Source organism: Pseudomonas sp. Pseusp3, from assembly GCF_047304225.1.
Taxonomy (GTDB): Bacteria; Pseudomonadota; Gammaproteobacteria; order Pseudomonadales; family Pseudomonadaceae; genus Aquipseudomonas; species Aquipseudomonas fluorescens_CD.
The window spans coordinates 1-57,671 of sequence record NZ_JBGLYV010000003.1 but is presented as its reverse complement, the minus strand read 5'-3'; the positions used below and the strand labels follow the sequence as shown (position 1 = coordinate 57,671).

The 57,671-nt window shown below is 60.2% G+C and carries 47 protein-coding genes and 1 pseudogene; 25 read left to right on the top strand and 23 right to left on the bottom strand.

Going from position 1 to position 57,671, the window contains the following annotated elements; all coding sequences use genetic code 11:
* Positions 1-84 precede the first annotated feature (84 nt).
* The 5 genes from ACCD00_RS01870 to ACCD00_RS01850 form a co-directional block, all read right to left on the bottom strand.
* A complete protein-coding gene (locus ACCD00_RS01870) occupies positions 85-1,107 on the bottom strand; it encodes an FAD:protein FMN transferase (RefSeq protein ID WP_413421433.1) in 1,023 nt (340 codons plus the stop codon).
* Positions 1,108-1,846: 739 nt separating this feature from the next.
* On the bottom strand, positions 1,847-2,203 hold the full coding sequence (locus ACCD00_RS01865; RefSeq protein WP_413421431.1) for a hypothetical protein: 357 nt from the start codon (positions 2,201-2,203) through the stop codon (positions 1,847-1,849).
* Positions 2,204-2,325: 122 nt separating this feature from the next.
* Positions 2,326-2,736 carry a hypothetical protein gene (locus ACCD00_RS01860; protein ID WP_413421427.1) on the bottom strand — a complete coding sequence of 137 codons (411 nt, stop codon included), beginning with the start codon at positions 2,734-2,736 and terminating at the stop codon, positions 2,326-2,328.
* A gap of 594 nt (positions 2,737-3,330) precedes the next feature.
* On the bottom strand, positions 3,331-4,422 hold the full coding sequence (locus tag ACCD00_RS01855; RefSeq protein WP_413421425.1) for a polymorphic toxin type 44 domain-containing protein: 1,092 nt from the start codon (positions 4,420-4,422) through the stop codon (positions 3,331-3,333).
* 301 nt (positions 4,423-4,723) lie between these two features.
* Positions 4,724-6,187 (bottom strand): glyceraldehyde-3-phosphate dehydrogenase, encoded by a 1,464-nt coding sequence (locus tag ACCD00_RS01850; RefSeq protein WP_413421423.1) that lies wholly within the window; start codon positions 6,185-6,187, stop codon positions 4,724-4,726.
* A gap of 363 nt (positions 6,188-6,550) precedes the next feature.
* Here ACCD00_RS01850 and mfd point away from each other — a divergent pair, with 363 nt between their 5' ends.
* The 3 genes from mfd to ACCD00_RS01835 are packed head-to-tail and all read left to right on the top strand — an operon-like array spanning position 6,551 to position 13,294.
* Entirely contained in the window at positions 6,551-10,000 is a 3,450-nt protein-coding gene (gene mfd, locus ACCD00_RS01845) for a transcription-repair coupling factor (RefSeq protein ID WP_413421421.1), read from the top strand.
* Positions 10,001-10,010: 10 nt separating this feature from the next.
* Positions 10,011-10,589: a CsiV family protein gene (locus tag ACCD00_RS01840; RefSeq protein WP_413421419.1), complete on the top strand. Its 579-nt coding sequence runs from the start codon at positions 10,011-10,013 to the stop codon at positions 10,587-10,589.
* Between the two features lie 11 nt (positions 10,590-10,600).
* Positions 10,601-13,294, top strand: coding sequence for an SNF2-related protein (locus ACCD00_RS01835; RefSeq protein ID WP_413421417.1), 2,694 nt, complete (start codon positions 10,601-10,603; stop codon positions 13,292-13,294).
* 144 nt (positions 13,295-13,438) lie between these two features.
* Here ACCD00_RS01835 and ACCD00_RS01830 read toward each other — a convergent pair whose 3' ends face one another.
* The 3 genes from ACCD00_RS01830 to ACCD00_RS01820 form a co-directional block, all read right to left on the bottom strand.
* Positions 13,439-14,176, bottom strand: coding sequence for an S-methyl-5'-thioinosine phosphorylase (locus ACCD00_RS01830; RefSeq protein WP_057400208.1), 738 nt, complete (start codon positions 14,174-14,176; stop codon positions 13,439-13,441).
* 12 nt (positions 14,177-14,188) lie between these two features.
* Entirely contained in the window at positions 14,189-15,187 is a 999-nt protein-coding gene (nagZ, locus tag ACCD00_RS01825) for a beta-N-acetylhexosaminidase (RefSeq protein ID WP_181456754.1), read from the bottom strand.
* Positions 15,188-15,357: 170 nt separating this feature from the next.
* Positions 15,358-16,065: a TetR/AcrR family transcriptional regulator gene (locus ACCD00_RS01820; protein ID WP_413421414.1), complete on the bottom strand. Its 708-nt coding sequence runs from the start codon at positions 16,063-16,065 to the stop codon at positions 15,358-15,360.
* Positions 16,066-16,294: 229 nt separating this feature from the next.
* Here ACCD00_RS01820 and lexA point away from each other — a divergent pair, with 229 nt between their 5' ends.
* On the top strand, positions 16,295-16,903 hold the full coding sequence (lexA, locus tag ACCD00_RS01815; protein ID WP_007974043.1) for a transcriptional repressor LexA: 609 nt from the start codon (positions 16,295-16,297) through the stop codon (positions 16,901-16,903).
* Between the two features lie 10 nt (positions 16,904-16,913).
* On the top strand, positions 16,914-17,390 hold the full coding sequence (gene sulA / locus ACCD00_RS01810; protein ID WP_413421412.1) for an SOS-induced cell division inhibitor SulA: 477 nt from the start codon (positions 16,914-16,916) through the stop codon (positions 17,388-17,390).
* A gap of 93 nt (positions 17,391-17,483) precedes the next feature.
* Here sulA and ACCD00_RS01805 read toward each other — a convergent pair whose 3' ends face one another.
* The 7 genes from ACCD00_RS01805 to ACCD00_RS01775 all read right to left on the bottom strand — a co-directional run bounded on the left by ACCD00_RS01805 (position 17,484) and on the right by ACCD00_RS01775 (position 26,091).
* A complete protein-coding gene (locus ACCD00_RS01805; RefSeq protein ID WP_008023011.1) occupies positions 17,484-17,717 on the bottom strand; it encodes a hypothetical protein in 234 nt (77 codons plus the stop codon).
* A 94-nt stretch (positions 17,718-17,811) separates the two neighbouring features.
* A complete protein-coding gene (locus ACCD00_RS01800; RefSeq protein ID WP_085716758.1) occupies positions 17,812-18,336 on the bottom strand; it encodes a DUF6586 family protein in 525 nt (174 codons plus the stop codon).
* A gap of 261 nt (positions 18,337-18,597) precedes the next feature.
* Positions 18,598-21,225 (bottom strand): type I DNA topoisomerase, encoded by a 2,628-nt coding sequence (gene topA, locus ACCD00_RS01795; RefSeq protein WP_057400203.1) that lies wholly within the window; start codon positions 21,223-21,225, stop codon positions 18,598-18,600.
* Between the two features lie 114 nt (positions 21,226-21,339).
* Positions 21,340-21,576 carry a DUF1653 domain-containing protein gene (locus ACCD00_RS01790; protein ID WP_007986363.1) on the bottom strand — a complete coding sequence of 79 codons (237 nt, stop codon included), beginning with the start codon at positions 21,574-21,576 and terminating at the stop codon, positions 21,340-21,342.
* Between the two features lie 98 nt (positions 21,577-21,674).
* Entirely contained in the window at positions 21,675-22,850 is a 1,176-nt protein-coding gene (gene fadA / locus ACCD00_RS01785) for an acetyl-CoA C-acyltransferase FadA (RefSeq protein WP_008023006.1), read from the bottom strand.
* 29 nt (positions 22,851-22,879) lie between these two features.
* Positions 22,880-25,027, bottom strand: a complete 2,148-nt coding sequence (gene fadB / locus ACCD00_RS01780; RefSeq protein WP_413421409.1) for a fatty acid oxidation complex subunit alpha FadB — start codon at positions 25,025-25,027, stop codon at positions 22,880-22,882.
* Between the two features lie 626 nt (positions 25,028-25,653).
* Positions 25,654-26,091, bottom strand: a complete 438-nt coding sequence (locus ACCD00_RS01775; protein ID WP_413421407.1) for a hypothetical protein — start codon at positions 26,089-26,091, stop codon at positions 25,654-25,656.
* 104 nt (positions 26,092-26,195) lie between these two features.
* On the opposite strand from ACCD00_RS01775, the gene ACCD00_RS01770 reads away from it, so the two are divergent.
* A complete protein-coding gene (locus ACCD00_RS01770; protein WP_008022997.1) occupies positions 26,196-26,636 on the top strand; it encodes a universal stress protein in 441 nt (146 codons plus the stop codon).
* Positions 26,637-26,822: 186 nt separating this feature from the next.
* Here ACCD00_RS01770 and ACCD00_RS01765 read toward each other — a convergent pair whose 3' ends face one another.
* Positions 26,823-28,742 (bottom strand): ATP-binding cassette domain-containing protein, encoded by a 1,920-nt coding sequence (locus ACCD00_RS01765; RefSeq protein WP_413421404.1) that lies wholly within the window; start codon positions 28,740-28,742, stop codon positions 26,823-26,825.
* Between the two features lie 213 nt (positions 28,743-28,955).
* Between ACCD00_RS01765 and ACCD00_RS01760 the strand changes: the two genes are divergently transcribed.
* Complete coding sequence (locus tag ACCD00_RS01760; RefSeq protein WP_413421402.1) at positions 28,956-30,884, top strand: transglycosylase SLT domain-containing protein; 1,929 nt, start codon at positions 28,956-28,958, stop codon at positions 30,882-30,884.
* Positions 30,885-30,983: 99 nt separating this feature from the next.
* Here ACCD00_RS01760 and ACCD00_RS01755 read toward each other — a convergent pair whose 3' ends face one another.
* Positions 30,984-32,771 carry an ABC transporter transmembrane domain-containing protein gene (locus ACCD00_RS01755; protein WP_413421554.1) on the bottom strand — a complete coding sequence of 596 codons (1,788 nt, stop codon included), beginning with the start codon at positions 32,769-32,771 and terminating at the stop codon, positions 30,984-30,986.
* 251 nt (positions 32,772-33,022) lie between these two features.
* Between ACCD00_RS01755 and ACCD00_RS01750 the strand changes: the two genes are divergently transcribed.
* Entirely contained in the window at positions 33,023-33,202 is a 180-nt protein-coding gene (locus ACCD00_RS01750; RefSeq protein ID WP_413421401.1) for a PA1571 family protein, read from the top strand.
* A gap of 79 nt (positions 33,203-33,281) precedes the next feature.
* Here the strand turns inward: ACCD00_RS01750 and ACCD00_RS01745 are convergent.
* Both ACCD00_RS01745 and pdxB read right to left on the bottom strand, forming a co-directional pair.
* Positions 33,282-33,368: pseudogene (locus ACCD00_RS01745) on the bottom strand (outer membrane lipoprotein carrier protein LolA); the annotation flags it as partial.
* A gap of 65 nt (positions 33,369-33,433) precedes the next feature.
* A complete protein-coding gene (pdxB, locus tag ACCD00_RS01740) occupies positions 33,434-34,576 on the bottom strand; it encodes a 4-phosphoerythronate dehydrogenase PdxB (protein ID WP_413421399.1) in 1,143 nt (380 codons plus the stop codon).
* Positions 34,577-34,831: 255 nt separating this feature from the next.
* Here pdxB and ACCD00_RS01735 point away from each other — a divergent pair, with 255 nt between their 5' ends.
* Entirely contained in the window at positions 34,832-36,232 is a 1,401-nt protein-coding gene (locus ACCD00_RS01735; RefSeq protein ID WP_413421397.1) for an MATE family efflux transporter, read from the top strand.
* Between the two features lie 131 nt (positions 36,233-36,363).
* Here ACCD00_RS01735 and tusA read toward each other — a convergent pair whose 3' ends face one another.
* Entirely contained in the window at positions 36,364-36,615 is a 252-nt protein-coding gene (gene tusA, locus ACCD00_RS01730) for a sulfurtransferase TusA (RefSeq protein WP_057400193.1), read from the bottom strand.
* A 196-nt stretch (positions 36,616-36,811) separates the two neighbouring features.
* Positions 36,812-37,885: a 23S rRNA (cytidine(2498)-2'-O)-methyltransferase RlmM gene (gene rlmM, locus ACCD00_RS01725; protein ID WP_413421394.1), complete on the bottom strand. Its 1,074-nt coding sequence runs from the start codon at positions 37,883-37,885 to the stop codon at positions 36,812-36,814.
* Between the two features lie 298 nt (positions 37,886-38,183).
* On the opposite strand from rlmM, the gene acnA reads away from it, so the two are divergent.
* The 3 genes from acnA (at position 38,184) to ACCD00_RS01710 (ending at position 43,515) form a co-directional block, all read left to right on the top strand.
* Positions 38,184-40,925, top strand: coding sequence for an aconitate hydratase AcnA (gene acnA / locus ACCD00_RS01720; RefSeq protein WP_413421392.1), 2,742 nt, complete (start codon positions 38,184-38,186; stop codon positions 40,923-40,925).
* A 127-nt stretch (positions 40,926-41,052) separates the two neighbouring features.
* Positions 41,053-41,844, top strand: coding sequence for a CPBP family intramembrane glutamic endopeptidase (locus ACCD00_RS01715; RefSeq protein WP_413421390.1), 792 nt, complete (start codon positions 41,053-41,055; stop codon positions 41,842-41,844).
* A 105-nt stretch (positions 41,845-41,949) separates the two neighbouring features.
* A complete protein-coding gene (locus tag ACCD00_RS01710) occupies positions 41,950-43,515 on the top strand; it encodes a methyl-accepting chemotaxis protein (RefSeq protein WP_413421389.1) in 1,566 nt (521 codons plus the stop codon).
* A 195-nt stretch (positions 43,516-43,710) separates the two neighbouring features.
* Here ACCD00_RS01710 and ACCD00_RS01705 read toward each other — a convergent pair whose 3' ends face one another.
* Positions 43,711-44,388 (bottom strand): alpha/beta family hydrolase, encoded by a 678-nt coding sequence (locus ACCD00_RS01705; protein WP_413421387.1) that lies wholly within the window; start codon positions 44,386-44,388, stop codon positions 43,711-43,713.
* A 95-nt stretch (positions 44,389-44,483) separates the two neighbouring features.
* On the opposite strand from ACCD00_RS01705, the gene ccoN (ACCD00_RS01700) reads away from it, so the two are divergent.
* The 8 genes from ccoN (ACCD00_RS01700) to ccoP (ACCD00_RS01665) all read left to right on the top strand — a co-directional run bounded on the left by ccoN (ACCD00_RS01700) (position 44,484) and on the right by ccoP (ACCD00_RS01665) (position 51,376).
* The gene (ccoN, locus tag ACCD00_RS01700) at positions 44,484-45,908 is read left to right on the top strand and encodes a cytochrome-c oxidase, cbb3-type subunit I (protein WP_111282303.1); all 1,425 of its coding nucleotides are present in this window, start codon (positions 44,484-44,486) and stop codon (positions 45,906-45,908) included.
* A 10-nt stretch (positions 45,909-45,918) separates the two neighbouring features.
* Complete coding sequence (gene ccoO, locus ACCD00_RS01695; protein ID WP_413421384.1) at positions 45,919-46,527, top strand: cytochrome-c oxidase, cbb3-type subunit II; 609 nt, start codon at positions 45,919-45,921, stop codon at positions 46,525-46,527.
* A 3-nt stretch (positions 46,528-46,530) separates the two neighbouring features.
* Positions 46,531-46,728 carry a cbb3-type cytochrome oxidase subunit 3 gene (locus ACCD00_RS01690; protein ID WP_413421382.1) on the top strand — a complete coding sequence of 66 codons (198 nt, stop codon included), beginning with the start codon at positions 46,531-46,533 and terminating at the stop codon, positions 46,726-46,728.
* The gene (gene ccoP / locus ACCD00_RS01685; RefSeq protein ID WP_413421380.1) at positions 46,725-47,678 is read left to right on the top strand and encodes a cytochrome-c oxidase, cbb3-type subunit III; all 954 of its coding nucleotides are present in this window, start codon (positions 46,725-46,727) and stop codon (positions 47,676-47,678) included. Before ACCD00_RS01690 ends, ccoP (ACCD00_RS01685) begins: the two co-directional genes overlap by 4 nt.
* Positions 47,679-48,160: 482 nt before the next feature.
* Positions 48,161-49,603: a cytochrome-c oxidase, cbb3-type subunit I gene (ccoN, locus tag ACCD00_RS01680; protein WP_007974131.1), complete on the top strand. Its 1,443-nt coding sequence runs from the start codon at positions 48,161-48,163 to the stop codon at positions 49,601-49,603.
* On the top strand, positions 49,603-50,211 hold the full coding sequence (gene ccoO / locus ACCD00_RS01675; protein WP_007905434.1) for a cytochrome-c oxidase, cbb3-type subunit II: 609 nt from the start codon (positions 49,603-49,605) through the stop codon (positions 50,209-50,211). The genes ccoN (ACCD00_RS01680) and ccoO (ACCD00_RS01675) overlap by 1 nt, the downstream gene beginning before the upstream one ends.
* Positions 50,212-50,216: 5 nt before the next feature.
* Complete coding sequence (locus ACCD00_RS01670) at positions 50,217-50,402, top strand: CcoQ/FixQ family Cbb3-type cytochrome c oxidase assembly chaperone (protein WP_003175465.1); 186 nt, start codon at positions 50,217-50,219, stop codon at positions 50,400-50,402.
* A complete protein-coding gene (ccoP, locus tag ACCD00_RS01665; protein WP_413421377.1) occupies positions 50,399-51,376 on the top strand; it encodes a cytochrome-c oxidase, cbb3-type subunit III in 978 nt (325 codons plus the stop codon). Before ACCD00_RS01670 ends, ccoP (ACCD00_RS01665) begins: the two co-directional genes overlap by 4 nt.
* 113 nt (positions 51,377-51,489) lie before the next feature.
* On the opposite strand, the gene ACCD00_RS01660 is transcribed toward ccoP (ACCD00_RS01665), so the two are convergent.
* The gene (locus ACCD00_RS01660) at positions 51,490-51,756 is read right to left on the bottom strand and encodes a hypothetical protein (RefSeq protein ID WP_413421375.1); all 267 of its coding nucleotides are present in this window, start codon (positions 51,754-51,756) and stop codon (positions 51,490-51,492) included.
* A 385-nt stretch (positions 51,757-52,141) separates the two neighbouring features.
* Between ACCD00_RS01660 and ccoG the strand changes: the two genes are divergently transcribed.
* From ccoG to ACCD00_RS01635, 5 genes are all read left to right on the top strand, one after another.
* Positions 52,142-53,557, top strand: a complete 1,416-nt coding sequence (gene ccoG / locus ACCD00_RS01655) for a cytochrome c oxidase accessory protein CcoG (protein ID WP_413421373.1) — start codon at positions 52,142-52,144, stop codon at positions 53,555-53,557.
* An 11-nt stretch (positions 53,558-53,568) separates the two neighbouring features.
* On the top strand, positions 53,569-54,108 hold the full coding sequence (locus tag ACCD00_RS01650; protein WP_413421371.1) for a FixH family protein: 540 nt from the start codon (positions 53,569-53,571) through the stop codon (positions 54,106-54,108).
* Positions 54,109-54,223: 115 nt separating this feature from the next.
* Positions 54,224-56,674: a heavy metal translocating P-type ATPase gene (locus ACCD00_RS01645; protein WP_413421369.1), complete on the top strand. Its 2,451-nt coding sequence runs from the start codon at positions 54,224-54,226 to the stop codon at positions 56,672-56,674.
* 22 nt (positions 56,675-56,696) lie between these two features.
* Positions 56,697-56,924 carry a cbb3-type cytochrome oxidase assembly protein CcoS gene (gene ccoS / locus ACCD00_RS01640; protein ID WP_085716788.1) on the top strand — a complete coding sequence of 76 codons (228 nt, stop codon included), beginning with the start codon at positions 56,697-56,699 and terminating at the stop codon, positions 56,922-56,924.
* On the top strand, positions 56,917-57,600 hold the full coding sequence (locus tag ACCD00_RS01635; protein WP_413421367.1) for a sulfite exporter TauE/SafE family protein: 684 nt from the start codon (positions 56,917-56,919) through the stop codon (positions 57,598-57,600). Before ccoS ends, ACCD00_RS01635 begins: the two co-directional genes overlap by 8 nt.
* Positions 57,601-57,671: the final 71 nt, after the last annotated feature.

The window sequence follows — 57,671 nt, the reverse complement described above, 5'->3', positions numbered from 1 at the left end:
GCCGCGCACATTAACCCTTGGTCGCGTCGTAGGCTACTTTTGCCTGCACTACAACGCCAGTTTTCAATGCTCGAATCGCCACAATCACTCGGTTTTTTCGCCACTGAGGCGTTCAAAAGCGTGACTGCTGCGTGTGACGAAACCTGTATCGGCACGAATCACAAAAAATGCACCGATATCGTGCTTTTCTGCGTAGTCCCAACCGCGCTCCGGGCCGAGAATCAGCAACAGCGTCGATAAGCCATCGGCCATCAACGCCGAAGGATGAATCACCGTGACAGATGCCAGGGCATGTGAGACCGGCGCACCGGTACGCGCATCGAAAGTGTGGGAAAAACGCCGACCGCCCTGCTCGAAATAATTTCGGTAGTCGCCGGAGGTAGATAGGCCATAACCGTCGACAAACATGACGCGCTCGGCGACTTGCCGGTCATCCCGAGGCTCTTCCAGGGCGATCCGCCATGGCGAACCGTCGGCCTTCCTGCCGGACGCCTTGAGCTCCCCCGTCGCTTCCGCGAGATAATCGTGAATGCCCATTGCCTCGAGTCTTGCGGCAATCGTGTCCACCGCATAACCGGCGGCGATGCTGTTGAAATCGACCTCGACGGCGGCGTCCTTGCATAGCTGGTCGCCATCGATGCGCAAATGTTCGTGGCCGACGCGCTGGCGGACTTCGGCGAGCGCTTCGGCGGTCGGGACCTTTTCCTCACGGGCCTGCGGACCAAATCCCCAGAGGTTCAGCAACGGCTCAACCGTCAAATCGTAGGAACCGTCGCTTTGCACCGACAGTTGCTCGCCCACACGGACCAGTTCGAGGATCGGCGCCGGCATCGCCTGACAGCGGTTGGCCGGCAGTGCATTGAAGCGTTCGATGTCGGAATCGCTGCGGTAAGTCGACATTTGCCGGTCGACTTCGGCCAGGATCTTTTCGACTTCTATCTGGACGACTGCCGGCGCGGGAACACCGGCGTGACGGACGTACTTGATCGAATACGTGCTGCCCATGGTGGGGCCGCCGAAAGACTCCATCGAATCGCCATGGCCGCAACCAGACAACAGGCCAATCCAAACGATCAGACCGCCCAGGCGCCAGCTCAATACATCCATCTTTTACAGCCCGCCCCGACATAGCCCCAAGGCCGACCATTATGCACCACCCCTGAACCGGCTTACCGGCAAAGACGACTGCAAATGTTCAATGTGTAGGAGCGAGCTTGCTCGCGATGGTCGTCAACGATAACGCGTGCTGACTGGTTAAACGCAGCGCTCTTGACTCCATCGCGAGCAAGCTCGCTCCTACAAAGTTCTTAACCGAACAGTACTGGCTGCCAATGTTGGTCTTTTCATGGAGTCGCGGTATCCGTGGTGCATTGTTTCAAGCGACCCGAATCCGTGCCACTGCCTTCGCTGAGATCAATGTCGCCGCTGGCGTCGAGGTATATGTGCGTATAGGACCATGTCGGGGTGATATTTACGCAGTGTCGGAGATCTTTATCGTTCCACCAAGAGATCTCCATGAAAAACTTCTCATCTGGAAACAAGGACCCATGATCCCGTGTGCTGCTGCCTGGAGGGAGGCCTCCTTTGTAAATCCGGTGTTGCACATTCCAGATGAACCGCAGTTCGTCAGCGCCGTTCTTGGAGTAATGGACGGTTGCGGTAGGCAACACAATAATTCGCCAGAGGACAATCAGCAAAAGCACCAGCAGGGGCAGTAATAGCGGTAGCAACGGAATCCATAGCCACCGAATGTAACGCGACCGAGGTTTTTTAGGCGTGGACACGGACTTCATATCCCCAAAGTCGCGCTACAAAATGTGTAGTCGTTTTTATTCCTTTGCCTCTTTCATGGGCTAGCCGTGTCTGTGGTGCATTGTTTTAGTCGATCCGAATCCGTGCCGCTGCCTTCGCTGAGATCAATATCGCCGTTGGCATCAAGGTAGATGTTCGTATTCGGCCACCTCGGAGTAATGTTGACGCAGTGGGCACGAACGTTTTTGCTCCACCAGGATATTTCCATAAAAAAATCGTCATCAGGAAACAGAAAACCGTTATCGACTGTACCTCCGCCGGGCTGCATCCCGCCCTTGTATATCCGGTGCTGGACATTCCAGATGTACCTGAGTTCCTCCCTTCCATTTTCGGAGTAGTGAATGGTCACGGTCGGAAGTGCGATATCCCAATGGTCGAGAGCCAGAAGCACAGCGAGAATCCACAGCCATCGATTGTGCCGTATTCGGGGTTTATTTGCAGACGTGGACACAGACTCCATCTCCCCAGAATCGCGCTACAAAAAGTGCAGTCTTCTTTTATCACCTTGCCTCTTCATGGAGTCGCGGTATCCGTGATGCATTGTTTCAAGCGACCCGAATCCGTGCCACTGCCTTCGCTGCGATCAATGTCGCCATTGGCGTCAAGGTAAATGTGCGTATTGGGCCACTTAGGGGTTACGTTAACGCAGTGTCGGAGAGCGCCATCGTTCCACCAGGAAATCTCCATGAAAAATTTCTCATCTGGAAACAAGAAGCCATAATCACGTGTACCGCCCCCAGGCTGCATCCGCCCTTTGAATATCCGGTGCTGTACGTTCCAGATGTATTTAAGTTCCTCTTTAGCATCTTTGGGGTAATGGATAGTCACAGTAGGCAACCCAATATCCCATTGGGTAATGACCAGAAAAACAACTGGGATCCATAGCCACCACTTGTGCGATCTTCGCGGTTTACTTGCAGACATGGACACGGATTCCCTCCCCCCAGTTCTCTGGAGCAACTGCTAACACTTTATTCATGATCATCTGCGCTATTATCCCGCCATCAGGGTGCTGATTGGCGGGTTTTATACCGGTGCTTATCGACACTCTATCAGCTATATCATCCCACGCTCGCAACTCAGCATAAGGACCGACCATAAAATGAGGGTCGGGCGTTATATTTTTTAATATCGCACTCATTTCTGAGGGCATTCCTTTAATCGATCTGAATCGGTTCCGCTAGCGTGACTGCTATCGAGAGATCCATCTGCCCCAATATATATACTAGTCGTAGGCCACTTAGGATTTATAGCTATACAATGACTTTTTCCTGAGGCAGTCCAGTCAAACCGCATAAAAAAATCATCATTTGCAACAAGATGGCCGGGGCCTCCTGTAGATTGGCCGGGGAAAATTTCCCCTCGAAATATATCGTGCTGGGTATTTAGAACAAACTCCAACTTCCCGCCTCCCTCCTTTGAGAAATAGATTTTTACCCTCGGCACGGAGACATACCAGATAAAATACATCAGAAACAATATTACTAGCAGTCTACGCATAAACAAATGCAGCACCTTTTATTCGCATTTGTGGACACTTATACCTTTCCCCCAATCAGCAGGATCCCCGGCAAGCACTTCATCCATAATTATCTTGGCACTGACCCCTTCGGTTGAATAAATTCTGAAAAGGCTTACACCAATAGCTATAGACTTCCTATCCGGTATGTCATCCCATGCCCTTAATCCCTTTATGTCCTCTGAACGATTAGGGCCGGGCCTATTTTCCCAATCCTGAAGCTTACGGACCGCGTCGGAAATGATCTGCTCAGCACCTGCGCCATCCAGCAACACCCGCTCGGAAAAACCTGCAGCCATTCCTACGTAGCCATAATGAATATTCGACCAAATGTCATAAAAATAATCGTACCTTCCCTGTTTGTGGCGAACATCACCTCCAAAGTTGGCCTTTATCTTCGGCTTGTGATCCCAAGACCGATTCTGCCCAACCCGCTCTGCCCACAGCGCAAAAGCCTCGGCTTTTTTGGCAAGGGCGATGCTGTGGAAATTGGGTTGACGGCCGAGTCGGAGATAAAATGGAATTTCCATGTATTTACTTGTTTCAGCCTCAGGGTTATAGCTATTCAACTCCTTCATTTTCAGCACCGAAGCATGGGTGATGTTTCGATTCATCTCGCCGGCAATGTAGGCGGCAAGCTCTTCCATTTGATCAGGATGGTTACAGGCTCCGCCTCCATCAAGGTTGCCGAGTGGGGCAGTGACTTTTTCTGCAAGCTTTGGATCGGCCACCCCGGATTTCGTCGTAAACCCGCTATCCGCTTGAGTCGTTGGCGACCCGGCGGCGCTGGTGGCTTGCCGTGCAGGACTGGCCTTATTCCGATAGCTGGCGGTGAACACCGAGGGAATCAGTTGCGCTTTACAGGGGCAACCACTATGGCTGTCCAGCGTGCCCGCCATGGCTTTGCCATGACTGATCATGTGCGAAATGCCGCCGACAATTTTGTAAGTCTTGCCGTCCTTGCCACAGGTGACTCGATCACCATCGCGGGCATGGGCAATGCCGTACATCATGATCCGGGTGTCACCATCCAGGACCTTGCCGCCACAGGTGGTCTTGTCGTCCAGGCCAATGTAATAACCCTTGCTCACTGTTACTTCTCCTTATCATTCGGCCGTCCGCAATAATGCGGTGGACGCTAACAGCGTCGCGACCCCAACGGCAGGGCCTGCAGGACGATCAGGAAATTTCGCCAAAAGAAACAATCCATTTCCTACAAGAGTGTTTCTAAAGCGGATTTCTTCGGAAAGAAAAGTCAGAGGGGTCGATAACAATCGGCATGAAAAAACGGCCTGTCGAACCACGCATACCCACAGGACGTTGCGCCCATGCGGGGCGCACAAACAAAAACGCCCCGACCAAGGTCGGGGCGTTTTCATGTGCAGCTAAGGCTTAGCGCGGGAATGCTGGCGGGTTTACACCGGCCATGTCTTCCATCACGCGAACCACCTGGCAGCTGTAACCGAACTCGTTGTCGTACCAAACGTACAGAACAACGCGGTTATCCTGGGTGATGGTCGCTTCAGCGTCCACTACGCCTGCGTGGCGCGAGCCAACGAAGTCGGTGGAAACCACTTCCTGGGAGCTCACGTAGTCGATCTGCTTGTGCAGGTCCGAGTGCATGGCCATCTGGCGCAGGTACTCGTTGATCTCTTCGCGAGTGGTGGCCTTTTCCAGGTTCAGGTTCAGGATAGCCATCGACACGTTCGGCGTAGGAACGCGAATCGCGTTGCCGGTCAGCTTGCCCTTGAGCACTGGCAGCGCCTTGGCGGCTGCGGTGGCGGCACCGGTCTCGGTGATTACCATGTTCAGCGGCGCGGCGCGGCCACGACGGCTGCCCTTGTGGAAGTTGTCGATCAGGTTCTGGTCGTTGGTGAACGAGTGAACGGTTTCGACGTGGCCGTTGACGATGCCGTACTTGTCGTTGACTGCCTTGAGCACCGGCACGATGGCGTTGGTGGTGCAGGAAGCCGCCGAGATGATCTTGTCGTCAGGGGTAATGTCGCCATGGTTGATGCCGTGAACGATGTTCTTCAGCGCGCCCTTGCCAGGTGCGGTGAGGATCACGCGAGCAGCGCCCGGGCAGGACAGGTGCTGGCCCAGGCCGTCGGCGTCACGCCATACACCGGTGTTGTCGACGATCAGCGCGTTTTCGATGCCGTACTGGGTGTAGTCGACTTCGCTCGGGCTCTTGGCGTAGATAACCTGGATCAGGTTGCCGTTGGCGGTGATGGTGTTGTTGGCTTCATCGATGGTGATGGTGCCATCGAACGGACCATGGACCGAGTCACGACGCAGCAGGCTGGCGCGCTTGACCAGGTCGTTCTCGGCGCCCTTGCGGACAACGATGGCGCGCAGTCGCAGGCCGTCGCCACCACCGGTTTTCTCGATCAGGATGCGTGCCAGCAGACGGCCGATACGACCGAAGCCGTAAAGGACAACGTCGGTGCCTTTGCGGGCGGAAGCGTTCTGCTGACCAACCACGTCGGCCATCTCTTCACGGACGAACTGCTCGGCACTACGGCCATTGCCTTCGGCCTTGTATTTGGCCGCCAGCTTGCCCAGGTCTACCGAAGCGGCGCCGAGCTTGAGCTCGCTCATCGCCTTGAGCAGCGGGAATGTTTCGTGGACGGAGAGTTCGGTTTCGTCGGTCTGGCGATGACGGGCAAAGCGGTGCGCTTTGAGGATCGAAATCACCGAGCGGTTGATCAGGCTGCGGCCATAGATCGAGCTCACCACGTTGTTATTGCGGTAGAGCTGACCGATAAGCGGAATCATCGCTTCTGCGAGTGCTTCACGGTCGATCCATTCACCAAGACACTGGTCGGGCTTCTGAGTCACGGGAACCTTCCACATGTAGGGGCAGAAAAAAGGGGCTACATTATGCCGCCGAGTGACAGCGGTAGCAATGCGCGCCCGTCGTGCTTTACGTAACAAATCGTCGTTCAAAAAAATTACGCCTCGCTCCAGCCCAGTAAAACCGGGGCTTTCAGCACAGTCAATTTTTTGGAGCCAAAGTCTCGTTGTCCGTAACCCTCCGTAACACTCGTTGTTTTTGCCACTACATATTCATTAATTCTAGGTAAAAAAGCGCAGAATTTTGTCTTTACCACTACATTTCGCCAAACCCGTGCTTTAGACACAGTCAGCAACTGACAGGCGGCATCGTAGACCGCTACAATTACCGACTTTGTCGCAACGCTTGGAGCTCAACCTTCCGTGCCCGTTCTGCGTCTACCGCTTCTCCCTGCCGCGGCAGGTAAACAGCACTGGGGCAACCTGCCCGGTGCCGCCCTGAGCCTGGCCATTGCCGAGGCCGCCAGCGCTGCCAAGCGCTTTACCCTGCTGCTGACCGCCGACAGCCAAAGTGCCGAACGGCTGGAACAGGAGCTGGGTTTCTTCGCCCCGGATTTGCCCGTACTGCACTTTCCCGATTGGGAAACCCTGCCCTACGACCTGTTCTCACCGCACCAGGACATCATTTCCCAGCGTATCTCGGCGCTCTATCGACTGCCGGAGTTGAGTCATGGCGTGCTGGTGGTGCCGATCACCACGGCCCTGCACCGCCTGGCGCCCACCAAATTCCTGCTCGGCAGCAGTTTGGTGCTGGATGTCGGCCAGAAGCTCGACGTCGAGCAAATGCGCACCCGGCTTGAAGCCACCGGTTATCGCTATGTCGATACCGTGTACGAGCATGGCGAGTTCACGGTCCGCGGCTCGTTGATCGACCTGTTCCCGATGGGCAGCAAACTGCCATACCGCATCGACCTGTTCGACGACGAAATCGAAACCCTGCGCACCTTCGACCCGGAGAATCAACGCTCCATCGACAAGGTCGACTCGGTCAAGCTGCTGCCGGCCAAGGAGTTCCCGCTGGAGAAAGAAGCCGTGACCCGCTTCAAGGCGCGTTTTCGCGAGCGCTTCGATGTCGATTTCCGTCGCTGCCCGATCTTCCAGGACTTGAACAGCGGGATCACCCCGGCCGGTATCGAGTACTACCTGCCATTGTTCTTCGAAGAAACCTCGTCGCTGTTCGATTACCTGCCACAGGACACGCAAGTGTTTTCCCTGCCGGGCATCGAACAGGCCGCCGAGAATTTCTGGAACGATGTGCGCAATCGCTATGAAGAACGCCGTGTCGATCCTTCCCGCCCTTTATTACCGCCAGCCGAGCTGTTCCTTCCAGTGGAAGACTGCTTCGCGCGCCTGAAGAACTGGCCGCGCGTAGTGGCCAGCCAACAGGACATTGAAAGCGGTGGCGGCCGCGAGCGCTTCCCGGCTCGAGAACTGCCGAACCTGGCCATCGAAGCCAAGGCCACCCAGCCATTGGCGGCACTGGCTGGTTTCCTCGACGAATTCCCCGGACGCGTGCTGTTTACCGCCGAATCCGCAGGCCGCCGCGAAGTGCTGCTGGAACTGCTGGAACGCCTGAAGCTGCGACCGAAAACCGTCGACAGCTGGCCGGACTTTGTCGCCGGCAAGGAGCGTCTGGCCATCACCATCGCACCACTCGATGAAGGCCTGCAGCTCGACGACCCGGCCCTGGCCCTGGTTGCCGAAAGCCCATTGTTCGGTCAGCGCGTGATGCAGCGTCGGCGTCGCGAAAAGCGCGCCGATGCCAACAACGATGCCGTCATCAAGAACCTCACCGAGCTGCGCGAAGGTGCGCCGGTGGTGCATATCGACCACGGTGTCGGCCGCTACCTGGGCCTGGCGACCCTGGAAATCGACAACCAGACCGCCGAGTTCCTCGCCCTGGAATACGCTGAAGGCGCCAAGCTGTATGTGCCGGTGGCCAACCTGCACCTGATCGCCCGCTACACCGGCAGCGACGACGCCCTGGCCCCGCTGCACCGCCTCGGCTCCGAGACCTGGCAGAAAGCCAAGCGCAAGGCCGCCGAACAGGTTCGCGACGTGGCCGCCGAGTTGCTCGACATCTATGCACGCCGTGCGGCCCGTGAAGGCTACGCCTTCGCCGATCCGAAAGCTGACTACGCCACCTTCAGCGCGGGTTTCCCGTTTGAAGAAACCCCGGACCAGCAAACCACTATCGAAGCGGTGCGCGACGATATGCTCGCGCCCAAGCCCATGGATCGCCTGGTGTGCGGCGACGTCGGCTTCGGCAAGACCGAAGTGGCGATGCGCGCCGCGTTCATCGCCGTGCATGGCGGCAGGCAAGTGGCGATCCTGGTGCCGACCACCCTGCTCGCCCAGCAGCACTACAACAGCTTCCGCGACCGTTTCGCCGACTGGCCGGTGACCGTGGAAGTGATGAGCCGCTTCAAGTCGGCCAAGGAAGTGAACGCGGCGGTCGCGGACCTGGCCGAAGGCAAGATCGACATCGTCATCGGCACGCACAAGCTGCTGCAGGACGACGTCAAAATCAAAAACCTGGGCCTTGTGATCATCGATGAGGAACACCGTTTCGGCGTGCGCCAGAAAGAACAGCTCAAGGCGCTGCGCAGCGAAGTCGACATCCTGACCCTCACCGCCACGCCGATTCCGCGCACGCTGAACATGGCGGTGTCGGGCATGCGCGACCTGTCGATCATCGCCACTCCGCCGGCCCGTCGCCTGTCGGTACGCACCTTCGTCATGGAGCAGAACAAGAGCACGGTCAAAGAGGCCTTGCTGCGTGAATTGCTGCGTGGCGGCCAGGTCTACTACCTGCACAACGACGTGAAGACCATCGAGAAGTGCGCCGCCGACCTCGCCGAACTGGTACCGGAAGCCCGAATCGGCATCGGTCACGGGCAGATGCGCGAGCGCGAACTCGAACAGGTGATGAGCGACTTCTACCACAAGCGCTTCAACGTGCTGATCGCCTCGACCATCATCGAGACCGGCATCGACGTACCGAGCGCCAACACCATCATCATCGAGCGCGCCGACAAGTTCGGCCTGGCGCAGTTGCACCAGTTGCGCGGTCGGGTCGGACGTAGCCACCACCAGGCGTACGCCTACCTGCTGACGCCACCGCGCCAGCAAATCACCCCGGACGCGGAAAAGCGCCTGGAAGCGATTGCCAACACCCAGGACCTCGGCGCGGGCTTCGTGCTCGCCACCAACGACCTGGAAATCCGTGGCGCCGGCGAACTGCTCGGTGACGGCCAGAGCGGGCAGATCCAGGCTGTCGGTTTCACGCTGTACATGGAAATGCTCGAGCGCGCAGTGAAGTCGATCCGCAAGGGCGAGCAACCGAACCTCGATCAACCGCTGGGCGGTGGCCCGGAAGTCAACTTGCGGGTACCGGCACTGATTCCGGAAGACTACCTGCCGGATGTCCACGCCCGCCTGATTCTCTACAAGCGCATTGCCTCGGCCACCGATGAAGACGGTCTCAAGGATTTGCAGGTGGAGATGATCGATCGTTTCGGCCTGTTGCCGGAACCGACCAAGAACCTGATCCGCATCACTGCATTGAAATTGCAGGCCGAGCAACTGGGCATCAAGAAAGTCGATGGCGGCCCCCAGGGCGGTCGCGTCGAGTTCGCCGCACAGACGCCGGTCGACCCGCTGACCCTGATCAAGCTGATCCAGAGCCAGCCAAAACGCTACAAATTCGAAGGCGCCACGATGTTCAAGTTCATGGTTCCGATGGAGCGCCCGGAAGAGCGCTTTAATACTGTAGAGGCGCTCTTCGAGCACCTCGTTCCGAAAACTGCTTGAAGGACGCCGCATGCGCCTGTTTCGCTCACTGACCTTGCTGACCCTGTTGATGCCAGCATTGGTCGCACCTACGGCATTTGCCGATGACCTGTATCAGGTCGAAATGATTCTGGTCCGTCAAAACGCCGTACCGGCGATTGTCAGCCGTGCCGCGCCGGAAGACTGGGCGGCTGGCGCACAACCGGTCAGCCCCGACAGCCTGCGTACGCCAAGCCTGAATGGCGAGGTGGAAAAACTCACCAGCAGCGCCGACTACACGGTGTTGCTGCACAAAGCCTGGCAACAGACCCTCGGCGAAGCTGGCAGCAAAGTGGCGATCAGCGACGGCAAGGAACAATATGGTCAGTTCCCGATCGAGGGCACGCTGAACATGAAGCTGGGACGCTTTACCGATGTCGACGCCGATTTCTGGGTCAATCAGATCGATGCCAATGGCATGGTGACCGCCAGCGAGCGCTTGAAACAGGAAAGCCACACCAAGAACGGCCAGCTGAACTTCCTCGACAACGGCCACCTCGGCCTGCTGATCAAGATCACCTCGCTGACCGCCCCAGCCCCCCGCCCAGCTCCCGAAGAAATTCCGGACTGATTGAAGTCCCTATGTCCGCGACCCTGAGCAAACCCCTGGCACCGTCCTGGGTCAGCCGATTCAAGGAACAGAGCCTGGAGCGTGGCCGCCGCTACGCGCTGGAGAATCGCGTCAGGATCGTTGAAGCCGGCGATGCCACGATCATCGCCGCGTGCGAAGGCTCTGGCGGTAACGTTTACCGTCAGACCATTCGCCTGCGCGAGTCAGCCAAGGGCACCCTGCTGATGGTCGACGCCACTTGCTCCTGCCCGGTCCACAACAACTGCAAACATTGCGCAGCGGTGCTCCTGCAAGTACAGGAAACCCTCGACTACCCAGCCGCCGCCAAAGACGCCGAACTCCTGGAAAAACTCCAGGCAGTCCTGGAAAACCGCAGCCCGAAAGCCCCGCCACAAGTGCTGGTGGACAATGTGCAACCCGTCCCGCGCCTGTGGCTCGCCAGCATCGAGTTCAGTGCGTTCGAACCGCGCAACGGTCGAATGCAGCGTTACATTCAGCATCGCGCGGCGCTGTCTTTCAGCTATCTGGACGAGTACGTTTCCGGTCAGAAAAACGCCGACATCCTGATTCGTCAGGAGACCCAGACGCTGCGGATAAAACGCCACCCGGAAGTGGAACAGTCCTACCGGGAACAACTGCGAATCCTCGGCTTCAAAGTGGCCACCCGGCAAAGCAAGGCCTTGCCGGAAAGTGCCGGCGAGCTGTTCGAGATGGTCAATGACAGCGCCTGGCTGACTTTTACCCTCAATGAACTGCCGAAGTTGCGCACCCAGGGCTGGGAATTGCAGATCGACGAGGACTTCGGTTTCGACCTGACGGCGGTAGACGACTGGTACGCCACGGTCGAACAGGTACCGGAGCGAGACTGGTTCGATCTGGAGCTGGGGATCATCGTCAACGGCGAACGCCTGAGCCTGTTGCCGATCCTGCTCAACCTGATGCGCTCCCACAGCGAAATCCTCAATCCGGAACGCCTTGCCCGACGACGCGACGACGAGCTGATCCTGGTCAATATTCCCAATCGCCCGAACTCCGAACACGGGCCACTGCAAGTCGCCCTGCCCTTCGGCCGCTTGAAGCCGGTGCTGGCAACCCTTGGCGAGTTCTACCTGCAGGAGCCCGGCGAAACCACGCTGCGCCTGAGCAAGGCCGATGCCACGCGCCTGAACCCGCTGGAAGACATGCCACTGCTCTGGGAGGGTGGAGAGCAGATCCGCACCTTTGCCCAGCGCCTGCGCGACATCAAGGACCACACGGCCATTGCCCCGGACGGCCTGAATGCGACGCTGCGTCCGTATCAGCTCGAAGGCTTGAGCTGGATGCAATCACTGCGGCAGCTGGAAGTGGGCGGAATTCTCGCGGACGACATGGGCCTGGGCAAAACCCTGCAGACACTGGCGCACGTCCTGAGCGAGAAAAACGCCGGCCGCCTCGATCGGCCGTGCATGGTCGTGATGCCGACCAGCCTGATCCCCAACTGGCTCGACGAAGCGGCGCACTTTACGCCCCAGCTCAAAGTACTGGCGCTATACGGTGCCAGCCGCAAAAAGCACTTCGACAAGTTGGCCGATTACGATCTGATCCTGACCACCTATGCACTGCTGCCCAAGGATGTCGAACGCCTCGCGGCGCAGCCCTTGCACATACTGGTGCTGGATGAAGCGCAATACATCAAGAACCCCGGCAGCAAGGCGGCCCAGGCTGCCCGCGAGCTCAACGCCCGGCAGCGCCTGTGCCTGAGCGGCACACCGCTGGAAAACCATCTCGGTGAACTGTGGTCGCTGTTTCACTTTCTCTTGCCCGGCTGGCTGGGCGACGTCAAAAGCTTCAACCGCGATTACCGCGTGCCGATTGAAAAACGCACCAGCGAGGTCAGGCTTCAGCACCTCAACGGCCGGATCAAGCCGTTCCTGCTGCGCCGCACCAAGGAACAGGTGGCCACCGAGTTGCCACCGAAAACCGAGATCATCCACTGGGTCGAGCTCAACGAGGCCCAACGCGACGTCTACGAAACCATGCGCCTGGCCATGGACAAGAAAGTCCGCGACGAGATCACCCGCAAAGGCGTGGCCCGCAGCCAGATCATCATTCTGGAAGCACTGCTCAAGCTGCGTCAGGTGTGCTGCGATTTGCGCCTGGTCAACGAGGCGACCCTGCCGAGCCGTGGCAGCACGTCAGGCAAGCTCGACAGCCTGATGGAAATGCTCGAGGAATTGTTCGAGGAAGGTCGGCGGATCCTGCTGTTCTCCCAGTTCACTTCAATGCTGTCGCTGATCGAAGACGAACTGAACAAACGCGGCGTGGCCTATGCCCTGCTGACCGGCCAGACCCGTGACCGCCGCACACCCGTGAAGGAATTCCAGAGCGGCAAGCGTCAGATTTTCCTGATCAGCTTGAAGGCAGGTGGCGTGGGCCTGAACCTGACCGAAGCGGACACGGTGATTCATTACGACCCGTGGTGGAACCCGGCAACGGAAAACCAGGCGACCGACCGGGCGTATCGCATCGGCCAGGAGAAGCCGGTGTTCGTTTACAAAATGATTGCCCGTGGCACGGTGGAAGAAAAGATTCAGCACCTGCAAAAGGAAAAATCCGACCTCGCGGCCGGCGTGCTGGATGGGCGCAAGGCCGGGGACTGGAAACTGCAGAACGATGATATCGAGGCGCTGTTTGCGCCGCTGCCGAAAAACCTCGAAAAACGCTGAGATTTGCGGCGTCTGAACCGGCCTCTTCGCGAGCAAGCCCGCTCCCACATTTGATTTGTGTTTAGCCTCAACCGTGGAGGCAACACAAAACCACTGTGGGAGCGGGCTTGCTCGCGAAGGGAGCGACTCGGCATAGCGCCTGACTCAGCCCTTGAGCACCCGCGCCAACGTCGATTTCACCTTGCCCATGCCGTCATGCAATGCCTGCTCGATCTCGGCCATGGTGATTACGGCCGTCGACTTGCCCGCCGCCGGGTTCACCACCAGCGCCAGGCAGGCGTAATCCAGTTCCAGTTCGCGGGCCAGGGCTGCTTCGGGCATACCCGTCATACCGACGATGTCGCAGCCATCGCGCTCCAGCCGGGCGATTTCAGCCACCGTCTCCAGGCGCGGCCCTTGAGTGCACGCATACACGCCATGGCTGCTGTAGCCCACGCCTTCCGCCGCCAATGCCGCGATCAGTTGCTGGCGCAATGGTTCGCTGTAGGGGTAGCTGAAGTCGATATGGGTGACGTGCTCCAGATCATCGGCAAAGTAAGTGTGTTCACGACCGCTGGTGTAGTCGATCAACTGATGCGGCACGCAGAAATGCCCTGTGCCCATGGCGGAATGAATTCCACCCACGGCATTGACCGCGAGAATCGCCTGCGCCCCGGCCTGCTTCAACGCCCAGAGGTTGGCGCGGTAGTTGACCTGATGCGGCGGAAAACGATGCGGATGACCGTGACGTGCAAGGAACAGCACTTCCTTGCCGGCATATTCGCCGATCTGAACGTCGGCCGAAGGTGCGCCGTAAGGCGTGTCCACTGTCAGTGACTGACGAATGCTCAGGCCTTCGAGCTGAGTCAGGCCAGTGCCACCGATAATCGCGTAAACCGTCATAACGAACAGTCCTTAATCAATCAATTGAGCTTCTTTGAGCGCGCCGACAGCGGTCAGCCAGCGCGGGTCCTGACGGTATTCGGTGCTGGCGAACGACTGGCCGCGCATCCGCGCAATACGCTCGGATGGCTTGACCTTCAGACGCTGGGCAGCGCTCAGGGCGAGCTCGGCGGCCGCACGGTCGTTGCACACCAGGCCCATGTCGCAACCGGCAGTCAGCGCTGCCTCGATTCGACTGGCGGCATCGCCGACCACGTGAGCCCCCGCCATGGATAAGTCATCACTGAAAATCACCCCGTCGAATTGCAACTCGCCGCGCAGGATTTCCTGCAACCAGCGACGGGAAAAACCGGCCGGCTGGGCGTCGACTTGTGGATAGATCACATGGGCGGGCATGACCGCGGCCAGTTGCTTGCTCAATCTGGCAAACGGCACCAGATCGTTGGCGCGGATCTCATCGAGACTGCGTTCGTCGTTGGGGATCGCGACGTGGGAATCCGCTTCGGCCCAGCCGTGACCGGGGAAGTGCTTGCCGGTGGCCGCCATGCCTGCGCTGTTCATCCCGCGGATGAAAGCACCGGCCAACCGGGCGGCGCGCTCCGGGTCACCCTCGAACGAACGGGTACCCACCACCGCGCTGCGTTGGTAATCGAGGTCGAGCACCGGGGCGAAACTCAGGTCCAGGCCAACGGCCAACACTTCGGTCGCCATGATCCAGCCACACTGCTCGGCCAGGTATTCGGCGTTCGGGTTGTCGGCAATGGCGCGCATGGCGGGCAAACGCACGAAACCCTGGCGCAGGCGCTGCACGCGGCCACCCTCTTGATCCACCGCCAACAGCAGATCGGGACGAATGGCGCGAATGGCTGCACTCAGCTCGCGCACTTGACGCGGATGCTCGATGTTACGGGCAAAGATGATCAAGCCACCCACTTCGGGCTGGCGCAACAATTGGCGATCTTCAGCCGTCAGCCAGGTACCGGCGACGTCCACCATCAACGAGCCTTGCAAGCCAGCAGTCATAGTTTTTCCTTGATAACAGAAAACCCGCCCCACACGAATTCGCCGCCGGGGGCAGTGCCCGGCAGGTCGGCGGTATCAATGGGAAACGGGTTCAGAAACAGAGTCGGCATGGGCGGCTAGCTTAGCGGATGTCAGCTGCCGCGCCCACCCGTGTACGGTTAAACCTTGGCGGCAACCGGCGTCGATTTAGTGCGCGGACGCAACTGGGCTGTGGCCATGGCCGCATCCGTCACACCGGATTCGGCGCGCATGCCGGCGGCCAGGAATGGCACCATCAGGCGCATGACCTGCTCGATCGAAGTGTTCACGCCAAAGTCGGTTTCAGCAATCGCCCGCAAGGCCTTGATGCCGGACATGCTGAACGCTGCCGCACCGAGCATGAAGTGCACGCGCCAGAACAGTTCGATGGGGGGAATGCGCGGCGCCGCTTCGTTGACCAGCGTCATGTAGCGGCGGAACACCTTGCCGTACATGTCTTCCAGATAACGACGCAGGTGGCCCTGGCTCTGACTGAACGCCAGCCCCAGCAAACGCATGAAGATAGACAGGTCGTTGCCACTGCGCGGCTGCACCACCAGTGCCTGCTCGACGAGGATTTCCAGCAACTCTTCGAGTGTCGGCCTGATTTCAGGCTTGGCCTGACGCCGCTCCAGCTCTTTATCGAGACTGATGCAGAACGGCCCGAGGAACCGCGAGAAAACCGCCTGGATCAACGCCTTCTTCGAACCGAAGTGATAGTTCACCGCCGCCAGGTTGACACCCGCCTTGCTGGTGATCAGACGCAACGAGGTTTCAGCGAAACCTTTTTCCGCGAACAACTGCTCGGCGGCATCAAGAATGCGTTCAACGGTTTCCGACTGGGCCATGGCTACTCCGCCTGACAAACACTTGTTTGAAACATACGTTTCAGCCTGTGCCTTGTCAAGCCTGGCAGTTCGTTTTGGGAATGGTCGGTCAGACATTTAACCACACAACGACAAAGCTTCAATCCACTGACTGATTGACCGTCCGGCGGCGAGTGAAAAATGGAGCATTGCCAAGACCGCTCCACTGTATATAATCCCAGTCACTGTATAAAAAAACAGAGCGATCAATATGCTAAAGCTGACGCCACGACAAGCAGAGATTCTGGCTTTCATCAAACGCTGCCTGGAAGACAACGGATATCCACCCACCCGCGCGGAAATCGCTCAGGAACTGGGTTTCAAGTCACCCAATGCGGCAGAAGAACACCTCAAGGCGTTGGCCCGCAAGGGTGCCATCGAGATGACGCCTGGCGCCTCCCGTGGCATTCGCATCCCCGGCTTCGAAGCCAAGGCCGACGACTCCACCCTGCCGATCATTGGCCGGGTCGCAGCCGGCGCCCCGATTCTAGCGCAGCAACACATCGAAGAGTCCTGCAACATCAATCCTGCCTTCTTCCATCCACGCGCCGACTACCTGCTGCGCGTCCATGGGATGAGCATGAAGGATGTCGGCATTTTCGACGGCGACCTGCTGGCGGTCCACACCACCCGCGAAGCCCGCAACGGCCAGATCGTGGTTGCGCGAATCGGCGACGAAGTGACCGTCAAGCGCTTCAAGCGTGACGGCAGCAAAGTCTGGCTGATCGCCGAGAACCCCGAGTTCGCCCCTATTGAAGTGAACCTTCAAGATCAGGAACTGGTGATCGAAGGCTTGAGTGTCGGCGTCATTCGCCGCTAAAGGAGGCACCATGCAGTTCCCACAGACATCACCACAGCAAGCCCAACTGCCGTTGTTCGAAGCGTTCATGGCACAGCCATTGGCGCCGATTCTGAAAGACGTAGTCGAGTCCCCCTGGAGCGCCGAACCTGACGTTTTCAGCGAGCTGTCACTGCGTGGTGCAGCCGGGAACTGCCTGAGCCTTCTGGCCCCCATCCTCAGGGAATTGAGCCAGGACCAGGATGCTCGCTGGCTGACACTGATCGCGCCGCCCGCCAGCCTGACCCAAGCCTGGCTGCGAGATGCCGGCCTCAACCGCGAGCGCATCCTGTTGTTGCAACCGCGGGGCAGCCAGAGCGCCCAGCAACTGACCTGCGAAGCGTTGCGCCTGGGGCGCAGCCATACGGTGGTCAGCTGGATCAACCCGCTGAGCTCCCAATCGCGGCAACAACTGATCAGCGCCGCCCGCACCGGGGACGCTCAGAGCCTGAATATTCGACTGGGTTAACTGACAGGCAAAACGCGGGCTTCACCGCGCGAGGCTTCTCCAGGGACAGAGAAGCCGATGAGTAGCGATATCAAGAAAAACGACAGACGGGGATCAATGCAGAACCCGTGTCCCCTCTTCCTTGTCGAATTCGCCTTCAACCAGGCGACCTGCCATCTGCACACCGACGCTCAACATCGCCTTGGCGACTTCCACGTGCTGCCCTTGCAGGAACGCTTTGGCGTCCTCGGAGAAATCCAAAGTAACCAGAGAACCCTCGTCCTCGGCCCTGCGCAGCTCGATTCGGCCGTCTGGTAACTCGACAATTTCTAGAAAGGACGTTGGCATAAAGGACTGTTCTCCACGAAAGGCGGGGATTATATAGGCATCGCTCGGGCTTCGCTTGGGATCTTGACCAGATGTCATCACCCGACGGCGAGTGTCAGCACTCGTTCAACCCTTCACGAAACCGGATCGCCAACGCTTTCAGGTTCTGACGCCAGCTCTCCAGCTCCTCCCGACTCAGTTCCTCCGGCGCGTCCTCTTCATCCAGATTGACAGCCTGAATCAGTGGCTGAGTCACGTCCCCTTTCGGCTTGTGCGGCGCGCGTGGTGGCTGAAACAGCGCAGCATGGGCGGCCAACAGTCTGGCCAGCCAGGTCTCCGGGTTATTGGCCAGCTCGACCATCTCGGCCATTTCCGGAATGGCGATGGTTTCCAGCACCTCGCGAGTCAGCAACAACTCTGCACGGGACGCATTGGCCTGAGGCAAGCGATAGAAACCGGCGATTTCGTGACACAGGCCCAACAGCGCGCCGTACAGGTGAAACAGCGCGGATTCGCGTCCGGCCTGGATCAGCGCCAGCGAATTCATTGCCCGACTTTCTTCAGTACGGGCCAGTGCTTCCAGCGACAAGCCGGCGAAGTAAATCTTCTGATTGGTGCGGGTATAAAGTTCGTGGGCCATGACGGCAGCCTCCACAACGAAATAATTGCTTCATGCAGGTATGACAGTGTCGTGGATCACCCGATCCGACCGCAAGCCCAAAACAAAAAGGCCGCATGAAAACCCGAAGGTTCTCATGCGGCCTTGCGCACTGACTGTAGGAGCGAGCTTGCTCCGGGCGGCGTTCCGACGATGGTCGTCAACGATGACGCGGGCCTACAGGATGCCCGCGTTGCTCTCAGGTCCATCGCGAGCAAGCTCGCTCCTACAGGGGTGGCGGCTTTACGCCTTGGCTGCCGGACGCTTGTCTTCGACCGCCCACTTGCCGCCGTCGTAGAACGCTTTCCAGCCAGTCGGCTTACCGTCGACCTCGGTCTGTACGTACTGCTCCTTGGTCTTGCGACTGTAACGAATCACAGCCGGGAGGCCATCCGGATCTTTCTTCGGCGCTTCGCAGAGGAAGTGATACTTCGGATCGATCTCATCCTTGTGCGGGATGATTTCCATCACCAGCGGAGCACGAGTCTCGCGGTTTTTCGGGAACTGGCTGGCCGCCAGGAACAGGCCGGATGCACCGTCGCGCAGAATGTAGGTGTCGTTGACCTTTTCGCACTTCAGCTCAGGCATCTTCACCGGGTCCATCTTCGGCGGCGCCGCATCACCGCTCTTCAGCAGTTTGCGGGTGTTCTTGCAGGTGGCATTGGTGCAACCGAAGAACTTGCCGAAACGGCCAGTCTTGAGCTGCATTTCGCTGCCACACTTGTCGCACTCCAGGCTCGGACCTTCATAGCCCTTGATGCGGTAAGTGCCCTCTTCGATTTCGTAGCCATCGCAATCCGGGTTGTTACCGCAGATGTGCAACTTGCGCTTCTCATCGAGCAGGTAGGCATCCATCGCCGTGCTGCAGATCGGGCAGCGATGCTTGCCACGCAACACCAGCGACTCCGATTCACCCTCGTCGTCCGCAGCGATTTCATCGCCCGGCACCAGGTTCACGGTGGCCTTGCAGCGTTCTTTTGGTGGCAGGCTGTAACCCGAGCAACCGAGGAACACACCGGTCGACGCGGTACGGATCTGCATCGGGCGACCGCAGGTGGTGCACGGGATGTCGGTCATCACCGGCTGGTTGGCACGCATGCCGCTTTCCGGGCTTTCGGCCACTTCGAGTTTCTTCTTGAAGTCGCCGTAGAACTCGTCGAGCACGTTTTTCCAGTCACGTTCGCCCTGGGCCACGTCATCGAGATGCTCTTCCATGCCCGCAGTGAAACCGTAGTCCATCAGGTTGGAGAAGCTCTCGGCCAGACGCTCGGTGACGATGTCGCCCATCTTTTCCGAGTAGAAACGACGGTTGTGCAGCGCCACGTAGCCGCGGTCCTGGATGGTCGAAATGATCGCCGCGTAGGTCGAAGGACGACCGATACCGCGCTTTTCCATTTCCTTCACCAGGCTGGCTTCCGAGTAGCGCGCCGGCGGCTTGGTGAAATGCTGGGACGGATCAAGCTTGATCAGCTTCATCGCGTCGCCCTGGGCCATGTCCGGCAATACGTCGTCGTCGCCCGGCTTGGCGATTTGCGGCATGACGCGGGTGTAACCGTCAAACTTCAGGATGCGGCCCTTGGCGCGCAGCTCGAAGTCACCGGCACCCACAGTGACGGTAGTCGACAGGTATTGCGCCGGCAGCATCTGGCAAGCGAGGAACTGGCGCCAGATCAGCTCGTAGAGGCGCTCAGCGTCACGCTCCATGCCCGACAGCTTGCTTGGCTCGGTATTGGCGTCGGACGGACGAATCGCTTCGTGAGCCTCCTGTGCGCCTTCCTTGCTGCTGTAGACGTTCGGGGTTTCCGGCAGGTACTTCTTGCCGAACTCGCCTTCAATATAGGTACGCGCCATCGCCACGGCATCGGCCGAGAGGTTGGTGGAGTCGGTACGCATGTAGGTGATGTAGCCGGCTTCGTACAAACGCTGGGCCATCATCATGGTTTTCTTCACACCGAAGCCCAGGCGGTTGCTCGCGGCCTGCTGCAGGGTGGAGGTGATGAACGGTGCCGACGGCTTGCTGCTGGTCGGTTTGTCTTCGCGCTTGACGATGCTGTAGCTGGAAGCCTTGAGCTTCTCCAGCGCCGCCATGGCCTGGGTTTCATTGAGCGGCTTGAAGGCTTCGCCTTTCTCGCGGGCCACGTCGAAACGCACGGTCGCGCCTTTGGCGGTGCCGAGGTCGGCGTGAACTTCCCAGTACTCTTCCGGGATGAACGCGCGGATTTCACGCTCACGCTCAACCACCAGCTTCACGGCAACCGACTGCACGCGACCGGCGGACAGACCACGAGCGATCTTGGCCCACAGCAGTGGCGAAACCATGTAACCCACGACGCGGTCGAGGAAGCGACGCGCCTGCTGGGCGTTGACACGGTCGATATCCAGCTCGCCCGGCTGGGAGAAGGCTTCCTGAATCGCCTTCTTGGTGATTTCGTTGAACACCACGCGCTTGTAGCGGCTGTCGTCACCACCGATGGCTTCGCGCAGGTGCCAGGCAATGGCTTCCCCCTCGCGGTCCAAGTCGGTTGCGAGATAGATGGTGTCAGCATCCTTGGCGAGCCGGCGCAGCTCTTCGATGACTTTTTCCTTGCCTGGGAGGATCTCGTACTTGGCTTTCCAGCCATGATCCGGATCGACACCCATGCGTGCGACCAGCTGCTTGCGCGCCTTTTCTTTCGGCGACAGTGCCGGCGCTTCACCCGCAGCAGCCTTGCCGCGCTTGGCGGCTGGCTCTTTGCTGGCGCTAGCCGAACCGCTGGTGGGCAGGTCTCGGATATGGCCGATACTCGACTTCACCACGTATTCGTTGCCCAAATACTTGTTGATGGTCTTGGCCTTAGCCGGGGATTCCACAATGACCAGCGATTTGCCCATGGATCAGAAAATTCCTGAATTCGAGAAGTGAAAGGCGATTGGCGCCTGACGCGGCACCGCTATATATAGTGGCAACAAGGTGAGGTCAAGCGCAGGGTATTGCGCGAACTCAGCTTATGGCTTGGTAAAAAGGCTTTCTTCAGCCTGCACCAAAGCAAAGCGTGGCACCTGTTCACCGTCAACCTCGACGGACTCCAGGAACATGCTCAAGGGACGTACCCAAAAGCCGTAATCGCCATACAGGGCTTGGTAGAAGACCACTTCTTCTTCGGTTTCCGAATGCCGCGCAACACTGAATACGCGGTACTGCGGACCTTTGTAATGTTGGTAGAGCCCAGGTTGTATCGGCATGCTTTGGCCCTCACTCAAATTTTTTCAAATAAAAAACAAAATAAATCCGGAAAAACAAAAACCGGGGCACTTGGCCCCGGCTTCCATCAACGAGACGCTTAAACGCGTTCGAAGACGGTGGAGATGCCTTGGCCGAGACCAATGCACATGGTGGCCACCCCGAAGGTGCCGCCATTCTGCTTCATTACATTGAGCAAAGTGCCGGAGATACGCGCACCGGAGCAACCGAACGGGTGGCCCAGGGCGATGGCGCCACCGTGCAGGTTAACCTTCTCGTTCATCTTGTCGAGCACTTTCAGATCTTTCAGCACTGGCAGGGCCTGTGCGGCGAAAGCTTCGTTGAGCTCGAAGAAGTCGATGTCGGAGATACCCAGACCCGCGCGTTTCAATGCTTTTTGTGTGGCCGGTACTGGACCATAGCCCATGATTGCCGGATCCACACCTGCCACTGCCATCGAGCGAATCACTGCCAGAGGCTGGATACCCAGGTCCTGTGCGCGCTGTGCCGACATCACGATCATGCACGAAGCACCATCGGTGATCTGCGACGAAGTACCCGCTGTCACGGTGCCACCCTTCGGATTGAACGCCGGCTTCAGAGCCGCCAGGCTTTCCAGGGTAGTTTCCGGACGAATGGTTTCGTCGTAGTCGAAGGTTTTCAGGAAACCGTTCTCGTCGTAGCCCTGCATCGGGATGATTTCGTCTTTGAACTTGCCTTCCACGGTCGCCTTGTGGGCGAGTTGGTGGGAGCGCACGCCGAAAGCGTCCTGTTGCTCGCGAGTGATGCCGTGCATTTTGCCCAGCATTTCCGCGGTCAGGCCCATCATGCCCGAGGCTTTCGCCGCGTACAGCGACATGTGCGGGTTCGGATCGACACCGTGCATCATGCTTACATGACCCATATGCTCGACGCCGCCAACAACGAATACGTCACCATTGCCGGTCATGATCGCTTGCGCTGCAGTGTGCAGAGCGCTCATCGACGAGCCGCACAGACGGCTAACGGTCTGGCCGGCCGACGTGTGCGGGATCTGGGTCATCAGCGACGCCATGCGCGCGATGTTCCAGCCCTGCTCCAGGGTCTGGTTCACACAGCCCCAGATCACGTCTTCGACTTCGTTCGGGTCGACCTTGACGTTACGTTCCAGCAGTTTGCTGATCAGGTGCGCCGACATGTCTTCGGCGCGGGTGTTGCGGTGCATGCCGCCCTTGGAGCGGCCCATCGGAGTACGACCGAAGTCGACAATCACGACGTCTCTAGGATTCAAGCTCATAAGTTCACTCTCACTCTAGTTGGGGGCGCTTAACCGAAGAAGCTCTGGCCGTTCTTGGCCATTTCGCGCAGCTTCGCGGTCGGGTGGTACAGCGCGCCCAAATCAGCGTACTGGTCAGCCAGGGCAACGAACTCTGCCACACCGATGGAATCGATGTAGCGCAGCGCACCGCCACGGAATGGAGGGAAACCAATACCGTAGACCAGACCCATGTCGGCTTCGGCAGCGGTTTCGACGATGCCGTCTTCCAGGCAACGCACGGTTTCCAGGCACAGCGGGATCATCATCCAGTTGATGATGTCTTCGTCGGTGACTTCGCGCTGCTCGTAAACGATCGGCTTGAGCACTTCCAGTACCGAAGGATCGGCGACTTTCTTCTGCTTGCCTTTCTTGTCGGTCTCGTAGGCGTAGAAGCCCTTGCCGTTCTTCTGGCCCAGGCGCTTGGCTTCGTAGAGCACGTCAACGGCCGAGCGACGGTCGTCTTTCATGCGGTCCGGGAAGCCTTCGGCCATCACGTCACGACCGTGGTGGCCAGTGTCGATGCCGACCACGTCCATCAGGTAGGCCGGGCCCATTGGCCAGCCGAACTTTTCCATGATCTTGTCGATACGGACGAAGTCCACACCGGCGCTGACCAACTTGGCGAAACCGCCGAAGTACGGGAACAGCACGCGGTTGACCAGGAAGCCCGGGCAGTCATTGACGACGATCGGGTTCTTGCCCATTTTCTTGGCGTAGGCAACGGTAGTCGCGACGGCCAGTTCACTGGACTTCTCGCCACGAATCACTTCCACCAGCGGCATCATGTGCACCGGGTTGAAGAAGTGCATGCCGACGAAGTTTTCCGGACGCTTGAGGGCCTTGGCCAGCAAAGTGATGGAAATGGTCGAGGTGTTGGACGCCAGGATGGTGTCCTCTTTGACCTGGTCTTCAACTTCAGCCAGTACAGCCTGCTTGACCTTGGGGTTTTCGACGACCGCTTCCACCACCAGGTCCACGTGACCGAAATCACCGTACGACAGGGTTGGACGAATGCCGTTGAGCACTTCAGCCATTTTCGCGGCGGTCATGCGACCTTTATCAACGCGGCCGACCAGCAGTTTGGCGGCTTCGGCCAGACCCTGCTCGATACCGTGCTCGTTGATGTCCTTCATCAGGATCGGCGTGCCTTTGGAAGCCGACTGATAGGCAATACCGCCACCCATGATGCCGGCGCCCAGTACGGCAGCCTGCTTCACGTCCTTGGCGATTTCGTCGTAGGCCTTGGCCTTTTTCTTCAGTTCCTGATCGTTCAGGAACAGACCGATCAGGCTCTGCGCAGCAGAGGTCTTGGCCAGCTTCACGAAACCTGCGGCTTCGACTTCCAGCGCCTTGTCGCGACCGAAGTTCGCAGCTTTCTGGATGGTCTTGATCGCTTCAACCGGCGCCGGGTAGTTCGGGCCAGCCTGGCCGGCCACGAAACCTTTGGCGGTTTCGAAAGCCATCATTTGTTCGATGGCGTTCAGCTTCAGCTTTTCCAGCTTCGGCTGGCGTTTGGCCTTGTAGTCGAATTCACCGGAGATGGCGCGCTTGATCAGTTCCAGCGCGGCGTCTTGCAGCTGCTCAGGAGCAACCACGGCGTCGACAGCGCCAACTTTCAGCGCGTCTTCAGGACGGTTTTCCTTGCCGGCGGCAATCCACTCGATGGCATTGTCGGCACCGATCAGGCGCGGCAGGCGCACAGTACCGCCGAAGCCCGGGTAGATGCCCAGCTTGACTTCCGGCAGACCGATCTTGGCCGTAGTGGACATGACGCGGTAGTCCGCCGCCAGGCACATTTCCAGACCACCACCCAGCGCGATGCCGTTGATCGCGGCGACGGTCGGGACGTTGAGGTCTTCGAAATCGCTGAAAATCTTGTTGGCTTCGAGGTTGCCAGCAACAAGTTCTGCATCCGGCAGCTTGAAGTTGTCGACAAATTCGGTGATGTCGGCACCGACGATGAACACGTCCTTGCCACTGCTGACGATCACGCCCTTGATCGAAGCATCTGCCTTGATGGTGTCTACGGCCTGACGCAGTTCGTTCAGGGTTAGACGGTTGAACTTGTTGACGGACTCACCCTTGAGGTCGAACTTCAGTTCGACGATGCCACTTTCAAGAGCCTTAACCGTGATGGCTTTACCTTCGTAAATCATCAACTGATCTCCACGATATGGAAGCTGAACAGTACACGTCGGAAGCAGGCGACCGGCTTGGCAGGACGTTAAACGTCGATGCTACGCCAATCTGCCCGGCACACCCGCCAACGCGATAGTCGGGATTCTGTAGGAGCGATCTGAAAACAAACGCTCAATTCATACGCCCGTTTGATTTGGGTACGCCACCTTCACGGAATTTCCGCCAATTGTCAATCGCCCAGAATGCGGGTTGAAAAGCGACTTTGCGGTCATTTCTGTAAGACGAAGGCCTGCAACACGCGGCTGCATGTGGAGACATTCATAAGATCAATCATTAGAAAATTCGCCCTAATTCGCTGCAGCCCGTGCTTAACAGGCTACGCTGGCGGAACCAGGGGAAAAAGTTGAACGCTTTGGCGAACGCCCAGCGTAAGATCAGCCCACACCGTTTTTACCGGCCTGCCTGGCCAACTCCAGCCCGATGATGAATGTCGGGCTTTTTATTGCCTGCTAAAAAAACGGCAATTGCCCCTCTCTGTAGGAGCGAGCTCGCTCGCGATGAACCTGAGAGCACCACAGGGTGTCAGGCTTCCCACGTCATCGTTGACGACCATCGCGAGCTCGCTCCTACAGGGGGTCGGGTTTCAGGCGAGTGCCTTGAGGGTGGCATCGATTTGTTGCAATACCTCGGCCTCGCCCTTCTCGCCCCAGTACAAGGTGATCATTTGCTTGTCCGCCTCGACTTTGTAGACGTTGGCCGGCAATTTTTCGAAATGATCGAGCAGCGCCCTGTCCTCACAGGCTTCCTGCCATTGATTCACCCACAGACCCGGTGATTTTTGCCAGTAGCTCCAGCACGCTGGCTGATTGCCGCGGCGCGGACGATGGTACTGGGCGCACGGGCTTGGCGGCTCCTGGCTCAGCCAGTGCGGCCATTCCTGCGGCGCCAGTTGCATGGCCAGGCCGATGCGCCGGGCCTCCATCCGCAGGCCGATACGCCCACTCTGGGCACGTGAGGGACGCAACCATGCCAGCGGGCTGAGTACCACCAGCAGGATTGACACCACTATCCAGACCGTCATATCTGTACTCCCGATTCTTGATGAGCCCATTGTGTCACTTTGGAACCAATGCGCTTGAAACCAGCCATACTTACCAATATTGCAATCCTCAGGAGGAGCACCTCATGCCCTACAACCATATTCTGGTCGCTGTAGATCTGACCGAAGAGTGCGACCCTGTGATCCACCGCGCTCGCGAGCTGTCGGTGAGCAACGGCGCGAAACTGTCACTGGTGCACATTGTCGAGCCGATGGCGATGGCCTTCGGTGGCGACGTGCCAATGGACCTGTCACAACTGCAACAGCAGCAGTTCGATCAGGCCAAGGAGCGCCTTGACCGGTTGATCAACAAGTATCCTGAACTCTCGAAAGAGTACAGCCACCTGACCTATGGCCAACCACGCCAGGAAATCCATCACATGGCCAAGGAACAGGAATGCGACCTGATCGTCGTAGGCAGTCATGGCCGCCACGGCCTGGCACTGCTTCTGGGCTCCACCGCCAATGACGTGCTGCATGGCGCGCCTTGCGATGTGCTTGCGGTGCGCCTGCAAAACAAAAGCTGAAAACACAGCCCCCCCTGTAGGAGCGAGCTTGCTCGCGATGGTCGCCAACGATGACGCGGGCAGCCTGACACCCCGCGGTGCTCTCAGGTTCATCGCGAGCAAGCTCGCTCCTACAGGGGATCGGGTTTCATATGAAAAACCCGGCGTTCACATGTGTGAAGCCGGGCTTTTTTATTAACGGATCAATCAGGCATCCAGCTCGGCCCAACGCTCGACCATGATGTCGAGCTCAGCCTGCAACTGTTCCAGCTGAGCAATCACCGCAGCCGTTTCGGCAGCAGGACGCTGATAGAAGCCCGCATCCGCCATCTGTACTTCAACGGCGGCAATCTGCTGCTCCATGGCTTCGATCTGCCCCGGCAACGCTTCCAGCTCGCGCTGCAACTTGTAGCTGAGCTTTTTCTTCGCCACTGGCGCTTCGACCGCTGCCGCCACCGACGCAGGCTCGGCCTTCACCACCGCGGAGTTCAGGTCGGCCTTGCCAGACTTGCTCTCGGTCACGCCCAGCAGGCGCGGCGAGCCGCCCTGACGCAGCCAGTCCTGGTAGCCACCGACGTACTCGCGAACCTTGCCTTCACCTTCGAAGACCAGGGTACTGGTGACCACGTTATCGAGGAATGCCCGGTCGTGGCTGACCATCAGTACGGTGCCGTTGAAGGTCAGCAGGACCTCTTCGAGCAATTCGAGGGTTTCGACGTCGAGGTCGTTGGTCGGTTCGTCGAGCACCAGCAAGTTCGCCGGCTTGCTGAACAGCTTGGCCAGCAACAGACGGGCACGCTCACCACCGGACAGCGCCTTGACCGGCGTGCGCGCACGCTGCGGGCTGAACAGGAAGTCACCGAGGTAGCTCAGTACATGCCGGCTCTGGCCGTCGATATCGATGAAGTCGCGACCTTCGGCGACGTTGTCGATCACGGTTTTTTCCAGGTCCAGTTGATGGCGCAACTGGTCGAAGTAGGCGACATCGATCCGGGTGCCCTCTTCCACTTTGCCGCTGGTTGGCTGCAAGCCGCTGAGCATCAGCTTCAGCAGCGTGGTCTTGCCGGTACCGTTGGCGCCGAGCAGACCGATACGGTCGCCGCGCTGCAGCACCATGGAGAAGTCCTTGATCAGGAACGGACCGTCCGGGTGAGCGAAGCTCACATTGTCGAGCACCATCACCTGCTTGCCGGACTTGTCGGCAGTTTCCAGCTGGATGTTGGCCTTACCGGTACGCTCACGACGCTCGCTACGCTCGACACGCAAGGCTTTCAACGCACGTACACGGCCTTCGTTACGGGTACGACGGGCCTTGATGCCCTGGCGAATCCACACTTCTTCCTGGGCCAGGCGCTTGTCGAACAACGCGTTGGCGGTTTCTTCGGCGGCCAGTGCGGCTTCCTTGTGCACGAGGAAACTGGCGTAGTCGCCGTTCCAGTCGATCAGCCCGCCGCGATCCAGTTCAAGGATGCGGGTTGCCAGGTTCTGCAGGAAAGAACGGTCGTGCGTGATGAACAGCACGGCGCCCTGGAAATCCTTCAGCGCTTCTTCAAGCCAGGCGATGGCACCGATGTCCAGGTGGTTGGTCGGTTCGTCGAGCAGCAGCAGGTCTGGCTCGGACACCAGGGCCTGAGCCAGCAGGACGCGACGACGCCAGCCGCCGGACAACTCGGCGAGGGTCTTGTCGGCCGGCAGTTGCAGGCGGCTCAAGGTGCTGTCGACGAGGGTCTGCAAGCGCCAGCCATCGCGGGCTTCGAGGTCGTGCTGGACGTGCATCAGCTTGTCCAGATCGGCATCGGTGACGATGTTCTGGCTCAGGTGGTGATACTCGGCGAGCAACGCACCGACGCCATCAAGGCCTTCGGCCACCACGTCGAACACTGTCCGCTCGTCGGCTACCGGCAATTCTTGCGGCAATTCGCCGATCTTGAGCCCGGGTGCGCGCCAAACGGCGCCGTCATCGGGCTTCTGGTCGCCCTTGACGAGCTTCATCATGCTGGACTTGCCAGTGCCGTTGCGGCCGATGATGCACACCCGCTCACCACGGGCGATCTGCCAGGACACCTTGTCCAACAACGGCATAGCGCCGAAAGCAAGGGACACATCGCTGAATTTGAGCAGGGTCATGAGCTTCTCCAAAAACCGGGCGCGCATTCTACCTGACTTGAGGCTTCACAAGGCCGGCAATTTCACTCTCGTAGCACTCTGAACGACAAATGTTGCGAACTGATGCGGGAACGCCCGCAAAGCTTTCGCCGGCTGCTGGCAAAAGGCTAAGCTACAGACAATTCAGTGCGGGCCCGGCCCGCACTTGTCATGATTTCTCTGCCCGGACGTCTCATGCGCAGTCGCCTCTTCAGACTTTTATCCTGTTTTCTTCTCTCTGCCGCTGCCGTTCAATCCGCCCAGGCGGTGGACCTTTCCACCCAACGCCAGTATTACGATGAAGCCAAACGCGCCCTGGCCAAGGGCGATAGCGGCCCGTACTTCCGTTACAGCCAGGCCCTCGCCGATTATCCACTGGAACCGTACCTGGCTTACGACGAGCTGACAGCACGCCTGAAAACCGCGAGCAACGCCGAAATCGAGAAATTCCTCGCCGAACACGGCGACCTGCCCCAGGCCAACTGGATGAAACTGCGCTGGTTGCGCTGGCTGGCGGAACGGGGCGACTGGGCGACCTTCGTCAGGTATTACGACCCCAAGATGAACTTCACCGAACTGGACTGCCTGAATGCGCAGTACCAGGTCAGCCATAACCTCAAATCCGAAGGTTATGCCAACACTGAAAAGCTCTGGTTGACCGGCAAATCCCAACCCGAGGCCTGCGATGCCTTGTTCGGCATGTGGGCCGCGGACGGCCAGTTGACCGAGCAAAAACGCTGGGAACGCGCCAAACTCGCGGCCCAGGCGCGCAACTACCCGCTGGCCAACAGCCTGGTCAACGGCATGACCACCCTCGCCCCTCGCGGTCGCCTGCTGGTGGACGTCGCGCAGAAACCGGAACTGCTCAACCAGCCGTCACGCTTCACCCCGGCCGATGAAGCCATGTCCGACGTGGTCAGCCTCGGCCTGCGCCGCCTGGCTCGCCAGGACCCGGACAAGGCCATGGACCTGCTTGATGGCTACGCCAGCAGCATGCACTTCTCCCGGGATGAAAAAGTGGCGATCGCCCGGGAAATCGGCCTGACCCTTGCGCGACGTTTCGACAGCCGTGCGCTGGATGTCATGACCAAATACGACCCCGAGCTGCGCGACAACACGGTTTCCGAATGGCGCTTGCGCCTGCTCCTGCGCCTGGCGCGCTGGGACGATGCCTATCAGTTGACCCGCCGCCTGCCCCAGGACCTGGCAACCACCAACCGCTGGCGCTACTGGCAGGCCCGTAGCCTGGAACTGGCGCAACCGCAGAATCCGGAAGCGCAGACGCTCTATAAAAGCCTGGCCCGCGAACGCGACTTCTACGGCTTCCTCGCCGCCGATCGCTCACAGTCGCCCTACTCGCTGCTCAACAAACCGCTGGTGCTCAGCCAGGCCACCATCAACAAAGTGCGCAACACCCCTGGCGTGCGCCGCGCCCTGGAGCTGCACGCCCGCGGGCAGGTCGTCGATGGTCGCCGCGAGTGGTATTACGTCAGCCGTCACTTCAGCCGCGACGAAATGGTCGCCCAGGCCAAGCTGGCCTACGACCTGAAATGGTACTTCCCGGCGATCCGCACCATCAGTCAGGCGCAGTATTGGGACGACCTGGATATCCGTTTCCCGATGGCTCACCGAGAAACGCTGGTGCGTGAAGCGAAGAACCGCGGCCTGCATCCGAGCTGGGCGTTCGCCATCACCCGCCAGGAAAGTGCGTTCATGGACGACGCCCGCTCCGGGGTCGGCGCCTCGGGCCTGATGCAACTGATGCCCGCCACCGCCAAGGAAACCGCACGCAAGTTCAGCATTCCCTATAGCTCGCCACAGCAATTGTTCGATCCGGACAAGAACATCCAGCTCGGTGCCGCCTACCTGAGCCAGGTGCACAGCCAGTTCAACGGCAACCGTGTGCTTGCCTCCGCCGCCTACAACGCCGGCCCCGGCCGCGTACGCCAATGGCTGCGCGGTGCGGACCACCTGAGTTTCGACGTGTGGGTAGAAAGCATCCCATTCGACGAAACCCGCCAGTACGTGCAAAACGTATTGTCGTACTCGGTGATCTACGGTCAGAAGCTCAATTCGCCACAACCGATCGTGGATTGGCATGAGCGGTACTTCGATGATCAATGATCACTGTAGGAACGAGCATGCTCGCGATGGACATTAGAGTGCCGCCGGGTGTCAGGCATCCCGCGTCATCATTGACGACCATCGCGAGCAGGCTCGCTCCTACAAGAGTTCCCCAGCGTTAATCAATCCATCACTGAACTGCAACGCCGCCAACCGCGCATACAACGCATTGCTGGCGATAAGCTCCTGATGCGTCCCCACCGCCACCAGTTTCCCCTGATCCATCACCGCGATCCGGTCGGCGTTTTTCACCGTGGCCAGGCGATGGGCGATCACCAGGGTGGTACGGTTTTTCATCAGGCTCGGCAGCGCCTGCTGGATCAGGTGTTCGCTCTGGGCGTCGAGGGCGCTGGTGGCTTCGTCGAGGAGCAGGATCGGGGCGTCCACCAGCAGCGCACGGGCGATGGCCAGGCGTTGGCGCTGGCCGCCGGACAGGCCGAGCCCGCCATCCCCCAGATGCGTCTGGTAACCGTTGGGCATGGCTTCGATAAAGTCATGGGCGTAAGCGATTTTTGCCGCTTCCTGCACCTCGGCCGAAGTCGCCTTCGGATTACCGTAGCGAATGTTTTCTTCAATGCTGCCGAAAAACAGCGCCGGGGTTTGTGACACCAGGGCGAAGCAGCGGCGCAGATCCAGTGGATCGAGTTGAGTCAACGGCACGCCATCGAGCAGGATGCGTCCCTCGGCCGGGTCGTAAAAGCGCAGCAGCAAGTCATACACCGTCGACTTGCCAGCCCCTGATGGCCCGACCAGCGCAAGCGTCTCGCCGGCATTGACGGTCAGGTTCAAGCCGTCGACAGCATAACTTTCCGGCCGCGACGGGTAGGAAAAACGCACATTCTGCAATTGCAGGTGGCCGTCGACCCGTTCCGGCAGCGTCACCGCGCCCGACACCGGTGGCAGAATGATGTTTTCCGAGCGCAGTAACTCGGCAATCCGTTCGGCCGCGCCGGCTGCCCGCTGCAATTCGCCGATCACCTCGCTCAACGTGCCGAACGCACTGCCGACGATCAGGCTGTAGAACACGAATGCCGCCAGCTCGCCGGCAGAAATTCGCCCGGCGATGACGTCCATGCCGCCAACCCAGAGCATCACCCCGACCGCGCCCAATACCAGGACGATCACCAGGGTAATCAGCCACGCCCGCTGGAAGATACGCTTGCGCGCGGTGTTGAAGGCCTCCTCCACCGTCACGGCAAACCGTCCCTCGTCCTGGGCCTGATGGTTGTAGGCCTGCACGGTCTTGATCTGGCCAAGGGTTTCCGACACATAACTGCCGATATCGGCAATCCGGTCCTGACTCAGGCGCGAGAGGTTACGCACCCGGCGTCCGAAGATCAGGATCGGCGCGATCACCAGGGGCAAGGCCACCACCACGATGCTGGTGAGCTTGGGGTTGGTGATGAACAACAGGACGATCCCGCCGATCACCATCAGCAGATTGCGCAAGAACAACGACAGCGAAGAACCGATGACCGACTGCAGCAGCGTGGTATCGGCGGTCAGGCGGGACTGGATTTCGGAACTGCGATTGTCTTCGTAAAACCCGGGGTGCAGATAAATCAGATGATTGAACACCTGACGCCGTATGTCGGCGACGCAGCGCTCGCCGATCCACGACACCAGGTAAAACCGCACAAACGTACCGATCGCCAGCCCCATGACCAGCAACATGAACAGAGCGATGGACTGGTTGAGCAGATGCGGTGACTGGGTCATGAACCCCTTGTCCACCAGCAGGCGAATGCCCTGCCCCATGGACAAGGTGATGCCAGCGGTGACGATCAACGCCAGCAAGGCGCCGAAGGCCGGCCAGCGATATGGCTCGATAAAACGACTGGCCAGGCGAAAGGCACGGCGGTGACGAACAGAGAGCATCGAATTCATCCAGGACAAAGCAGTCAATAGAGTCAGCCTACACCGCTCAATGGGGTGGCTCGCTGCAAATCACAATGAGTCAGGTTAATTATGTCCGCCAACACTAGAGGCTAGACGCTATTGGTCTAAAGTTCGGCTAGCCACGTGGTGGCATTTCTGGTGGACTGGTTCTGTCCCCCGGGAAAGATCGCAGGGAGTTGTCATAGCCCGGTCACCTGGCGGTTCTACAGTAAGCACACAACCTGATGAGGAGACAGGCCATGTCCTTGCAACACAGCAGCGATGACAAGATTCAAGTGATCCGCACGCAACCAGACCAGTCTCTGGGTTGCTCGATTATTGACGAGCAGGGTCGCGAAGTACCGATCACTGAAAAGATGATCCAGACCGCTTGCCGCGAACTGGAAAAGCGATTGGTCAAACCTGCCGAACAAAAGTGATATAGCCACCGTCTTCTTGACCCGGCCCATTGTTGGCCGGGTTTTTTATTGCCGGCAAAAAAAGCAATTACCCCTTCTCTGTAGGAGCGAGCTTGCTCGCGATGAACCTGAGAGCACCGCGGGGTGTCAGGTTTCCCGCGTCATCGTTGGCGACCATCGCGAGCATGCTCGCTCCTACAGGGGATTTGTGGTGCATGAAGATCCTGCTCGCGAAGGGGCCACCGCGGTCCATCAGATTGCCGTCGCCCCCAACGCCGCCACAATCCTCTGCAGCTCAGCCGAGTCACCCTCGATCCGCACCTGCAACCCGTCGATCTCACGGCGCGACGGGTATTGCTTGCGCAGCACATCGAATGCCGCACGCTGCTCGCTGACACTGCCGACAAGGCTGCGACGGAAATCCGCATCGTCACGACGCGGGTCATACACGCCACGGCAGAGCATCGCCAACGCCCAGGCCGGGTCGGTTTGCGCATCCAGGGTCACGTGCGACAGCCACGGCGCCGGCAGCAAATCGCTCAGGCTGACGCGGGCCGGTTGCCCGAGGAAGTCGCAATACGCCTGATAGATCTGCGCGGTCCCCCGCTGCCTGCCATCGAGGCTGTAACCGGCAATGTGCGGCGTTGCCAGCACGCACAGTTCGGCGAGCGCCACGTCGACTTCAGGCTCGCCTTCCCAGACATCGAGCACCGCTTGCAGGTCTTCGCGCTCCAGCAGCACATCGCGCAGTGCCGCGTTGTTGACCACAGGTCCGCGACTGGCATTGATCAGCCAGGTGCCGGACCTGAGCTGGTTCAGACGTTTTTCATCGAATAAATGCCAGGTCGACTGCTGGCCCTGCTTGGTCAATGGCGTGTGCAGACTGATGACGTCGCACGTCTCGATGATCTGCTCGAGGCTGACGTAGTCACCGCCTTCAGCCGCTTGCCGTGGTGGATCGCACACCAGCACCTTCCAGCCCAGGCCTTGCAGGACCTTGACCAGCCGTCCGCCCACTTCACCGGCACCGACCACACCGTAGGTCCGCCGGGTCAGGTCGGCGCCTTCGATTTCGGCCAGGGTCAGCAAGCTGCCGAGCACATAGTCGACCACGCCGCGGGCATTGCAGCCCGGCGCGCTGGCCCAGGTGATACCGGCCTGCTGAAAGTAATCCAGATCCAGATGATCGGTGCCGATGGTGCACGTACCGACAAAGCGCACCTTGCTGCCTTCGAGCAGCGCGCGATTGACGTTGGTCACCGAACGCACCAGCAGCACATCGGCCTGCTCGACCGTGGCACGGTCGATGGCGCGCCCCGGCATCCGGCGGATTTCACCGAAGCCTTCAAAGAAAGCATCGAACAGGGGGATATTTTCGTCGGCAACAATCAGCATGGCAGGCTCCTTTGGCGGGTTGGCAGTGTAGGCGCAGAATGCATCCCTGTGTAGGAGCGAGCATGCTCGCGATGGGCGTTAACGATAACGAGGGCTGCCTGAATGAACTCGATGCCCTGACATTCATCGCGAGCGAGCTCGCTCCTACGGGGAGAGCGGTGCGATTACAAATACCCAACACAGTCTTTTCCTGACCGCTGCGTCAACGCGTAGAATGCGCGGCCCTGCGCATCAAAACCTCTGGACGCTTCGCTTGTGAATTCCGTGACTGACACTACCGCCACCCCACGCACGACCCCGGTTCGCCTGGAACTCAAGGGCCTGCTCGGCCTGGCTCTGCCCATCATGATCGCGCAACTGGCCACCACCGCCATGGGCTTCGTCGATGCAGTCATGGCCGGCCGCGTCAGCCCGCGGGACCTGGCCTCCGTGGCCCTGGGCAACTCGATCTGGATTCCGGTCTACCTGTTGATGTCCGGTGTGCTGCTGGCGACCACACCCAAGGTCGCACAACGCTTTGGCGCCAGGCAGTTTGACGAGATCGGGCCACTGGTGCGCCAGGCACTGTGGCTCGCACTGTGTGTCGGGCTGATCGGCAGTGGCCTGCTGCTCGGCGCCGAGCCGATCCTGCACTGGATGAAAGTCGATCCACAATTGATCGAGCCGAGCATGGGTTACCTGCACGGTATCGCCTTCGGCTTGCCGGGCATGGCGTTTTATTACGTACTGCGCTGCTACAGCGATGGCATGGGGCGGACCCGTCCGAGCATGGTCATCGGCCTGTGCGGCCTGCTGCTGAACATCCCGCTGAACTATGCGTTGATCTATGGCCATTTCGGTGCACCGGCCCTGGGTGGCGTCGGTTGCGGTTGGGCCAGCGGTATAGTGATGTGGTTCATGGCCTTGAGCATGGCCGGCTGGACGTTCTGGGCCCCCTTCTATGCCCGCACCCGCGTGCTGGTGCGCCTCGACCGTCCGCAATGGGCGGTGATCAAGCGCCTGGTCGGCATTGGCCTGCCGATCGGTATCGCGGTCTTCGCCGAGTCCAGCATCTTCGCGGTCATCGCCCTGTTGATCGGCAGTCTCGGTTCTACCGTGGTGGCCGGGCATCAAATCGCTCTCAATATCAGCTCCTTGCTGTTCATGATTCCTTACTCGCTGGGCATGGCGGTAACGGTGAGGGTGGGTCAGGCACTGGGGGCCGGCAATCCCTGGCAGGCACGCTTTGCGGCGAAGGTCGGGCTCGGCGCGGCACTGGTGTTCGCGGCATTCTCGGCGAGCCTGATCCTGCTTTTGCGCGAGCCTATCGCCTCGATCTACACGCCTGACAGGAACGTGATCCAGATTGCGTCGATGCTGATTGTCTATGCCGCGCTGTATCAGTTTTCCGATGCCATCCAGGTGATTTGCGCAGGCGCGTTGCGTGGCTACCAGGATACCCGGGTGACGATGATCCTGACCTTGTTCGCCTATTGGGGCATCGGCCTGCCGGTCGGTTACGTGCTGGGACTGACCGACTGGTTCGGTCCGGCCAGCGGCCCGAGCGGGCTGTGGGAAGGGCTGATCGCCGGCTTGAGCTGTGCGGCGCTGATGCTGTCGATCCGCCTGACGCTCAGTGCGCGCAAACGGATTCGTAACAGCCGCTCGGCCGGTTGACTTGCGAAAATTGTAGGAGCGAGCTTGCTCGCGAAGGTCGTGAACGATAACGCGCAAAAACCAGATGCCCAACAGCACCTTCGTTATTTTCGCGAGCAAGCTCGCTCCTACAGTGGCGTCATGATGCGAGCTTAAACAGACTTCTTGCGAATCCAGTAGAGGTAGGTGCCTTCCTCCTCATGCTGCCCCACCAGTTCGTGGTCGAGAAACACACAGAACTTGGGAATGTCGCGACGGGTCGACGGGTCGGTGGCGATCACCTTGAGCAGGCCGCCGGGCACCAGGTCACGGATGTGCTGGTGCAGCATCATCACCGGCTCGGGGCAGTTGAGGCCGGTGGCGTCGAGGGTGCCGTCTACCGGCGTATCAAGCATTTCACTCATGATTCACTCCTGAAACTGGCCGGCATTGTCGCGCATTGCCGGGTGCAACGTCATCTGTGGCAAAACGCCGCCCTGGTGGGATTACCACTGACCTGTGGGAGCGGGCTTGCTCGCGAAAGCGGTGTATCAGCAACGTTGATGTCGACTGACACGACGCCTTCGCGAGCAAGCCCGCTCCCACAGGGGGTCTCGTCAATCAGCGGGTCTTGGGTTTCTTCACGTCCAGCCGACGCAAATGGCACGTCACTTCCTCGCGGTCGTGGTACAGCTGCTTGCAGCCGATCTCGACCTTGATGCCCCGTGCCTTGAAGCCATCGGCAATACGCTCCAGCAACCGTTTCACTTCGGCATAACGCTGTTTCATCGGCAGCTTGAGGTTGACCACCGCCTCGCGGCAATGGCCGTCGCCGATCCACTCTTCCAGCATCGCGGCGTTACGCGCCGGCTTCTCGACGATGTCGCAGACCATCCAGTCCACCGGCTGCTTGGGCTTGAAGGTGAAACCGTCGGCCATCAGATGTTGCACCAGACCGGTGTCCATCAGGCTTTCGGCCATCGGGCCGTTGTCGATGGCGGTCACCAGCATGCCGCGGTTGACCAGTTGCCAGGTCCAGCCACCGGGAGCGGCCCCCAGGTCGACGCCGGTCATGTCGCTGTGCAGGCGCTCGTCCCACTGGTCGCGCGGGATGAAGTGGTGCCAGGCCTCTTCCAGCTTCAGGGTCGAGCGGCTCGGCGCCTCCCGTGGAAACTTCAAACGGGGAATGCCCATCGGCCACATGGCCGAGTTGTTCGATTCGGCCAGGCCCATGAACACTTCACGACCGCTTTTGAAGGTCAGCAGCAGACGCGGCTTGTGCGCGTCCTCCACCAGTTTGCCAGCAGCCATCAGCGCCTTGCGCAGGTGCACTTCGAATTTCTTGCAGAAGTTCGACAGTTCCTTGCCATCGTTGGTGTCGACCATTTCCAGCCACAGGCTGCCGCACAGCGGAAAGTCCGCCATATGATCGAGGATCACGCTGATGCGGTCGGTTTCCGGCAGGTCGATGAATATCCCCCGGGCCCACTGGCGCGGGAAGATCAGCTCGGCGAAACGCTGCCCGCGCATCAGGCGCTCGGCGCCGTCTTCTTCGGTGCAGACGAATTCGGCGCAAGCCGTGGCGGCCTTGGCCTTGGCATAACCGGCCACGTTCAGCCGTGCGGCAAGGTCGGAAATCTCGGAACAGACTTCACCTTCGAAGCCCGGCCGGCAATGCATGAATAGGGTGTTCATTCTTACTCCTGGACCCTGTAGGAGCGAGCAGGCTCGCGATGGACTCAAGGGCGGCGCATGTATTCAGGAAACACGCGTTATCGTTAACGTCCATCGCGAGCAGGCTCGCTCCTACAAAGAGAGACCGCTTGCGCTAAAGCAAAGCCTGTCACGAAAACCGGCGCATGATAGCCGAGATCGGGAGCTGGAGCTTGTCGATAGAGTCCGGTTATTAGCCAGCTACCGAAAACAGGGCTAGGTTTAAGGCTCTGTCCGTTCCCTCAGTCCGTAGCCGTGCGGACTTAAAGGAGTGATTGCAATGCCGTCCCTCGATAGCCTGAAGACTTTGAAAACCCTGCAAGTCGGCAACAAGACCTACCACTACTTCAGCCTGCCCGCTGCCGCCAGGAGCCTGGGCGAGCTGGACAAGTTGCCGATGTCGTTGAAGGTACTGCTGGAAAACCTGCTGCGCTGGGAGGACGAAAAAACCGTCACCGGCGCCGACCTCAAGGCCCTGGCCGCGTGGCTCAAGGAGCGTCGCTCTGACCGCGAAATCCAGTACCGCCCGGCGCGGGTGCTGATGCAAGACTTCACCGGCGTACCGGCGGTGGTCGACCTGGCCGCCATGCGTGCGGCGATGGCCAAGGCCGGCGGCAATCCGCAGCGGATCAACCCCTTGTCGCCGGTGGACCTGGTGATCGACCACTCGGTAATGGTCGACAAGTTCGCCAGCAGCAGCGCCTTCGAGCAAAACGTCGACATTGAAATGCAGCGCAATGGCGAGCGTTATGCGTTCCTGCGCTGGGGCCAGAGTGCCTTCGATAATTTCAGCGTGGTGCCGCCGGGCACCGGGATCTGCCACCAGGTGAATCTTGAATACCTCGGCCGCACGGTCTGGACCAAGGACGAGGACGGCCACACCTATGCCTTCCCCGACACGTTGGTGGGCACCGATTCCCACACCACCATGATCAACGGCCTCGGCGTGCTCGGCTGGGGTGTCGGCGGTATCGAGGCGGAAGCGGCGATGCTCGGGCAACCGGTGTCGATGCTGATTCCGGAAGTGATCGGTTTCAAACTCACCGGCAAGCTCAAGGAAGGCATCACCGCCACCGACCTGGTGCTGACCGTCACCCAGATGCTGCGCAAGAAAGGCGTGGTGGGCAAATTCGTCGAATTCTACGGCGACGGCCTCGCCGACCTGCCGCTGGCCGACCGCGCGACCATCGCCAACATGGCTCCGGAATACGGCGCCACCTGCGGTTTCTTCCCGGTGGACGAGGTAACGCTGGAGTACCTGCGCCTGTCTGGCCGTACCCTCGAAACGGTGCAACTGGTCGAGGCCTACAGCAAGGCTCAGGGCTTGTGGCGCCTGCCCGGCCAGGAGCCGCTGTTCACCGACAGCCTGGCGCTGGACATGGGCAGTGTCGAAGCCAGCCTCGCGGGACCGAAACGCCCGCAGGACCGGGTGTCGCTGCCGAATGTCGCCCAAGCCTTCAGTGACTTCATCGACCTGCAATTCAAGCCCACCAGCAAGGAAGAAGGCCGCCTGGAAAGCGAAGGCGGTGGCGGCGTCGCCGTCGGCAACGCCGATATGGCCGGTGAAGCGGATTACCACCACGAAGGCCAGACCTATCGCCTGAAAAACGGCGCGGTGGTGATTGCCGCCATCACCTCCTGCACCAATACCTCGAACCCGAGCGTGATGATGGCGGCCGGGCTGGTGGCGAAGAAAGCCGTGGAAAAAGGCCTGAAGCGCAAGCCTTGGGTGAAGAGTTCGCTGGCCCCCGGCTCGAAAGTGGTCACCGACTACTACAAGGCGGCCGGCCTGACCCAATACCTCGATGAATTGGGCTTTGCCCTGGTCGGCTATGGCTGCACCACCTGCATCGGCAACTCCGGGCCGCTGTCGGAGCCCATCGAGAAAGCCATCCAGCAAGCCGACCTCACAGTGGCTTCCGTGCTCTCGGGTAATCGCAACTTCGAAGGCCGGGTGCATCCATTGGTGAAAACCAACTGGCTGGCCTCCCCGCCGTTGGTGGTCGCTTATGCGCTGGCGGGCACGGTACGTACCGACCTCAGCCGCGAGCCATTGGGCAATGACAAGGACGGCAAACCGGTTTACCTGCGGGACATCTGGCCAAGCAGCAAGGAAATTGCCGACGCGGTCACCCAGGTCAACACCGCGATGTTCCACAAGGAATACGCCGAAGTGTTCGCCGGTGACGAGCAATGGCAGGCAATTGAAGTCCCGCAAGCGGCGACCTATGTCTGGCAGGACGACTCAACCTACATCCAGCATCCACCGTTTTTCGACGACATCGGCGGCCCACCGCCAGTGGTCAGGGATGTCAGCGGCGCGCGCGTCCTGGCACTGCTCGGCGACTCGGTGACCACCGACCACATCTCCCCCGCCGGCAACATCAAGGCGGACAGCCCGGCCGGGCAATACCTGCGCGACAAAGGCGTGGAACCGCGGGACTTCAACTCCTACGGCTCGCGGCGCGGCAACCATGAAGTGATGATGCGCGGCACCTTCGCCAACATCCGCATACGCAACGAAATGCTCGGCGGCGAGGAAGGCGGCAACACCCGCTACATACCCACCGGGGAGAAAATGCCGATCTACGACGCCGCCATGCGTTATCAGGCTTCGGGCACGCCGCTGGTGGTGATCGCCGGCCAGGAATACGGCACCGGATCGAGTCGCGACTGGGCGGCCAAAGGCACCAACCTGCTGGGAGTGAAGGCGGTCATCGCCGAAAGCTTCGAACGGATTCACCGTTCCAACCTGGTAGGCATGGGCGTGCTGCCGTTGCAGTTCAAGCTGGATCAGAACCGCAAGAGCCTGAAACTCAACGGCAGTGAAACCCTGGACATCCTCGGCCTGACTGGCGTCGAGCTGACTCCACGGATGAACCTGAACCTGGTCATAACCCGTGAAAACGGCAGCAGCGAAAAAGTCGAAGTGCTGTGCCGCATCGATACGCTCAACGAGGTGGAGTACTTCAAGTCCGGAGGGATTCTGCACTACGTGTTGCGGCAATTGATCGCGTCTTGACCGAGCGCTGACAAAGACACCGCCTTCGGGCGGTGTTTTTGTTGGGGACAGTCAGTAAGCTATCGCGAGCAAGCCCGCTCCCACAGACGGTGGCCGCGCGCCGCAAATCCCGACACAAGGACTTCAAATGATTGCCCTGCCATGGACGTTTCTGGCCCTGCTCACCCTCGGCTATGGACTGGCGCTGACTTACGGCCATCTCGGTTGGCTCTCTGCAATCTCGGTGTTCCTGTTACTGGTCGCCGGTGCGGCGGTTCGCCAGCGCGAAATTCCTTTTGTTCGCTATCTCGGCCACGGGCTGTTTATCGTCCTGGCTTTGACCCTGGCGACACATTGGCTTCCCGGCTTCTACAACGGTCGCGGTATCGATCCCCAGCGTTTCACCGATAACGCCGTGTTATTTGCGATGCACCTGAATCTGGACAAACCGCTGATCGGCTTCTGGCTGTTGCTGGTTTGCCCGTGGATTGTCGGCCGCCGTTCGCTTCGGCCAGCGCTGTATGCCACCTCACTGGCACTGACCTTGAGCGCCCTGCTGGCACTGGGCGGCGCGCTGTTGCTGGGGGTCATCGCCTGGGCGCCGAAATGGCCGGATCAAGCCTGGTTGTGGTTGCTGAACAATCTGCTGCTGGTGACGCTGGTCGAGGAAGCACTGTTCCGTGGCTACATCCAGGGCGGCCTGAGCCGGTGCCTGAAACACCGCCCCCAGGGTGAAAACCTCGCCCTGTTGCTGGCGTCATCGGCCTTCGGCCTGGCCCATATCGGCGCAGGATGGCAGTGGGTGTTACTGGCAACGCTGGCCGGGGTCGGCTATGGCCTGGCCTACCGTTTCGGTGGGCTGGCGGCCGCAATCGCCAGCCACTTTGGCTTGAACCTGCTGCACTTCGGCCTGTTCACCTATCCGATGCTCGCCGGCTGACGCATGGGTCATTTTGCGACGCATGGCTGATTATCGAAAAATAATCTCAACAATCCGCCGATCTTGCCGATACAGCACTTGAAAGCCTTGCGGATTAAGAAAGCCATGCGTAACAACCAGCCAATTACACAACGCGAGCGGACCTTCCCGGCTCAGCAACGGTTGATTTCCACCACCGATGCCAAGGGCATGATTACCTACTGTAACGACGCATTCGTCGAAATCAGCGGGTTTTCCCGAGAGGAGCTGATCCGCGCACCGCACAACCTGGTCCGTCACCCTGATGTGCCGGCCGCGGTGTTCGCACACATGTGGGGCACACTGAAACAAGGCTTGCCATGGATGGGCATTGTCAAGAATCGCTGCAAGACCGGTGATCATTACTGGGTGAACGCCTATGTGACACCGATCTTCGAAGGCAATCAGGTGATCGGTTACGAGTCGGTGCGGGTCAAGCCCACCGCCGAACAGATCCGCCGCGCCGAGGCGCTCTACCAACGCATCAACCAGGGCAAGTCGGCCGTACCCTCGTCGGATAAATGGCTGCCGATCCTGCAGGACTGGCTGCCGTTCATTCTGGTCAGCCAATTGAGCTTCATGATCGGTGCGTCGCTGAACTCCCATTGGGGGTTTGCCCTGGCAGCCGGGCTCTCGGTGCCGCTGGGCCTGATGGGCCTTCAGTGGCAACAACGCGGCCTCAAGCGCTTGCTGCGCCTGGCCGAGCAGACGACCTCCGACCCGTTGATCGCACAGATGTACACCGACAGTCGCGGCGCCCAGGCGCGTCTGGAAATGTCCATCCTCAGCCAGGAAGCACGCCTGAAAACCTGCCTGACGCGCCTGCAGGACACGGCCGAACACCTGACCGACCAGGCCAGGCAGTCCGATACCCTGGCGCACAACAGCTCCAGCGGTCTGGAACGTCAACGCGTCGAAACCGAGCAAGTGGCCACCGCGGTCAACCAGATGGCCGCTACCACCCAGGAAGTCGCCAGCCACGTGCAACGCACCGCTGACGCCACCCAGGAAGCCAATCGCCTGACCGGTCGCGGTCGTGACATCGCCGGGGAAACCCGCGAAGCCATCCAGCGCCTGTCGGTGGTAGTCGGTGAAACCGGCGTGACCGTGACCCAACTGGCCAAGGACAGCAACGAAATCGGTGGCGTGGTCGACGTGATCAAAGGCATCGCCGACCAGACCAACCTGCTGGCCCTGAACGCCGCCATCGAAGCGGCCCGTGCCGGCGAAATGGGTCGTGGCTTCGCAGTGGTTGCCGACGAAGTCCGTCAGCTGGCGCAACGAACCAGTGAGTCCACCGGGCAGATTCATGCACTGATAGCCAAGCTCCAGCAAACCGCCAGCACCGCCGTGCAGACCATGGAAGCCGGGCATCGTCAGGCGGAAGAAGGCGTGGCGCGGGTACTGGAAGCGGACCAGGCACTGGTAGGGATCAGCGAAGCGGTGGCCAACATTACCGACATGACCACCCAGATCGCTGCCGCGACCGAAGAGCAAAGCGCCGTGGCCGAAGAAATCAGCCGCAACATCAGCAACATCTCGGAGCTGGCGGACCAGACCTCGGAACAGGCGCAGAACTCGGCATTGCTGAGTGAAGAGCTGACCAAGACAGCCAATACCCAGTACTCGTTGGTGGAGCGGTTTAACCGCTGATTGTGGTTGATTCATAAAAAACCCGGACAGTGGAAACTTCCGGGTTTTTTATTGCCACTCTGAAAGTGATGTTGCCTGGCAGGTCGCATTCGCGAGCAAGCCCGCTCCCACATTCGACCGTATTTCTCTGTTAGAACCCGGTCAACTGTGGGAGCGGGCTTGCTCGCGAAGTGGCTCTCAAGGGCATTAAAAATCTCACCGAAGAAATGCAGCCACTCTCTGCGCCGCAGCCGCCAAATGCTGCTCATGGGTAAACCCCGAAGCCTTCAACGGCTTCAAGTCATGATCCCCCGCCACCAGCCAGAACACTTCGATACCCGGCGATAGCGCATACCCCTCGACCGCCTCACGATTGCCCAGTGCATCGCGCTCGCCCTGCACGATCAGGGTCCGAGTCTTCAACCCGGCCAAATGCTCGACCCGCGGTTTCTCCGGTTTGCCCACCGCATAGAACGGATAACCCAGGCACACCAGCGCGTGCGCCCCCAACTCATCGGCCAGCAGACTGGCCATCCGCCCGCCCATGGACTTGCCGCCCATGGCCAGCGGCCCAGTGACATGGCGTCGCACCTGGGCATACACCTCGCGCCAGCATTCCAGCAGTTTCGGCGCCGGGTTCGGCGGGCGCTTGCCGCCATCCACACGCCGCTGCGCCATGTACGGAAATTCGAAACGCAACACGTTGATGCCTTGAACGGCGAGGCGTGCAGCCATGTCGCTCATCCAGTCGCTGTCCATCGGTGCGCCGGCGCCGTGGGCGAGGATGAGCGTCGCCGCAGCCTTGCCGGCCGCAGCATTCCACAACCATCCATGATCCCGCACGCACTGCGCCCATTGATCCCCGTCAATACCGGCCTTGTGCCCTTTGTCCATGCTTGCCTCGCTTTCAGTCTGCCTATAACTCCGGCCGAAGGGTGCACTGCCTTGCGCGAGCGCGCCCACTTCGGCTGAACCGTGGATGGGGAACCATGAACACTTCTATCAGTACCGCCTACAACTACAAGGTGGTCCGCCAATTCGCCATTATGACGGTGGTGTGGGGCATCGTCGGCATGGGGCTCGGGGTTTTTCTCGCTGCCCAGTTGGTCTGGCCCGAACTCAACTTCAATTTGCCGTGGACCAGCTTCGGCCGCTTGCGCCCGCTGCACACCAACGCGGTGATCTTCGCCTTTGGTGGCTGCGCGTTGTTTGCCAGTTCGTTCTATTCGGTGCAACGCACCTGCCAGACCCGGTTGTTCGCACCGAAAATCGCCGCGTTCTGTTTCTGGGGCTGGCAGCTTGTAATTCTCCTGGCGGCCATCAGCCTGCCGCTGGGCTACACCAGTTCCAAGGAATACGCCGAGCTGGAATGGCCGATCGACATCCTGATCACCATCGTCTGGGTCGCCTACGCCATCGTGTTCTTCGGCACGATCATGCAGCGCAAGACCAAGCACATCTATGTCGGTAACTGGTTCTTCGGCGGATTCATCATCACCGTGGCGATCCTGCACATCGTTAACAACATGGAATTGCCGGTCAGCTTCACCAAGTCCTACTCGCTGTACTCGGGCGCCACCGATGCGATGGTCCAGTGGTGGTACGGCCACAACGCCGTAGGCTTCTTCCTCACCGCCGGCTTCCTCGGGATGATGTACTACTTCGTGCCGAAACAGGCCGAGCGCCCGGTGTATTCCTATCGCCTGTCGATCGTGCACTTCTGGGCGCTGATCACGTTGTACATCTGGGCCGGTCCGCACCACTTGCACTACACCGCACTGCCGGACTGGGCGCAGTCGCTGGGCATGGTGATGTCGCTGATCCTGCTGGCGCCGAGCTGGGGCGGGATGATCAACGGCATGATGACCCTGTCGGGCGCCTGGCATAAGTTGCGCAGCGACCCGATCCTGCGCTTCCTCGTGGTGTCGCTGGCGTTCTACGGCATGTCGACCTTCGAAGGGCCGATGATGGCGATCAAGACCGTCAACGCCCTCTCCCACTACACCGACTGGACCATCGGCCACGTACACGCCGGCGCGCTCGGCTGGGTGGCGATGATCTCCATCGGCGCGCTGTACCACATGATCCCGAAAGTCTTCGGCCGCGAGCAGATGCACAGCATCGGCCTGATCAACGCGCACTTCTGGCTCGCCACTATCGGCACCGTTCTGTACATCGCCTCGATGTGGGTCAACGGTATCGCCCAGGGCCTGATGTGGCGTGCGGTGAACGAGGACGGCACGCTGACTTACTCCTTCGTCGAAACCCTGGTGGCCAGCCATCCAGGCTTCGTCGTGCGGCTGGTGGGCGGGGCGATCTTCCTCAGCGGCATGTTGCTGATGGCCTACAACACCTGGCGCACCGTGCGGGCCTCGCAGCCTGCCGAAGTCGCCGCTGCCGCGCAGATGGCCTGAGGAGTCCGCCATGAAACACGAAACTATCGAGAAAAACGTCGGCCTGTTGCTGCTGCTGATGATCCTGGCCGTGAGCATCGGCGGCCTGACCCAGATCGTCCCGCTATTCTTCCAGGACGTGACCAACAAACCGGTGGAAGGCATGAAGCCCTACACCGCGCTGCAACTGGAAGGTCGCGACATCTATATCCGCGAAGGCTGCGTCGGCTGCCACTCACAGATGATCCGTCCGTTCCGCGCCGAAACCGAACGCTACGGGCACTACTCGGTGGCCGGTGAAAGCGTTTGGGATCACCCGTTCCTGTGGGGCTCGAAACGCACCGGACCGGACCTGGCACGGGTCGGCGCGCGCTACTCGGATGACTGGCACCGGGCGCACCTGTACAACCCGCGCAACGTCGTGCCGGAGTCGAAGATGCCGGCCTACCCGTGGCTGGTGGCCAACCAGCTCGACAGCAGTCATACCGAAACCAAGCTGCGCGCCATGCGCACCCTGGGCGTGCCGTACACCGACGAGGACATCACCGGTGCCGTCACCTCGCTCAAAGGCAAGAGCGAAATGGATGCGCTGGTCGCCTACCTGCAAGTGCTCGGCACTGCCATCAAGAGCAAGAGGTGAGCAATGTTCATTGAAATGAGCACTGGAATGATCCGCGGCCTGGGCACGGTCGTGGTGTTCGTGGCCTTCGTCGGCCTGACCCTTTGGGTGTTCAGCGGCAAGCGCGGCCCGGAATTCGCCGAAGCGCGCCTGCTGCCGTTCGCCGACGAGCCACAACCCGACATCACCGAAGAATCAGCAACAAGGAGTACCCGGCCATGACCACCTTCTGGAGTACGTGGATCTGCGTACTGACCATCGGCAGCCTGATCGGCCTGACCTGGCTGCTGATCGGCACCCGCAAGGGCGAAACCAAGGGCAGCGTCGACCAGACCATGGGCCACAGCTTCGACGGCATCGAGGAGTACGACAACCCGTTGCCGCAATGGTGGTTCATGCTGTTCGCCGGCACCCTGGTGTTTGCGGTCGGTTACCTGATCCTCTATCCCGGCCTGGGCAACTGGAAAGGCATCCTCCCCGGCTATGAAAACGGCTGGACCGGCGTGCACGAGTGGGAAAAGGAAATGGCCAAGGCTGACGCGAAGTTCGGGCCGATCTTCGCCAGGTTCGCGGCGATGCCCGTGGAAGAAGTGGCCAAGGACCCACAGGCGCTGAAAATGGGTGGCCGCCTGTTTGCCTCCAACTGCTCGGTGTGCCACGGCTCGGATGCCAAGGGTGCATACGGCTTCCCCAACCTGACCGACAGCGACTGGCGCTGGGGCGGCAGCGCAGAAACCATCAAGACCACCATCATGGGTGGCCGGATGGCGGCGATGCCGGCCTGGGGTGAAGTCCTGGGGGAAGAAGGCGTGAAGAACGTCGCCGCTTATGTGCGCCATGACCTGGCCCGCCTGCCGTTGCCTGCCGACAGCAAAGCCGACCTGCAGGCCGGACAGCAGGCATTCAGCACCACCTGCGTCGCCTGTCACGGGGCAAACGGCCAGGGCACTGAAGCCATGGGCGCGCCGAACCTCACGCACCCGACCGGCTTCATCTACGGCACCAGCCTGACGCAGCTTGAACAAACGATTCGGCATGGTCGCCAGGGCCATATGCCGGCGCAAAATGAACTGCTCGGCAATGACAAGGTGCAATTGCTGGCCGCGTATGTGTACAGCCTGTCCCACGGTTTGAATACCGAGCGCCTGCAGGCTGAACACAACCGCGAATAAATCCCGAGCGCTCTGCTGCCGCATTCTCCCGGATGCGGCAGTTCCCTGCCCCTTTGCGACCCATTGTCGCACCCTCGCACAGACTTTCTTTCGGAACCCCGGATTCGAGTCTAAGCTTCCCCCCATGCGGACTGGCCGGTGCCGGTTCCAGGTCGACCCTGAACGATGTGTTCGACGAATCTGCCCGATGACAGGCCGCAAAGGCTGGTAGATACCGGCTGTCGCGCCAGTTGCCTTCGGTCAGCCAAACGTTGCGTTTGAACACACCCCGTTACATCCGACCTGACCCCCTCGCCCGATCAGTCCGACGGGACGTTTTGCCCACGGGTATTTTTGTCCCTACGCGGCGCATGGAAAGGCCGCAGAATCAGCATTTGAAAGCATTGACCCAGGTCATGGCGCGTTGCAATGACCCCCTGCTTTCTCCATACTTGCGGCCGATTTTTAATCCTAATAAAACACCCAAACCGTGGAACCTTAGAATGAGCACAGCAATCAGTCCGACTGCTTATAACTATAAGGTAGTCCGCCAGTTCGCCATCATGACGGTGGTCTGGGGGATCCTTGGCATGGGGCTCGGTGTCTTCATCGCCTCGCAACTGGTCTGGCCGGAGTTGAACTTCGGTCTGCCGTGGACGAGCTTTGGACGCCTGCGCCCGCTGCACACCAACCTGGTGATTTTCGCCTTCGGTGGATGTGCACTGTTTGCCACTTCCTATTACGTCGTGCAGCGAACCTGCCAAACGCGACTGATTTCCGACAGCCTCGCCGCCTTCACCTTCTGGGGATGGCAAGCGGTGATTGTCGGCGCGATCATTACCTTGCCGATGGGTTTCACCACCACCAAGGAATACGCGGAACTGGAATGGCCCCTGGCTATTCTGCTGGCCATTGTCTGGGTCACCTACGGTCTGGTGTTCTTCGGCACCATCGTCAAGCGCAAGACCAAGCACATCTATGTGGGTAACTGGTTCTACGGCGCGTTCATCGTCGTGACCGCGATGCTGCACATCGTCAACCACATGTCGCTGCCGGTCAGCCTGTTCAAGTCCTACTCGGCCTACTCGGGCGCGACGGACGCGATGATCCAGTGGTGGTACGGCCACAACGCCGTGGGCTTCTTCCTGACCACCGGCTTCCTGGGGATGATGTACTACTTCGTGCCGAAACAGGCCGAGCGTCCGATCTACTCCTATCGCCTGTCGATCGTGCACTTCTGGGCGCTGATCACCCTGTACATCTGGGCCGGTCCGCACCACCTGCACTACACCGCACTGCCGGACTGGGCTCAGTCCCTGGGCATGGCCATGTCGATCATCCTGCTGGCTCCAAGCTGGGGCGGCATGATCAACGGCATGATGACCCTGTCGGGCGCCTGGCATAAGCTGCGCACCGACCCGATCCTGCGCTTCCTGGTGGTGTCCCTGGCGTTCTACGGCATGTCGACCTTCGAAGGTCCGATGATGGCGATCAAGACCGTCAACTCGCTCTCGCACTACACCGACTGGACTATCGGCCACGTACACGCCGGCGCTCTGGGCTGGGTGGCGATGATCTCGATCGGCGCGATCTACCACATGATCCCGAAACTGTTCGGTCGTGCGCAGATGCACAGCACCGGCCTGATCAACACGCACTTCTGGCTCGCGACCATCGGTACCGTTCTGTACATCGCTTCGATGTGGGTCAACGGCATCACCCAAGGCCTGATGTGGCGTGCAATCAACGACGACGGCACCCTCACCTACTCGTTCGTCGAAGCGCTGCAAGCCAGCCACCCTGGCTTCATCGTTCGCGCCCTGGGCGGTGCGTTCTTCGCCACCGGCATGCTGTTCATGGCTTACAACGTTTTCCGCACCGTACGCGCCTCGAACCCGGCAGAAGCTGAAGCCGCCGAACAGATCGTTGTAGTTGGAGCTCACTGATGAAGCATGAAGCAGTCGAGAAGAATATTGGCCTGCTGGCCTTCTTCATGGTCATCGCCGTCAGCGTTGGCGGCCTGACCCAGATCGTTCCGCTGTTTTTCCAGGATGTCACCAACAAGCCGGTCGAGGGCATGAAGCCCCGCACCGCCCTTGAACTGGAAGGCCGGGACGTTTATATCGCCAACGGTTGTGTCGGCTGCCACTCGCAGATGATCCGTCCGTTCCGCGCCGAGACCGAACGCTACGGCCACTACTCGGTCGCCGGTGAAAGCGTCTGGGACCACCCGTTCCTGTGGGGTTCCAAGCGTACCGGTCCGGACCTGGCCCGTGTCGGCGGTCGTTACTCCGATGACTGGCAGCGTGCGCACTTGTACAACCCGCGCAACGTAGTGCCTGAGTCGAAAATGCCGGCCTACCCGTTCCTCGTGGAAAACAAGCTCGACGGCAAAGACACCGCCAAGAAAATGGAAGTCTTGCGCACGCTCGGCGTCCCTTACACCGACGAAGACATCGCCGGTGCCAAGGATGCCGTGAAGGGCAAAACCGAAATGGACGCGCTGGTGGCCTATCTGCAAGGCCTGGGCACCATCATCAAAAGCAAACGGTGATCTAAATGGATATCGGGATGATTCGTGGCCTGGGCACCGTAGTTGTCATGGTGGCCTTCATCGGACTGGCACTGTGGGTGTTCAGCCCCAAGCGCAAGTCGGAGTTTGAAGACGCGACCTTGCTGCCTTTCGCGGATGATCCCGAAGCCATCAAGCACGTCGAGCAAGCTTCTAGGAGTAACAAAGAATGACTACATTCTGGAGTCTGTACGTCACAGTCCTCAGTCTCGGTACGATCTTTTCCCTGACCTGGCTGCTGCTGTCGACCCGCAAGGGCCAGCGCGCAGAGCAAACGGACGAGACCGTGGGGCACTCCTTCGACGGGATCGAGGAGTACGACAACCCGCTGCCGAAATGGTGGTTCATGCTGTTCGTGGGCACCATCATCTTCGCATTGGGCTACCTGGCGCTGTATCCGGGCCTGGGTAACTGGAAAGGCCTGCTGCCGGGTTACGGCTACCTCGACAACGAGAAGCAGACCCCGTTCGCCAACGGCCAGACCGGCTGGACCGGCGTTCACGAGTGGGAAAAGGAAATGGCCAGGTCGGACGCCAAGTTCGGTCCGATCTTCGCCAAGTTCGCAGCCATGCCAATCGAAGAAGTGGCCAAGGACCCGCAAGCCCTGAAGATGGGTGGCCGCCTGTTCGCCTCCAACTGCTCGGTTTGCCATGGTTCCGATGCCAAGGGCGCCTATGGCTTCCCTAACCTGACCGACGCCGACTGGCGCTGGGGCGGCGAGCCGCAAACCATCAAGACCACCATCATGGGCGGCCGTCATGCCGTGATGCCTGCGTGGGCTGAAGTGATCGGCGAGCAAGGCGTGGCCGACGTGGCCGCATTCGTGCTGACCAACCTCGATGGCCGCAAGCTGCCGGAAGGCACCAAGGCCGACCCGGCTGCCGGGCAGAAACTGTTCGCCACCAACTGCGTGGCGTGCCACGGTCCGGAAGGCAAAGGCACGCCAGCGATGGGCGCACCTGACCTGACTCACCCTGCCGCGTTCATCTACGGTTCGAGCTTCGCTCAACTGCAGCAGACCATCCGTTACGGCCGTCAGGGCCAGATGCCTGCGCAAGAACAGCTGCAAGGCAACGACAAGGTTCACCTGCTGGCCGCTTACGTCTACAGCCTGTCTCACGGCGAGAAGGCAGCGGACGCCCAGTAAGGCAAACGCTTGAAGCAACAAAAAACGGCCCCGCCAATGTGAATTGGCGGGGCCGTTTTCATTCAAGCTTGCGAGAGGATTCCCGGATCGATCATGCGATTCCCGGGACTGACTCAGAGAATATTGCCGCCCCCCAGACTATCCAGAGAGCCCGAACCCGTGCTCCTGCCGGACTCCTTTAGCGGCCTGTCATTCTTGGCATCCCCCAGGCCAGTGGAAGCCTCGACCTTGGGAAAGGCACCCTCTGACTCAAGCGTGGCAAGAGCCGTTTCAAGATAAGCGTTCAGCAACGGAGCTCCCGGAATTCCCATGCTGAGGATTGTCCTTAACACATCGATTTCCCGGCCAACATCCGATTCCTGTTCCATAGCGTCATCCATAATCTTTCTTCCTTGAAAAAAGCCCACCGCAGAAACATCAGCAATCAATTTTGCGGCGCACGTTTAATGCCATAAGCGGCACAAAAAACAATACAGCCGTGGCAATTGGTCCTTCAATCCATCTTTGTCTCAAGGCATGTAGGACGCCGCAGCCCCACCTGACAACAACACCCGGCAGAAACCCGTCCATACTCAACAAGTCAATTGACCTGCATCATCCTTTGTTACATTCGTTACACCATTCGTGATTTTTCCCCAACGCGACCAAAGGTCACACCCTTGAGCCAGAGCGACAGGCGTATCATTAAGCCACTGCAACACCCCTTTTTGACCCCGGCCGGCACGTACTGACCGAGGCATTTTTCCACTGCCGTGGGATGCAATGATGAGCAACCAGATTCCGGTACACGACATCACTCCACCCAACAAGAACGCGAACAACAGCGTCGACCTCTACGCCTCCAGAGAAAAAATCTACACCCGTGCCTTCACCGGCCTGTTCCGCAACCTGCGGATGACCGGCGGTGCCGTGTTGTTCCTGCTGTATTTCGGCACGGTGTGGCTGAACTGGGGCGGTCACCAGGCGGTCTGGTGGAACCTGCCGGAGCGCAAGTTCTTCATTTTCGGCGCCACCTTCTGGCCCCAGGATTTCATCCTGCTGTCGGGCATGTTGATCATCGCCGCGTTCGGCCTGTTCTTCATCACGGTCTATGCAGGCCGGGTCTGGTGCGGCTACACCTGCCCGCAGAGCGTCTGGACCTGGATTTTCATGTGGTGCGAAAAGGTCACCGAAGGCGACCGCAACCAACGCATCAAGCTCGACAAGGCGCCGATGAGCGCCAACAAGTTCCTGCGCAAATTCAGCAAACACGTCATGTGGCTGCTGATCGGCTTCGTCACCGGCATGACCTTCGTCGGCTACTTCTCGCCGATCCGCGAATTGACCATCGACTTCTTTATCGGTGAAGCGGATGGCTGGTCGTACTTCTGGGTCGGCTTCTTCACTCTCGCCACTTACGGCAATGCCGGCTGGTTGCGCGAACAGGTGTGCATCTACATGTGCCCGTACGCACGCTTCCAGAGCGTGATGTTCGACAAGGACACCCTGATCGTCTCCTACGACCCGCGCCGTGGCGAGTCCCGTGGCCCGCGCAAAAAAGGTATCGACTACAAGGCCCAGGGCCTGGGTGACTGCATCGACTGCACCATGTGCGTCCAGGTCTGCCCGACCGGTATCGATATCCGCGACGGCCTGCAAATCGAATGCATCGGTTGCGCCGCCTGCGTCGATGCCTGCGACGCCGTCATGGACAAAATGGAATACCCGCGCGGATTGATCAGCTACACCACCGAGCACAACCTGTCCGGGCAGAAAACCCATAAACTGCGCCCGCGCCTGATCGGCTATGCCGTGGTGCTGCTGGCGATGATCAGTTTGCTGGTGACGGCGTTCTTCATGCGTTCGCTGGTGGGTTTCGATGTCAGCAAGGACCGCGTGCTGTACCGCGAGAACGCCGAAGGCCGGATCGAAAACGTCTACAGCCTGAAAATCATGAACAAGGACCAGCGCGACCATACCTACGTGCTCGAAGCCTCTGGCCTGCCGGATCTCAAATTGCAGGGCCGGCGCGAGATCAAGGTCGCGGCCGGCGAGATCGTCAGCCAGCCTGCCGAACTGTCCGTCGCACCGGAAAAACTGCCGTCGAGCACCAACGAGGTGAAATTCATCCTCAAGGATGCCGATGACGACAGCGTCCACATTGAAGCCAAGAGCCGGTTCATCGGCCCACAAAATCGTTGAGAGAACTGAACATGCCCGCTGCAACTGCCGCAAGTCCCTGGTACAAGCACCTCTGGCCATGGATCATCATCGGGATCCTGGCCTGCTCGGTGACCCTGACCTTGTCCATGGTGACCATTGCGGTGAACAACCCGGACAATCTGGTCAACGACAACTACTACGAGGCCGGCAAAGGCATCAACCGCTCCCTCGACCGTGAGCTGCTGGCCCAGACCCTGAAAATGCGCGCCAGCGTGCATCTCGATGACTTGACCGGCGAAGTTGACCTGCGCCTGAGCGGCGAGAGCCAGCCCAAGACCCTGGAGCTCAATCTGATCTCGCCGACCCAGCCGGAGAAGGATCGCAAGATCACCCTCACCCGCAGCGAAACCGAACAGGGCCGCTACATCGGCCAGTTGAGCGACAAGATTGAAGGCCGGCGTTTTGTCGAATTGCTCGGTACTCAGGACGACCACATCTGGCGCATGTTCGAAGAGGAACCGGTCAGCCATGACAAGGATCTGCTGCTCGGTGATGAACCGCTGCAAGGTGCGGAAGACCTGAAGAAGTAAAAAGCCTGCGCTTCGCGAGCAAGCCCGCTCCCACAGTTGATCCCTGTGGGAGCGGGCTTGCTCGCGAAGAGGCCCTACCTGACGACAGAGTTCCAGCGGCATTAATGAAAACCTCATGACCACCCCTCTGCCCTGCTATCACTGCGCCCTGCCCGTCCCGACCGGCAGTCGCTTCACCGCCGTCGTGCTCGGGGAGTCCCGCGAGTTCTGCTGCCCGGGTTGCCAGGCCGTGGCCGAAGCCATTGTCGCCGGCGGCCTGGAAAGCTATTACCAGCACCGCAGCGAAGCCTCGGCCAACCCCGAAGCGCTGCCGGTGCAACTGGTGGACGAACTGGCGCTGTACGACCGCGCCGATGTGCAGCAGCCCTTTGTCCGCCACGATGGCGAACTCGCCGAAGCCACGCTGTTGATGGAAGGCATCAGTTGCGCAGCCTGTGGCTGGCTGATCGAAAAACACCTGCGCGCCTTGCCGGCCGTGGCCGAAGCGCGCCTGAACCTGTCCAACCATCGCCTGCACGTACGCTGGACCGATGCGCAGTTACCGCTGAGCCACGTCCTCAGCGAACTGCGCCAGATCGGTTACGCCGCACACCCGTATCAGGCCGACCGGGCCAGCGAACAACTGGCCAGCGAAAACCGCCTGGCCCTGCGTCAGCTCGGTGTGGCCGGGCTGTTGTGGTTCCAGGCGATGATGGCAACCATGGCCACCTGGCCTGAATTCAACATCGACCTCAGCCCTGAACTGCACACCATCCTGCGCTGGGTCGCCCTGTTCCTCACCACCCCGATCGTGTTCTACAGTTGCGCGCCGTTTTTCAAAGGCGCCATGCGCGATCTGCGCACCCGCCACCTGACCATGGACGTTTCCGTGTCGCTGGCCATCGGCAGCGCCTACATTGCCGGGATCTGGACGTCGATCACCGGGGTCGGCGAACTGTATTTCGATGCCGTCGGCATGTTTGCCCTGTTCCTGCTGGCCGGGCGCTATCTGGAACGACGCGCCCGCGAGCGCACGGCCGCCGCCACTGCACAGCTGGTGAATCTGTTGCCCGCCTCGTGCCTGCGCTTGGCACCCGATGGCCAGAGCGAACGCATTCTGCTCAGCGAACTGTGTGTCGGCGACCGGGTTCTGGTTCATCCGGGCGCCATTCTCCCGGCTGACGGCAAGATCCTCGACGGGCAGTCGAGTGTCGACGAGTCGCTGCTGACCGGCGAATACCTGCCGCAACCACGCACCCTCGGCGATGCGGTCACCGCTGGCACCCTGAACGTCGAAGGCGCGCTGACCGTTGAGGTTCAGGCCCTGGGCCAGGACACTCGCCTCTCGGCCATCGTTCGCCTGCTTGATCGTGCCCAGGCCGAAAAGCCGCGCCTGGCGGAAATCGCCGACCGCGCCGCGCAATGGTTCCTGCTGTTGTCGCTGATCGCCGCCGCCGCGATTGGTCTGCTGTGGTGGCAACTGGATGCCTCGCGAGCCTTCTGGATTGTGCTGGCGATGCTGGTGGCGACCTGCCCTTGCGCCTTGTCGCTGGCGACGCCGACCGCCCTCACCGCGGCCACCGGCACGCTGCACAAACTCGGTTTGTTGCTGACCCGCGGCCATGTCCTGGAAGGCCTGAACCAGATCGACACAGTGATTTTCGACAAGACCGGCACCCTCACCGAAGGCCGCCTGGCATTGCGCTCGATCCGCCCGCTCGGCGCGCTCGACAGTGATCGATGCCTGAGCCTCGCCGCCGCCCTGGAGAACCGTTCCGAACATCCGATCGCCCGTGCGTTCGGACGCGCGCCACTGGCCGCTGAAGAAGTCCACAGCACTCCGGGCCTGGGCCTGGAGGGGGTGGTCGAGGGGCGACGCCTGCGCATCGGCCAACCGCGTTTCGTCTGTGAACTCAGCGGCGCCGGGGTGCCGTCGATACCCGAAGAAGCCGGCCAATGGCTGCTGCTCGGCGACCGCCAGGGACCGCTGGCCTGGTTCGTCCTCGATGATCGCTTGCGTGCCGATGCGCCCGCATTGCTGGCCGCGTGCAAGGCGCGTGGCTGGCGCACGCTGTTGTTGTCCGGTGACAGCTCGCCGATGGTCGCCAGCGTGGCGGCGCAACTCGGTATCGATGAAGCCCGCGGCGGTTTGCGGCCGGACGATAAACTGCAGGTCCTGCAACGACTGCACAAGGAAGGTCGCAAGGTGTTGATGCTCGGTGACGGGGTCAATGACGTGCCGGTACTGGCGGCTGCGGATATCAGCGTCGCCATGGGCTCGGCCACCGACCTGGCGAAAACCAGTGCCGATGCCGTGTTGCTGTCCAACCGCCTCGACGCGCTGGTGCAAGCCTTCAGCCTGGCGCGGCGCACCCGTCGGGTCATTATCGAGAACCTGCTGTGGGCCGGGTTGTACAATGGCCTCATGTTGCCCTTCGCCGCCCTCGGCTGGATCACTCCGGTATGGGCTGCGGTGGGCATGTCGATCAGTTCGTTGACCGTGGTGTTGAACGCGCTGCGCCTGACTCGGATGCCGAGCGCGCCCGCCCTCTCCACCACGCCAGAAACCCGCCCGCTGCCGGCCTGAGCCGCGCGGGCATGGAGTCCAGATGCCAGCTCTTTACGTGATGATTCCCGCTGCGCTGCTGATCGTGGCCATCGCCGTCTATATCTTCTTCTGGGCGGTCGACAGCGGTCAGTACGACGACCTCGACGGCCCGGCCCACAGCATCCTGTTCGACGACCAGGACCCGAACCACACCGCCGCCGTCGATGAGGCCAGCGGTCAACCAACCAATCCGGCCAAACCGCAAGACAAGGCCCCGCCCCATGCTTGAATTGGCGCCCCTGCTGGTGTCTGCGGTGATCCTCGGCTTGCTTGGCGGCGGCCATTGCCTGGGCATGTGCGGCGGCTTGATGGGCGCGCTGACCCTGGCGATTCCCAAGGAACAACGCAGCCGCCGCTTTCGCCTGCTGCTGGCCTACAACCTGGGACGGATTCTGAGCTATGCCTGCGCCGGACTGCTGATCGGCCTGGCCGGATGGGCCGTGGCCAGCAGCCCGGCGGCGATGTTCCTGCGTATCCTCGCCGGACTGCTGCTGGTCGCCATGGGCCTGTACCTGGCCGGCTGGTGGAGCGGCCTGACCCGTATCGAAAGCCTCGGTCGAGGCTTGTGGCGGCACATCCAGCCAGTCGCCAACCGGTTGCTGCCGGTATCGAGCGTGCCGCGCGCGCTGCTGTTGGGTGCACTTTGGGGCTGGCTGCCGTGCGGCCTGGTCTACAGCACCTTGTTATGGTCGGCCAGTCAGGGCAACGCGCTGGACAGTGCGTTGTTGATGCTCGCGTTCGGGCTCGGCACCTGGCCGGTGCTGCTGGCCACAGGCCTTGCCGCAGAGCGCATCACCGCACTTTTGCGCAAACGCAGCGTGCGGATGGCCGGCGGCTTGTTGGTCATGCTGTTCGGCATCTGGACCTTGCCGGGACCCCATCAACATTGGCTGATGGGGCATTGATCGGCGGCGCGCCCCTTCGCGAGCAAGCCCGCTCCCACTTCCCTGTGGGAGCGGGCTTGCTCGCGAAGAGG

What these genes read in the sequence shown, in the direction of transcription:
- ACCD00_RS01870 (WP_413421433.1), bottom strand. Translation starts at nt 1,107, where the DNA reads ATGGATGTATTGAGCTGGCGCCTGGGCGGTCTGATCGTTTGGATTGGC.
- ACCD00_RS01860 (WP_413421427.1), bottom strand. Translation starts at nt 2,736, where the DNA reads ATGTCTGCAAGTAAACCGCGAAGATCGCACAAGTGGTGGCTATGGATC.
- ACCD00_RS01850 (WP_413421423.1), bottom strand. Translation starts at nt 6,187, where the DNA reads ATGTGGAAGGTTCCCGTGACTCAGAAGCCCGACCAGTGTCTTGGTGAA.
- ACCD00_RS01840 (WP_413421419.1), top strand. Translation starts at nt 10,011, where the DNA reads ATGCGCCTGTTTCGCTCACTGACCTTGCTGACCCTGTTGATGCCAGCA.
- ACCD00_RS01835 (WP_413421417.1), top strand. Translation starts at nt 10,601, where the DNA reads ATGTCCGCGACCCTGAGCAAACCCCTGGCACCGTCCTGGGTCAGCCGA.
- ACCD00_RS01830 (WP_057400208.1), bottom strand. Translation starts at nt 14,176, where the DNA reads ATGACGGTTTACGCGATTATCGGTGGCACTGGCCTGACTCAGCTCGAA.
- ACCD00_RS01820 (WP_413421414.1), bottom strand. Translation starts at nt 16,065, where the DNA reads ATGGCCCAGTCGGAAACCGTTGAACGCATTCTTGATGCCGCCGAGCAG.
- lexA (WP_007974043.1), top strand. Translation starts at nt 16,295, where the DNA reads ATGCTAAAGCTGACGCCACGACAAGCAGAGATTCTGGCTTTCATCAAA.
- sulA (WP_413421412.1), top strand. Translation starts at nt 16,914, where the DNA reads ATGCAGTTCCCACAGACATCACCACAGCAAGCCCAACTGCCGTTGTTC.
- ACCD00_RS01805 (WP_008023011.1), bottom strand. Translation starts at nt 17,717, where the DNA reads ATGCCAACGTCCTTTCTAGAAATTGTCGAGTTACCAGACGGCCGAATC.
- ACCD00_RS01800 (WP_085716758.1), bottom strand. Translation starts at nt 18,336, where the DNA reads ATGGCCCACGAACTTTATACCCGCACCAATCAGAAGATTTACTTCGCC.
- topA (WP_057400203.1), bottom strand. Translation starts at nt 21,225, where the DNA reads ATGGGCAAATCGCTGGTCATTGTGGAATCCCCGGCTAAGGCCAAGACC.
- ACCD00_RS01790 (WP_007986363.1), bottom strand. Translation starts at nt 21,576, where the DNA reads ATGCCGATACAACCTGGGCTCTACCAACATTACAAAGGTCCGCAGTAC.
- fadA (WP_008023006.1), bottom strand. Translation starts at nt 22,850, where the DNA reads ATGAGCTTGAATCCTAGAGACGTCGTGATTGTCGACTTCGGTCGTACT.
- fadB (WP_413421409.1), bottom strand. Translation starts at nt 25,027, where the DNA reads ATGATTTACGAAGGTAAAGCCATCACGGTTAAGGCTCTTGAAAGTGGC.
- ACCD00_RS01775 (WP_413421407.1), bottom strand. Translation starts at nt 26,091, where the DNA reads ATGACGGTCTGGATAGTGGTGTCAATCCTGCTGGTGGTACTCAGCCCG.
- ACCD00_RS01770 (WP_008022997.1), top strand. Translation starts at nt 26,196, where the DNA reads ATGCCCTACAACCATATTCTGGTCGCTGTAGATCTGACCGAAGAGTGC.
- ACCD00_RS01765 (WP_413421404.1), bottom strand. Translation starts at nt 28,742, where the DNA reads ATGACCCTGCTCAAATTCAGCGATGTGTCCCTTGCTTTCGGCGCTATG.
- ACCD00_RS01760 (WP_413421402.1), top strand. Translation starts at nt 28,956, where the DNA reads ATGCGCAGTCGCCTCTTCAGACTTTTATCCTGTTTTCTTCTCTCTGCC.
- ACCD00_RS01755 (WP_413421554.1), bottom strand. Translation starts at nt 32,771, where the DNA reads ATGAATTCGATGCTCTCTGTTCGTCACCGCCGTGCCTTTCGCCTGGCC.
- ACCD00_RS01750 (WP_413421401.1), top strand. Translation starts at nt 33,023, where the DNA reads ATGTCCTTGCAACACAGCAGCGATGACAAGATTCAAGTGATCCGCACG.
- pdxB (WP_413421399.1), bottom strand. Translation starts at nt 34,576, where the DNA reads ATGCTGATTGTTGCCGACGAAAATATCCCCCTGTTCGATGCTTTCTTT.
- tusA (WP_057400193.1), bottom strand. Translation starts at nt 36,615, where the DNA reads ATGAGTGAAATGCTTGATACGCCGGTAGACGGCACCCTCGACGCCACC.
- rlmM (WP_413421394.1), bottom strand. Translation starts at nt 37,885, where the DNA reads ATGAACACCCTATTCATGCATTGCCGGCCGGGCTTCGAAGGTGAAGTC.
- acnA (WP_413421392.1), top strand. Translation starts at nt 38,184, where the DNA reads ATGCCGTCCCTCGATAGCCTGAAGACTTTGAAAACCCTGCAAGTCGGC.
- ACCD00_RS01715 (WP_413421390.1), top strand. Translation starts at nt 41,053, where the DNA reads ATGATTGCCCTGCCATGGACGTTTCTGGCCCTGCTCACCCTCGGCTAT.
- ACCD00_RS01710 (WP_413421389.1), top strand. Translation starts at nt 41,950, where the DNA reads ATGCGTAACAACCAGCCAATTACACAACGCGAGCGGACCTTCCCGGCT.
- ACCD00_RS01705 (WP_413421387.1), bottom strand. Translation starts at nt 44,388, where the DNA reads ATGGACAAAGGGCACAAGGCCGGTATTGACGGGGATCAATGGGCGCAG.
- ccoN (WP_111282303.1), top strand. Translation starts at nt 44,484, where the DNA reads ATGAACACTTCTATCAGTACCGCCTACAACTACAAGGTGGTCCGCCAA.
- ccoO (WP_413421384.1), top strand. Translation starts at nt 45,919, where the DNA reads ATGAAACACGAAACTATCGAGAAAAACGTCGGCCTGTTGCTGCTGCTG.
- ACCD00_RS01690 (WP_413421382.1), top strand. Translation starts at nt 46,531, where the DNA reads ATGTTCATTGAAATGAGCACTGGAATGATCCGCGGCCTGGGCACGGTC.
- ccoP (WP_413421380.1), top strand. Translation starts at nt 46,725, where the DNA reads ATGACCACCTTCTGGAGTACGTGGATCTGCGTACTGACCATCGGCAGC.
- ccoN (WP_007974131.1), top strand. Translation starts at nt 48,161, where the DNA reads ATGAGCACAGCAATCAGTCCGACTGCTTATAACTATAAGGTAGTCCGC.
- ccoO (WP_007905434.1), top strand. Translation starts at nt 49,603, where the DNA reads ATGAAGCATGAAGCAGTCGAGAAGAATATTGGCCTGCTGGCCTTCTTC.
- ACCD00_RS01670 (WP_003175465.1), top strand. Translation starts at nt 50,217, where the DNA reads ATGGATATCGGGATGATTCGTGGCCTGGGCACCGTAGTTGTCATGGTG.
- ccoP (WP_413421377.1), top strand. Translation starts at nt 50,399, where the DNA reads ATGACTACATTCTGGAGTCTGTACGTCACAGTCCTCAGTCTCGGTACG.
- ACCD00_RS01660 (WP_413421375.1), bottom strand. Translation starts at nt 51,756, where the DNA reads ATGGATGACGCTATGGAACAGGAATCGGATGTTGGCCGGGAAATCGAT.
- ccoG (WP_413421373.1), top strand. Translation starts at nt 52,142, where the DNA reads ATGAGCAACCAGATTCCGGTACACGACATCACTCCACCCAACAAGAAC.
- ACCD00_RS01650 (WP_413421371.1), top strand. Translation starts at nt 53,569, where the DNA reads ATGCCCGCTGCAACTGCCGCAAGTCCCTGGTACAAGCACCTCTGGCCA.
- ACCD00_RS01645 (WP_413421369.1), top strand. Translation starts at nt 54,224, where the DNA reads ATGACCACCCCTCTGCCCTGCTATCACTGCGCCCTGCCCGTCCCGACC.
- ccoS (WP_085716788.1), top strand. Translation starts at nt 56,697, where the DNA reads ATGCCAGCTCTTTACGTGATGATTCCCGCTGCGCTGCTGATCGTGGCC.
- ACCD00_RS01635 (WP_413421367.1), top strand. Translation starts at nt 56,917, where the DNA reads ATGCTTGAATTGGCGCCCCTGCTGGTGTCTGCGGTGATCCTCGGCTTG.